General features: G+C 57.8%; 55 protein-coding genes and 1 pseudogene (2 of these 56 only partly in view). 17 read left to right on the top strand and 39 right to left on the bottom strand.

The annotated features are described in order from the left end of the window. Positions 1-1,642, bottom strand: partial view of a transketolase gene (gene tkt / locus DCS96_RS06935; protein ID WP_116473576.1) — the 5' portion only. The gene continues 356 nt to the left of window position 1, outside the view; the window shows 1,642 of its 1,998 coding nt (coding positions 1-1,642); its start codon is at positions 1,640-1,642; its stop codon lies beyond the left edge, outside the window. Positions 1,643-1,869: 227 nt separating this feature from the next. Here tkt and metK point away from each other — a divergent pair, with 227 nt between their 5' ends. The 9 genes from metK to DCS96_RS06980 all read left to right on the top strand — a co-directional run bounded on the left by metK (position 1,870) and on the right by DCS96_RS06980 (position 8,393). Beyond that, the gene (gene metK, locus DCS96_RS06940) at positions 1,870-3,021 is read left to right on the top strand and encodes a methionine adenosyltransferase (RefSeq protein WP_116473577.1); all 1,152 of its coding nucleotides are present in this window, start codon (positions 1,870-1,872) and stop codon (positions 3,019-3,021) included. Positions 3,022-3,068: 47 nt separating this feature from the next. Continuing rightward, a complete protein-coding gene (locus DCS96_RS06945; RefSeq protein ID WP_198649943.1) occupies positions 3,069-3,557 on the top strand; it encodes a SprT family zinc-dependent metalloprotease in 489 nt (162 codons plus the stop codon). A 74-nt stretch (positions 3,558-3,631) separates the two neighbouring features. After that, positions 3,632-4,105: a peroxiredoxin gene (locus tag DCS96_RS06950; protein ID WP_116473578.1), complete on the top strand. Its 474-nt coding sequence runs from the start codon at positions 3,632-3,634 to the stop codon at positions 4,103-4,105. Between the two features lie 121 nt (positions 4,106-4,226). Then, the gene (locus DCS96_RS06955) at positions 4,227-4,931 is read left to right on the top strand and encodes an endonuclease (RefSeq protein ID WP_116473579.1); all 705 of its coding nucleotides are present in this window, start codon (positions 4,227-4,229) and stop codon (positions 4,929-4,931) included. Further along, on the top strand, positions 4,909-5,640 hold the full coding sequence (rsmE, locus tag DCS96_RS06960) for a 16S rRNA (uracil(1498)-N(3))-methyltransferase (protein WP_116473580.1): 732 nt from the start codon (positions 4,909-4,911) through the stop codon (positions 5,638-5,640). Before DCS96_RS06955 ends, rsmE begins: the two co-directional genes overlap by 23 nt. Beyond that, positions 5,637-6,584 carry a glutathione synthase gene (gene gshB, locus DCS96_RS06965; RefSeq protein WP_116473581.1) on the top strand — a complete coding sequence of 316 codons (948 nt, stop codon included), beginning with the start codon at positions 5,637-5,639 and terminating at the stop codon, positions 6,582-6,584. Before rsmE ends, gshB begins: the two co-directional genes overlap by 4 nt. 46 nt (positions 6,585-6,630) lie before the next feature. Next, positions 6,631-7,188 (top strand): YqgE/AlgH family protein, encoded by a 558-nt coding sequence (locus tag DCS96_RS06970; RefSeq protein WP_116473582.1) that lies wholly within the window; start codon positions 6,631-6,633, stop codon positions 7,186-7,188. Next, a complete protein-coding gene (gene ruvX, locus DCS96_RS06975) occupies positions 7,185-7,607 on the top strand; it encodes a Holliday junction resolvase RuvX (protein WP_116473583.1) in 423 nt (140 codons plus the stop codon). The genes DCS96_RS06970 and ruvX overlap by 4 nt, the downstream gene beginning before the upstream one ends. 318 nt (positions 7,608-7,925) lie before the next feature. Next, complete coding sequence (locus DCS96_RS06980) at positions 7,926-8,393, top strand: DUF695 domain-containing protein (protein WP_116473584.1); 468 nt, start codon at positions 7,926-7,928, stop codon at positions 8,391-8,393. A gap of 86 nt (positions 8,394-8,479) precedes the next feature. Here DCS96_RS06980 and DCS96_RS06985 read toward each other — a convergent pair whose 3' ends face one another. The 5 genes from DCS96_RS06985 to kynA form a co-directional block, all read right to left on the bottom strand. Beyond that, a complete protein-coding gene (locus DCS96_RS06985; RefSeq protein WP_116473585.1) occupies positions 8,480-8,683 on the bottom strand; it encodes a cold-shock protein in 204 nt (67 codons plus the stop codon). Between the two features lie 264 nt (positions 8,684-8,947). Beyond that, the gene (locus DCS96_RS06990; RefSeq protein WP_116473586.1) at positions 8,948-10,348 is read right to left on the bottom strand and encodes a sodium-dependent transporter; all 1,401 of its coding nucleotides are present in this window, start codon (positions 10,346-10,348) and stop codon (positions 8,948-8,950) included. Positions 10,349-10,502: 154 nt separating this feature from the next. Then, positions 10,503-11,744, bottom strand: a complete 1,242-nt coding sequence (gene kynU / locus DCS96_RS06995; protein ID WP_116473587.1) for a kynureninase — start codon at positions 11,742-11,744, stop codon at positions 10,503-10,505. After that, complete coding sequence (gene kynB, locus DCS96_RS07000; protein ID WP_116473588.1) at positions 11,741-12,373, bottom strand: arylformamidase; 633 nt, start codon at positions 12,371-12,373, stop codon at positions 11,741-11,743. The genes kynU and kynB overlap by 4 nt, the downstream gene beginning before the upstream one ends. 9 nt (positions 12,374-12,382) lie before the next feature. Continuing rightward, positions 12,383-13,240 carry a tryptophan 2,3-dioxygenase gene (kynA, locus tag DCS96_RS07005; RefSeq protein WP_116473589.1) on the bottom strand — a complete coding sequence of 286 codons (858 nt, stop codon included), beginning with the start codon at positions 13,238-13,240 and terminating at the stop codon, positions 12,383-12,385. Positions 13,241-13,370: 130 nt separating this feature from the next. Between kynA and DCS96_RS07010 the strand changes: the two genes are divergently transcribed. Further along, entirely contained in the window at positions 13,371-14,255 is an 885-nt protein-coding gene (locus tag DCS96_RS07010; protein WP_198649944.1) for a LysR family transcriptional regulator, read from the top strand. Positions 14,256-14,606: 351 nt separating this feature from the next. Here DCS96_RS07010 and DCS96_RS07015 read toward each other — a convergent pair whose 3' ends face one another. The 5 genes from DCS96_RS07015 to DCS96_RS07035 are packed head-to-tail and all read right to left on the bottom strand — an operon-like array spanning position 14,607 to position 19,442. Beyond that, positions 14,607-15,515 carry a SphA family protein gene (locus DCS96_RS07015; protein WP_116473590.1) on the bottom strand — a complete coding sequence of 303 codons (909 nt, stop codon included), beginning with the start codon at positions 15,513-15,515 and terminating at the stop codon, positions 14,607-14,609. A 53-nt stretch (positions 15,516-15,568) separates the two neighbouring features. Beyond that, positions 15,569-16,108: a flavin reductase family protein gene (locus DCS96_RS07020; RefSeq protein WP_116473591.1), complete on the bottom strand. Its 540-nt coding sequence runs from the start codon at positions 16,106-16,108 to the stop codon at positions 15,569-15,571. 1 nt (position 16,109) lies between these two features. After that, positions 16,110-17,351: a styrene monooxygenase/indole monooxygenase family protein gene (locus DCS96_RS07025; RefSeq protein WP_116473592.1), complete on the bottom strand. Its 1,242-nt coding sequence runs from the start codon at positions 17,349-17,351 to the stop codon at positions 16,110-16,112. Positions 17,352-17,396: 45 nt separating this feature from the next. Continuing rightward, positions 17,397-18,188 (bottom strand): SDR family oxidoreductase, encoded by a 792-nt coding sequence (locus DCS96_RS07030; protein WP_116473593.1) that lies wholly within the window; start codon positions 18,186-18,188, stop codon positions 17,397-17,399. 18 nt (positions 18,189-18,206) lie between these two features. Beyond that, a complete protein-coding gene (locus DCS96_RS07035) occupies positions 18,207-19,442 on the bottom strand; it encodes a dienelactone hydrolase family protein (RefSeq protein WP_116473594.1) in 1,236 nt (411 codons plus the stop codon). A 341-nt stretch (positions 19,443-19,783) separates the two neighbouring features. Between DCS96_RS07035 and DCS96_RS07040 the strand changes: the two genes are divergently transcribed. After that, on the top strand, positions 19,784-20,815 hold the full coding sequence (locus DCS96_RS07040) for an AraC family transcriptional regulator (RefSeq protein WP_198649945.1): 1,032 nt from the start codon (positions 19,784-19,786) through the stop codon (positions 20,813-20,815). A gap of 302 nt (positions 20,816-21,117) precedes the next feature. On the opposite strand, the gene DCS96_RS07045 is transcribed toward DCS96_RS07040, so the two are convergent. Next, a complete protein-coding gene (locus tag DCS96_RS07045; protein WP_232818200.1) occupies positions 21,118-21,564 on the bottom strand; it encodes a MarR family winged helix-turn-helix transcriptional regulator in 447 nt (148 codons plus the stop codon). 438 nt (positions 21,565-22,002) lie between these two features. On the opposite strand from DCS96_RS07045, the gene DCS96_RS07050 reads away from it, so the two are divergent. From DCS96_RS07050 to DCS96_RS18935, 5 genes and pseudogenes are all read left to right on the top strand, one after another. Next, a complete protein-coding gene (locus DCS96_RS07050; RefSeq protein ID WP_116473597.1) occupies positions 22,003-22,971 on the top strand; it encodes an MBL fold metallo-hydrolase in 969 nt (322 codons plus the stop codon). 123 nt (positions 22,972-23,094) lie between these two features. Next, positions 23,095-24,777: an FAD-dependent oxidoreductase gene (locus DCS96_RS07055; protein ID WP_116473598.1), complete on the top strand. Its 1,683-nt coding sequence runs from the start codon at positions 23,095-23,097 to the stop codon at positions 24,775-24,777. Further along, the gene (locus tag DCS96_RS07060) at positions 24,770-24,988 is read left to right on the top strand and encodes a DUF2783 domain-containing protein (RefSeq protein ID WP_116473599.1); all 219 of its coding nucleotides are present in this window, start codon (positions 24,770-24,772) and stop codon (positions 24,986-24,988) included. Before DCS96_RS07055 ends, DCS96_RS07060 begins: the two co-directional genes overlap by 8 nt. 23 nt (positions 24,989-25,011) lie before the next feature. Next, a pseudogene (locus DCS96_RS07065) lies at positions 25,012-25,254 on the top strand (homogentisate 1,2-dioxygenase); the annotation flags it as partial. A 310-nt stretch (positions 25,255-25,564) separates the two neighbouring features. Continuing rightward, positions 25,565-26,407: a response regulator transcription factor gene (locus tag DCS96_RS18935; protein ID WP_116473600.1), complete on the top strand. Its 843-nt coding sequence runs from the start codon at positions 25,565-25,567 to the stop codon at positions 26,405-26,407. A 257-nt stretch (positions 26,408-26,664) separates the two neighbouring features. On the opposite strand, the gene DCS96_RS07075 is transcribed toward DCS96_RS18935, so the two are convergent. The 26 genes from DCS96_RS07075 to antA all read right to left on the bottom strand — a co-directional run bounded on the left by DCS96_RS07075 (position 26,665) and on the right by antA (position 55,650). Continuing rightward, entirely contained in the window at positions 26,665-27,756 is a 1,092-nt protein-coding gene (locus tag DCS96_RS07075) for an MBL fold metallo-hydrolase (RefSeq protein ID WP_116473601.1), read from the bottom strand. Between the two features lie 167 nt (positions 27,757-27,923). Beyond that, complete coding sequence (locus DCS96_RS07080) at positions 27,924-29,366, bottom strand: aldehyde dehydrogenase family protein (RefSeq protein WP_116473602.1); 1,443 nt, start codon at positions 29,364-29,366, stop codon at positions 27,924-27,926. 31 nt (positions 29,367-29,397) lie between these two features. Next, positions 29,398-30,798, bottom strand: a complete 1,401-nt coding sequence (locus DCS96_RS07085) for an APC family permease (protein WP_198649947.1) — start codon at positions 30,796-30,798, stop codon at positions 29,398-29,400. Positions 30,799-30,954: 156 nt separating this feature from the next. Next, positions 30,955-32,316, bottom strand: coding sequence for an aspartate aminotransferase family protein (locus tag DCS96_RS07090; protein WP_116473604.1), 1,362 nt, complete (start codon positions 32,314-32,316; stop codon positions 30,955-30,957). A gap of 909 nt (positions 32,317-33,225) precedes the next feature. After that, positions 33,226-34,833: an indolepyruvate oxidoreductase subunit beta family protein gene (locus DCS96_RS07095; protein WP_116474558.1), complete on the bottom strand. Its 1,608-nt coding sequence runs from the start codon at positions 34,831-34,833 to the stop codon at positions 33,226-33,228. Next, on the bottom strand, positions 34,833-36,995 hold the full coding sequence (locus tag DCS96_RS07100; RefSeq protein ID WP_116473605.1) for an indolepyruvate ferredoxin oxidoreductase subunit alpha: 2,163 nt from the start codon (positions 36,993-36,995) through the stop codon (positions 34,833-34,835). The genes DCS96_RS07095 and DCS96_RS07100 overlap by 1 nt, the downstream gene beginning before the upstream one ends. A 5-nt stretch (positions 36,996-37,000) precedes the next feature. Further along, a complete protein-coding gene (locus DCS96_RS07105; RefSeq protein WP_157953600.1) occupies positions 37,001-38,173 on the bottom strand; it encodes an alpha-hydroxy acid oxidase in 1,173 nt (390 codons plus the stop codon). Positions 38,174-38,360: 187 nt separating this feature from the next. Continuing rightward, a complete protein-coding gene (gene dctP / locus DCS96_RS07110; RefSeq protein WP_116473607.1) occupies positions 38,361-39,326 on the bottom strand; it encodes a TRAP transporter substrate-binding protein DctP in 966 nt (321 codons plus the stop codon). 51 nt (positions 39,327-39,377) lie between these two features. Continuing rightward, the gene (locus DCS96_RS07115; protein WP_198649948.1) at positions 39,378-40,685 is read right to left on the bottom strand and encodes a TRAP transporter large permease; all 1,308 of its coding nucleotides are present in this window, start codon (positions 40,683-40,685) and stop codon (positions 39,378-39,380) included. A gap of 11 nt (positions 40,686-40,696) precedes the next feature. Then, positions 40,697-41,218 (bottom strand): TRAP transporter small permease, encoded by a 522-nt coding sequence (locus DCS96_RS07120; protein ID WP_116473609.1) that lies wholly within the window; start codon positions 41,216-41,218, stop codon positions 40,697-40,699. 80 nt (positions 41,219-41,298) lie between these two features. Continuing rightward, on the bottom strand, positions 41,299-41,727 hold the full coding sequence (locus tag DCS96_RS07125; RefSeq protein ID WP_116473610.1) for an acyl-CoA thioesterase: 429 nt from the start codon (positions 41,725-41,727) through the stop codon (positions 41,299-41,301). A gap of 33 nt (positions 41,728-41,760) precedes the next feature. After that, positions 41,761-42,204, bottom strand: a complete 444-nt coding sequence (locus DCS96_RS07130; RefSeq protein WP_116473611.1) for a MarR family winged helix-turn-helix transcriptional regulator — start codon at positions 42,202-42,204, stop codon at positions 41,761-41,763. Positions 42,205-42,559: 355 nt separating this feature from the next. Further along, on the bottom strand, positions 42,560-43,819 hold the full coding sequence (locus tag DCS96_RS07135) for a TRAP transporter large permease (protein ID WP_116473612.1): 1,260 nt from the start codon (positions 43,817-43,819) through the stop codon (positions 42,560-42,562). Further along, positions 43,816-44,364 (bottom strand): TRAP transporter small permease, encoded by a 549-nt coding sequence (locus DCS96_RS07140; RefSeq protein ID WP_116473613.1) that lies wholly within the window; start codon positions 44,362-44,364, stop codon positions 43,816-43,818. Before DCS96_RS07140 ends, DCS96_RS07135 begins: the two co-directional genes overlap by 4 nt. A gap of 56 nt (positions 44,365-44,420) precedes the next feature. After that, positions 44,421-45,407 (bottom strand): TRAP transporter substrate-binding protein, encoded by a 987-nt coding sequence (locus DCS96_RS07145; RefSeq protein ID WP_116473614.1) that lies wholly within the window; start codon positions 45,405-45,407, stop codon positions 44,421-44,423. 100 nt (positions 45,408-45,507) lie between these two features. Further along, positions 45,508-46,293 (bottom strand): 2-oxopent-4-enoate hydratase, encoded by a 786-nt coding sequence (dmpE, locus tag DCS96_RS07150; RefSeq protein ID WP_116473615.1) that lies wholly within the window; start codon positions 46,291-46,293, stop codon positions 45,508-45,510. A gap of 141 nt (positions 46,294-46,434) precedes the next feature. Beyond that, positions 46,435-47,895, bottom strand: a complete 1,461-nt coding sequence (locus tag DCS96_RS07155) for a 2-hydroxymuconic semialdehyde dehydrogenase (protein ID WP_116474559.1) — start codon at positions 47,893-47,895, stop codon at positions 46,435-46,437. Positions 47,896-48,103: 208 nt separating this feature from the next. Next, the gene (locus DCS96_RS07160) at positions 48,104-49,027 is read right to left on the bottom strand and encodes a catechol 2,3-dioxygenase (protein ID WP_116473616.1); all 924 of its coding nucleotides are present in this window, start codon (positions 49,025-49,027) and stop codon (positions 48,104-48,106) included. Then, positions 49,024-49,356, bottom strand: a complete 333-nt coding sequence (locus DCS96_RS07165) for a 2Fe-2S iron-sulfur cluster binding domain-containing protein (RefSeq protein ID WP_116474560.1) — start codon at positions 49,354-49,356, stop codon at positions 49,024-49,026. Before DCS96_RS07165 ends, DCS96_RS07160 begins: the two co-directional genes overlap by 4 nt. 291 nt (positions 49,357-49,647) lie before the next feature. After that, positions 49,648-49,839, bottom strand: coding sequence for a 4-oxalocrotonate tautomerase (locus DCS96_RS07170; protein ID WP_116473617.1), 192 nt, complete (start codon positions 49,837-49,839; stop codon positions 49,648-49,650). 12 nt (positions 49,840-49,851) lie between these two features. Then, complete coding sequence (gene dmpH, locus DCS96_RS07175; RefSeq protein WP_116473618.1) at positions 49,852-50,643, bottom strand: 2-oxo-3-hexenedioate decarboxylase; 792 nt, start codon at positions 50,641-50,643, stop codon at positions 49,852-49,854. Then, positions 50,643-51,671: a 4-hydroxy-2-oxovalerate aldolase gene (dmpG, locus tag DCS96_RS07180; protein WP_116473619.1), complete on the bottom strand. Its 1,029-nt coding sequence runs from the start codon at positions 51,669-51,671 to the stop codon at positions 50,643-50,645. The genes dmpH and dmpG overlap by 1 nt, the downstream gene beginning before the upstream one ends. A gap of 13 nt (positions 51,672-51,684) precedes the next feature. After that, positions 51,685-52,593 carry an acetaldehyde dehydrogenase (acetylating) gene (locus tag DCS96_RS07185; RefSeq protein ID WP_116473620.1) on the bottom strand — a complete coding sequence of 303 codons (909 nt, stop codon included), beginning with the start codon at positions 52,591-52,593 and terminating at the stop codon, positions 51,685-51,687. A gap of 149 nt (positions 52,594-52,742) precedes the next feature. After that, entirely contained in the window at positions 52,743-53,756 is a 1,014-nt protein-coding gene (gene antC, locus DCS96_RS07190) for an anthranilate 1,2-dioxygenase electron transfer component AntC (RefSeq protein WP_116473621.1), read from the bottom strand. Between the two features lie 16 nt (positions 53,757-53,772). Further along, a complete protein-coding gene (antB, locus tag DCS96_RS07195; RefSeq protein ID WP_116473622.1) occupies positions 53,773-54,258 on the bottom strand; it encodes an anthranilate 1,2-dioxygenase small subunit in 486 nt (161 codons plus the stop codon). A 3-nt stretch (positions 54,259-54,261) separates the two neighbouring features. Then, positions 54,262-55,650 (bottom strand): anthranilate 1,2-dioxygenase large subunit, encoded by a 1,389-nt coding sequence (antA, locus tag DCS96_RS07200; protein ID WP_116473623.1) that lies wholly within the window; start codon positions 55,648-55,650, stop codon positions 54,262-54,264. A 290-nt stretch (positions 55,651-55,940) separates the two neighbouring features. Between antA and DCS96_RS07205 the strand changes: the two genes are divergently transcribed. Beyond that, positions 55,941-56,918, top strand: coding sequence for an AraC family transcriptional regulator (locus tag DCS96_RS07205; protein ID WP_116473624.1), 978 nt, complete (start codon positions 55,941-55,943; stop codon positions 56,916-56,918). 85 nt (positions 56,919-57,003) lie between these two features. On the opposite strand, the gene carB is transcribed toward DCS96_RS07205, so the two are convergent. Further along, positions 57,004-57,671 carry the 3' end of a carbamoyl-phosphate synthase large subunit gene (gene carB, locus DCS96_RS07210; protein ID WP_116473625.1) on the bottom strand. The gene runs 2,560 nt beyond the window's last position, so only the last 668 of its 3,228 coding nucleotides appear in the window; its start codon lies beyond the right edge, outside the window; the stop codon is at positions 57,004-57,006.

A 57,671-nucleotide genomic window follows, 5' to 3' on the forward strand; every position in this document is an offset into this window, starting at 1 on the left:
CACAGTCTTTCAGTACATAGCCGCCCTTGGCTACATCGGACAACTGATCGGCGCTGCGCTCCATCTGGCCCAGATTCTGCCGGGAGAAGATCAGGCTGGTAGGACCATCCTGGCGTTCGATGGCGGCTTTCCAGGCAACGGCGGCTTCCACCTGATCACAGGGGCGCCAGGTGCTCATGTTGGGCGTCAGCCGCAAGGAGGCAATCTGCTCTACCGGCTGATGCGTGGGGCCGTCTTCACCCAGGCCTATGCTGTCATGGGTGTAGACGAAGATGGAACGCTGCTTCATCAGGGCCGCCATGCGCACCGCGTTACGGGCATATTCAACGAACATCAGGAAAGTGCCGCCATAGGGAATGAAGCCGTCATGCAGGGCAATACCGTTCATGATGGCGCTCATGCCGAACTCGCGCACCCCGTAGTGCAGGTAGTTGCCGGAGGCATCTTCTGCACTGATCGGCTTGGACGCCTTGTGCATGGTCAGGTTGCTGGGTGCCAGGTCGGCGCTGCCGCCCAGCAGCTCGGGCAGGATAGCGCCATAGGCATCCAGAGCATTCTGGGAAGCCTTGCGGGTGGCTATCTTGGCCGGGTTGGCTTGCAGGGTATTGATAAAGTCGGTGCTTTGCTCGGCCCAGTTGGCCGGCAGCTCACCATTGATACGACGCTTGAATTCGGCCGCCAGCTCGGGGTGAGACGAGGCATAGGCCGCCAGTTTGTCGTTCCAGGCCTGCTCGGCAGCCTGGCCCTTGGTCTTGGCATCCCATTCGCCATAGATATCGGCGGGGACCTCAAACGGCGCATGGCTCCAGCCCAGCTGCTCGCGGGTGGCGGCAATTTCCGCGTCACCCAGGGGCGCGCCGTGACAGTCGTGGCTGCCGGCCTTGTTGGGAGAACCGAAGCCAATAACGGTCCGGCAGCAGATCAGGGTCGGCTTGCCGGTTTCCGCCTTGGCGGCCTCGATGGCGGCATTGATGGCGGCGCTGTCATGGCCGTCGACCGCGGGGATCACGTGCCAACCGTAGGCTTCGAAGCGCTTGGGCGTGTCGTCGCTGAACCAGCCTTCGACATGGCCGTCGATGGAGATACCGTTGTCATCCCAGAAGGCAATCAGCTTGCCCAATCCCAAGGTACCCGCCAGGGAGCAGGCTTCATGGGAAATACCTTCCATCAGGCAGCCGTCACCCAGGAAGGTATAGGTGTAATGATCCACGACATCATGACCGGGACGGTTGTACTGGGCCGCCAGGGATTTTTCGGCGATAGCCATGCCCACCGCATTGGTGATGCCCTGACCCAACGGGCCTGTGGTGGTTTCCACGCCCGGCGCATAGCCGTATTCCGGATGGCCCGGGGTCTTGGAATGCAGCTGGCGGAATTGCTTGAGATCCTCGATGGACAGCTCGTAGCCGGTCAGGTGCAGCAAAGAGTACAACAGCATGGAACCATGGCCGTTGGATAACACAAAGCGATCCCGGTCGGCCCAGTTGGGGTTGGCTGGGTTATGATTCAGATGATCACGCCACAATACCTCGGCAATATCCGCCATGCCCATGGGGGCTCCGGGGTGGCCAGAATTGGCTTTTTGTACTGCATCCATACTCAATGCGCGAATGGCATTGGCAAGCTCTTTACGAGAAGGCATCGACATCTCCTGGGAATCTCAATCTTCAATGGGGTTAAATGACGGCGTATTGTCCCAAAGACTGGGGGGTGAGCGCAAATCTATTCGCCTGTCATTCTATTTCGCCAAATTTCTGCTACTTTTTGCTGGCAATCGGGCAGGTGGGTAACTAAAATAGCCGTCCAGATGTTAATACCGCCACACGCAATTGGTGCCTGTGGCCCGTAATGTAGGAAACCGAAGCACCCATGGCCAGACTGTTTACCTCCGAGTCCGTATCCGAAGGTCATCCGGACAAGATTGCAGACCAGATCTCCGACGCCGTTCTTGACGCCATCCTGGCCCAGGATCCCAAGGCCCGTGTCGCCTGTGAAACCTATGTCAAAACCGGCATGGTGATCGTCGGTGGTGAAATTTCCACCAGCGCCTGGGTTGATATCGAGGACCTGGCTCGTAAAACCGTACGGGACATCGGTTACACCAGCTCCGACATGGGCTTTGACGGTGACAGCTGTGCGGTATTGAACGCGATCGGCAAGCAGTCTCCCGATATCGCCATGGGTGTGGATCGTAAAGACCCGAAAGAACAAGGTGCCGGCGACCAGGGCCTGATGTTCGGTTATGCTTCAAACGAAACCGACGTGCTGATGCCCGCCCCCATCACCTATGCTCACCGCCTGGTCAAGCGTCAGGCCTATATCCGCAAGAGCCACGAACTGGACTGGCTGCGTCCCGATGCCAAATCCCAGGTGACCTTCGTCTACGACGACGGCAAGCCGGTGGCCATCGATGCGGTCGTGCTGTCTACCCAGCATGGTCCGGACATCGATCAGGAAACCCTGCGCGAAGCGGTAATGGAACATATCATCAAGCCGGTGCTGCCCGCCGAGTTTCTGACCAAGAACACCAAGTACTTTATCAACCCGACCGGCAACTTCGTGATCGGTGGCCCCATGGGCGACTGTGGCCTGACCGGCCGTAAGATCATCGTCGACACATACGGCGGCATGGCCCGCCACGGTGGCGGTGCCTTCTCGGGCAAGGATCCGTCCAAGGTTGACCGCTCCGCCGCCTACGCCGCCCGCTACGTGGCCAAGAACATCGTCGCCGCCGGCCTGGCCGACCGCTGTGAAATCCAGGTGTCCTACGCCATCGGCGTGGCCGAACCGACCTCCATCAGCGTGGAAACCTTCGGCACCGGCAAGGTAGCGGAAGAACTGATCGACGCCCTGGTGCGCGAACACTTCGACCTGCGCCCCTATGGCCTGATCGAGATGCTGGACCTGAACCGTCCCATCTACCAGTCCACCGCCGCCTACGGCCACTTCGGTCGGGAGGAATTCCCCTGGGAAGCGACCGACAAGGCCGAGCTGCTGCGCGACGCCGCCGGCCTGAAATAACCGCATTAAAGGGGAAGCATGAGCTTCCCCTTTTTACATCCGCCAGCGTGGCACTTTCCCCGTCCCTGATTAACCGGGTCAACGCCCGGGTCACCGACTGCCTGATGCTGGCCGGGCAGCAACTCGGCCGTGAGTTTCCCCCTCCCCGTGTCTGCTTCAACCAGGGCGGTCGCATCGCCGGCTCAGCCTGGCTGGAACGCTGGGAGCTGAGATTCAACCCTGTGCTGCTGGCCGACAATATCGAGGCCTTTATCACCGAAATCATCCCCCACGAGGTGGCCCATCTGGTGGTGTTCGCCCAATTCGGCAAAACCAGGCCCCATGGCCGGGAATGGCAGACGGTGATGCGTTCGGTATTCGGCCTCGAACCCCATACCCGGCACCGGCTGGACACCCGCAAGGTAGCGCCGACCTTCAGTTACGATTGCGGCTGCCGGCTGCACAAACTCAGCCTGAGGCGGCACAATAAAATTCAGCGGGGCCAGACCCGGTATTTATGCATGCACTGTGGCAAACTGCTTACCCTGGCCAAGTAGGTTTTTTCCGCTGAAAATGTAATGCCAATCCGGTGTTACCGACTCTGTTTTATCCATTTATCAAGGAGAACAAGATGATCAAGATAGGCTCCCCCCTGCCCGCCCACGAATTCACCATCCTGACCGACGAGGGTAAAACCACCGCCACCAGCGATCAGCTGTTCCAGGGCAAGAAGGTGGTACTGTTCGCTGTGCCCGGTGCCTTTACCCCCACCTGCTCCAACAGCCACCTGCCCGGCTTTGTGGGAGAGGCCGATCGGTTCAAGGCCAAGGGCGTCGATGCCATCTGCTGCCTGTCGGTCAATGATGCCTTCGTGATGCGGGCCTGGCAGCAAGATCAGCAGGCCGACGCCATCACCATGCTCGCCGATGGCGCAGGCACCTTTACCCGGGCTCTGGGCCTGGCCAAGGACACCGGCGAGTTCGGCGGGTTACGAGCCCAGCGCTTCGCACTGGTTGCAGAAAACGGTGTGGTCACGGCACTGAATGTGGAAGCGCCGGGAAAATTCGAGGTCTCTTCCGCCGAGACCATGCTGGCCCTGTTGTAAGCAGAAGCGGGGGGCGGCTCGACTGCCCCCAATACCCAATCCCAAGTATCTCCCCCTTGCCTCTGCGGCCATGGGTGGTAAGCTTTCGTCGCCTATAAATCATTAAAAAGAACAACGAGTCGTGCGCTACCTCATCATTTTACTGGGCCTGTTTTCATGGGTTGCCCAGGCCGAGCCCCTGTCTTTTCGGCAGGCCAAGAAAGTCGCCCCACAAATCTATCAGGGTAACCCCGTTACCTTTTACTGTGGCTGTGATATCAAGCAAAATGGCAAGCAGCTGGTACCCGACCTGGCCAGCTGTGGTTATCAGGTACGCAAGCAGCAGCGCCGGGCCAGTCGCATCGAGTGGGAGCACATAGTGCCCGCCTGGGAACTGGGCCATCAACGCCAATGCTGGCAGCAGGGCGGGCGCAAGAACTGCACCCGCACCGATGCCCAGTTCAAATCGATGGAAGGTGATTTGCACAACCTGGTTCCCACCATCGGTGAGGTAAACGGAGACCGTTCCAACTACCGTTTTTCCGAGTGGAACGGCACGCCTACCCAGTATGGCCGCTGCCAGATGCTGGTCGACTTCAAGGGCCGCAAGGTACAACCACCGGCCGCCAGCCGGGGAACCATAGCCCGTACCTATCTATACATGCAGCAGCAATACAAACTGAAGATAGCCAGTCAGCAGCTGCGACTGTTTGAAGCCTGGAACCGCATGCATCCACCTACCGACTGGGAATGCGAGCGGGATCACCGTATCAATGAACTGCAGGGCAACTTCAATCCCTTCGTCAAGGAGCAATGCGAACATTATGCGTATACCTCGCATCCATGAGCCTCAACCCTTAACTCCGGGCCGCACCCTGTTGCTGTCGGAAGATGGCGCCAACCACGTGGGCCGGGTGCTGCGCATGCAGCCCGGCCAGACGCTGATGTTGTTTGATGGCCGGGGTGGTCAGTATCCGGCCACCATTACCGCCGTGGATAAAAAATCGGTGACGGTTGAAATAGCGGACTTTCAAGACAAAGAAACAGAATCCCCCCTGCACTTTCACCTTGGCCAGGTCATCAGCCGGGGCGACAAGATGGAGTTCACCATCCAGAAATCCGTCGAGCTGGGAGTGAATGTGATCACACCGCTGTTTTCCAGCCGCTGCGGCGTCAAGCTCAGCGGTGAACGCCTTGAGAAAAAGCTGCACCAATGGCAGAAAATCGCCATCGCCGCCTGCGAGCAATGTGGTCGCAACCGGATTCCCGAAATCCGTCCGGCCAGTCCTCTGGAGCAGTGGCTGACCGAACAGACCCGCGAACTGAAATTAAATCTGCACCCCAGAGCCCAATTCAGTGTCAACACCTTGCCGCCACCAGGCGAGGGCGTTAGGCTGCTGGTAGGGCCCGAGGGAGGCCTGTCCGACCAGGAAATCGCCCTCGCCCGCGAGCAGGGATTTATCGACATGCTGCTGGGCCCCCGGGTACTCAGAACAGAAACCGCGGCCATGACCGCCATCACCGCCTTGCAATGCCGTTTCGGAGATCTCGCATGACCATTAAATTGGGAATCGTGATGGACCCTATCCAGTCCATCAATATCAAGAAAGACACCAGCTTCGCCATGCTACTGGAAGCCCAGCGCCGGGGCTATGAGCTCTGGTATATGGAAATGAGCGACCTCAGCATGCTGCAGGGTGAGGCCCTCGGCCGTATGGCCCGGCTGACGGTAAAAGAAGACGCCGACCAGTGGTTTACCCTGGCGCCCGCCGTTTCCTGCCCGCTCGCCGAGCTGGACGTGATCCTGATGCGCAAGGATCCGCCCTTCGATACCGAATATATCTATGCCACCTATTTGCTCGAACAGGCCGAGGAGAAGGGCACCCTGATCGTCAACAAGCCTCAGAGCCTGCGCGACGCCAATGAAAAGCTCTATACCGCCTGGTTCCCGGAATTCACCCCCACCACCCTGGTGACGCGCTCGGCCGAGGATATCCGCGGTTTCCACCGCGAGCACAAGGACATTATTCTCAAACCGCTGGACGGCATGGGCGGGGCTTCCATCTTCCGGATCAAGCAAGACGATCCGAACGTCGGCGTTATCATCGAAACCCTCACCGAACACGGCAGCCGTTACTGCATGGCCCAGGTCTTTATGCCGGCCATTACCGACGGAGACAAGCGGGTGCTGGTGGTGGACGGCGAGCCTGTACCCTATTGCCTGGCACGCATCCCCCAAGGCGGTGAAACCCGAGGGAACCTGGCTGCCGGCGGCCGAGGAGAGGCGCGCCCCCTGAGCGACAGCGATCGCCGCATTGCCGAGACATTGGGACCTATACTCAAGGCAAAAGGGCTGATTTTTGTCGGGCTCGATATCATAGGTGATAAACTGACCGAGGTGAATGTCACCAGTCCCACCTGTGTACGTGAGATAGAAGCCGCCTTCCCGGTCAATATCACCGGCATGCTGATGGACGCCATTGAAAAGCGCCTGGCCTGACAGACCAGCGTCCCGATATAAACTGAAACCAAGACCCCGAGACACTATGGAATCACTCCAACATCATTTTCTAATCGCCATGCCCACACTGAAGGATCCGTTTTTCGCCGGTTCCGTCACCTATATTTGTGAACATAACGAAGAAGGCGCCATGGGTCTGGTGATCAATATCCCCATCGATATGAAGGTGCTGGAGCTGCTTGATCAGCTGGAGCTGGAGCCGGAGGACAACCCTGCGCTAAAGGAAAAACCCGTGCTGCAGGGCGGTCCGGTGGCCGCCGACCGGGGCTTTGTACTGCACAGTCCGCTGGATGGCTTCAGCTCCAGCCAGCAGCTGGCCGAGGACTTGATGATCACCACCTCCCGGGACGTGCTGGAAGTACTGGGCACCGAGCAACAGCCGGAGAAATATCTGGTGGCGCTGGGCTACGCCGGCTGGACCCCGGGACAGCTGGAGCAGGAGCTGGTGGAAAACAGCTGGTTAACCATTCCTGCGGATACCGATCTTATTTTCAATACCCCCCTGTCACAGCGCTGGCATGAAGCCATCGGCCGGCTGGGCATCGACTCCCGTCAGTTGTCCTCCCAGGTGGGACACGCATGAGTGGCGACCGCACCCTGCTCGGATTCGATTATGGCCTGAAAAGCATCGGTGTCGCCATCGGCCAGGAGGTCACCGCCTCGGCTCGTCCGCTGCTGGCGCTGAAAGCCAATGACGGCGTTCCCGACTGGCAGCAGATTGAAAAACTGCTCAAGGAATGGCAACCGGAACTGTTGATCGTCGGCCTGCCGCTCAATATGGACGGCACCGAACAGGAGATCAGCCGTCGTGCCCGCAAGTTCGCCAACCGATTGCACGGTCGCTTTGGCGTTCGGGTCGAGCTGCAGGACGAGCGGCTGACCACCACGGACGCCCGCGCCCGCCTGTTTGAAGCCGGCGGATACAAGGCACTGGGCAAGGATGCGGTGGATGCGGTCTCAGCCCAGTTGATCATCGAATCGTGGATGGAAAGCCGCTATTAACCCCACCTTTTATATATCGAATAGGGGGTTGCCGGCTGGTACCTTTTCGCGGCCCCCGCCCTGTCCGCATCATGCAGGACGCATCAGCCACTGCCGATACCGGTTACTGTGTAACCTGGTTTTTATTTCTGCTGAACCATTTTTCTGTTATCCCGATCCAATGGGTATTAGTATTGAACTTTGAACAAAATAGCGCCAAACTAGTCCTGTTCAATGTAGACGGGAAAAGGAAAGCACTATCCTCTGCCCGATAACCGGGTTGGTGTGGTCAACAAACCGGTTCATCAGCATTTTCAATAGTAGGTCTCAGGAGCTCCGATGACACATTCTGCAGATGTGAAGGGATACCGGGTAGTGATTCCGGAGGAAACGCATACCTTGGTTGAATTCAACCAAAATGACTTGCCGGGCGTTGCGACCATTAATTCCGCCCTGGTCAGCTTCGAGCCCAAAGAGGCTTTCGCATGGCATCTGTCCATCATGATCGAGGCCAAAGAGCTTGGCGATTATAGAATGCCCACACCTCTTGAACAAAAGCTGCTTTATGATTTCGAGGATACGATAGAGCCCACGATCAAAGCCAATGGCAACGCCCTGTTCCTGGCCCGCGTGACTCACGACGGTCGGCGTGAATTGGTCTATCGCATATACGATCCTAAGCCGCTGAACAGTTATTTACAGAACTTGACACAATCCAAAGCCAAGCTGCGGCCATTTGAATTCCAGATGGAACCCGATGAGCACTGGGAAAAAGCCTCATGGTTTATCCAGTCCGTCAGCCGTTAGCACCGCTGTCGGATATGGCGATTCCTCACCTGAAATAAAAAAGCCCCGCATCGCGGGGCTTTTTCAGAATACCGGGTGAACCGGATTCAGACAACCTGGATTTGCGAGGCCTGAGGACCCTTGGCACCCTCGGCCGGGGTGTAGGTGACCTGCTGACCTTCGGCCAGGGTCTTGAAACCACCACCGACGATTTCAGAGAAATGAGCAAACAGATCTTTACCGCCGTCAGCCGGGGTAATAAATCCAAAACCTTTCGCTTCGTTGAACCACTTTACGGTACCGTTAGCCATTTTAATCTTACCTTTTTCAAATAATGAGCAATGCTCGGGAATACACGATAACAATCAAAGAAGGGAAGCTAAGTGACTGAAGTGCCGTAAGGAACCAACAATATACGAGGGCCGCGCTAACTTGGAAATCATGTTGCAGACACCATACGGCAGCGGCACTGTCTCGTCAAACAATATCGATAAACGAATACAATAAAATACCAAGAACAGACAAAAGGCCGCCCAAAGCCAGTGGGCAGCCTCATTCACAGCCGATATTGATAGCTATCCAATGACTCCAATGGCGTTGAGGAACATGATGACGATGGCGACCGGGCTGATGTAACGAATGGTGTAATACCAGAGCCGATAACCCAGTCCCCGACCCAATTCTTGTTCCGTCGCCCTGCGAGTCATGACCCAGCCGGCAAAGATGGCGATAAAGAGTCCGCCCAGGGGCAGGAACCAGCCGGATGTCAGGTAGTCAAGCACCCCGAAGAAGGTCTTGCCGAACAGGGTATGCTGCTCCCAGATATTGAAGGAAAACACGGTTCCCAGGCTCAGTACCCACATCACCAGGCCGGACATCAGGCATGCCTTAAAACGGGATACCCGATATTTCTCCGTCATCCAGGCCACCGCCGGCTCGATCAGCGAGATGGCCGAGGTCAGCGCCGCCACCGACAACATGATAAAGAAAATCATGCCGAACAGGGCGCCGAAAGGCATCTGCCCGAAGGCAATCGGCAGGGTCACAAACAACAGGCCGGGACCGGAGCCCGGCTCCAGGCCATTGGCAAAAACCAGGGGGAAGATCACCATGCCCGCCAGCAGGGCCACCAGGGTGTCCAGAATACCGATGGTAATAGCAGTCTTGGCGATAGACACATGCTGTGGCAGGTAGGAGCCATAGGTCATCATGCCACCGCCGGCGAGGCTCAGGGTAAAGAAGGCATGGCCCAGGGCCACCAGTATGCTGGTCCCGGAGAGCTTGCTGAAGTCCGGGTTGAACAGGAAGTTCAGGCCCTGCATAAAGAACCCTGTGGTCATGGCATAGCCCACCAGCACCAGCAGCAGGACAAACAGACCGGGCATCATGGCGTTCACCGCCTTCTCCAGCCCCTGCTTGACTCCCCGCGCCACCACCCCAAGGGTAATCAGCAACACCAGGGTTCCCCAGAATATCAAGGCGCCGGGATCGGCCAGCAAGCGGCCGAAATGGGCACCGGCCTGCTCGCCGGAGAGACCATCGAACGCGCCGCGGGCCGAGTCGAAGATATAGGAAAGGGCCCAGCCGGCCACCACCGTATAAAAACTGAGGATCAGGAAGCCGGACACCACTCCCAGCCATCCCAGCAGCCGCCAGTGGCGGGAAACCTTGAACTCCCGGGCCAGGTTGGCCATGGAATTAGCCGGGTTTTGCCTTCCTCGGCGACCCAGCATGACTTCCGCCATCAACAAGGGCAGCCCGATCACCAGGATACAGGCCAGATAGATCAGCACGAAGGCGCCGCCACCATGCACCCCGGTCACATAGGGAAATTTCCAGATATTGCCCAGGCCGACGGCGGATCCCGTTGCGGCCAGGATGAAAGTCAGGCGGCTGGACCATTGCAGTTGAGCCGGACGTCCCCCGCTTGCTTCGACCACAGTGTTGCCATTGTCCGCCAATCCCGTGTTTTCCATAACCTAGACTCCTGATAATAATCAAAATAAGGGGAGAACTCCTGCCTCCCCATAAACGACCCCTGTTACACAATCAGCGCGGAGCGGCTGAGCCAGCCCTCGACAGCAAACGCCCAGAGGATCATCGAACTTTACTGTCTTGGCCGTACCCCGCTCAGGTCACCGCCGTCCGCTTCTGAAACTCGGGTTTGTCCCACTCTCTCATGGCCATGATCTCCGTCAGCGCCTGTACCAAGTCCCACAAATCCACATACCGGGTATAAAGCGGGGTAAAGCCGAAGCGCAGTATGTCCGGCGCCCGGAAGTCACCGATGATATTGCGGGCGATCAATGCCTGCATGATGGCGAAGCCCTGTTCATGCGCCAGAGACACCTGGCTGCCACGCAGGTTCGCATCCCGCGGCGACACCAGGGTAAAACCGTAACCGGCGCAATGCTGCTCCACCAATTCGATGAAGATGTCACCCAACTGCCGGGACTTTGAGCGGATTGCATCCATATCGGCCGAGGCCATGATATCCACCCCCACATCCAGGATGCTGGTCGCCAGCACTCCGGTGGTGCCGCACAGGCCACGCTTGATACCGTCCGCCGGCTCATAGATATCGCTCATGGCAAAGGGGTTGGCATGCCCGAACCAGCCGCTCAGGGGCTGGCGGAGCTCGGCCTGGTGCCGTTTGGCCACAAACAGGAAACCCGGTGCCCCCGGGCCGCCGTTGAGGTACTTATAACCACACCCCACGGCGAAGTCGGCCTGCACCCGGTTCAGCTCAACCGGTACCGCCCCCGCGCTGTGGCTAAGATCCCACAGCATCAGGGCCCCCACCTCATGGGCCCGGGCCGTCAGCGCCGCCATGTCGAACAGCTGGCCTGATTTGTAATGGACATGGGTCAATACCACCAGGGCGGTGTCTTCGTCGATGATTTCTTCCAGCCGTTCACGGGGTGCCGTTTCCAGCCGGACCTCCCCCTCCAGGAAACCTTCCAGCCCCTGCAAGATATAGAGATCGGTAGGGAAATTACCCGGCTCCGAGACTATCTTGCGCCGCCCCGGGCGCATGCGCACCGCCGCCGACGCCAGTTTGAACAGGTTGACGGAGGTGGAGTCGGCCACCACCACTTCTCCGGCGTCGGCCCCGATCAGGGTGGCGATTTTGTCACCGACCCGCTCAGGCAGGGAAATCCAGTCATGGGTGTTCCAGCTACGGATCAGGCCCCTGCCCCACTCCTGCTCCACCACCTCGGCGGCCCTGTGCTTGGCGGCCTTGGGCAGGACCCCCAGAGAATTGCCGTTGAGGTAGACAAGCCCGGCTTCCAACTCAAACTGCTCCCTGAACGGTGCCAAGGCATCATCCTGATCCAGCCGGGCCAGGGAATCACGGGTCAATTGGGTCATTGTTCAATACTCCTGAGTAATGCGCGCACAGGGGACGCATCCAGCTGTGCCAATTTCAATGGTGGGGCGATCAGCTCGTAGTGCCCCGCGGCTACCTGGTCAAATACCAGACCTTCCAGAATGGCCATGCCATGGCGGCGTACCATCTGGTGGGCGGCCAGGGTTTTTGAGTCCTGGGGATCCAGGGAGGGACTGTCGATGCCGATCAGCATGGCGCCCCGCTCCGCCAGCAGGGCCACCGTGTCGGCCGCCACAGCGGTAAAATCTGACCGCCACTGGTTATGGGGGAACTCTTGGTAAGTTTTCAGCAATACCCGCTCAACCCGCGCCGGCAGGAAGGGGGCAACATGGGCGGGGCACACCAGGCCATCGGCCTGGGTCACATCGATCAGCACACAGGGACCTATGTAGGGATCCAGCCCCACCTCGGCGATGGACAGACCCTCGGCATCATAGTGACGGGGGGCGTCCGCGTGGCTGCCGGTGTGGGTCGACAGCCGGAAGCGGGCCACGTTAACCGGACAGCCATTTTCCAGCACCCAGTTGGGCTCGGACTGGTATTCGGTATCACCGGGCCACACCGGAATACCGGGTCTGAGGGTCTGTGAGATATCCCAGATCTTGCTCATTATCGTCTCCTAGATGGCAGTCCTGACCGACCAGAGCTCGGGGAAAAACTGCAGGTCCAGGGCCTTGACCAGGTAGGAGACGCCGCCGGTGCCGCCAGTGCCCTTCTTGTAGCCGATGATGCGTTCAACCGTCTTCATATGACTGAAACGCCATTTCTGGAAGTTATATTCCATGTCGACCAGCTTCTCCGCCAGCTCGTAGAGATCCCAGTGTTCATCCGTCTGCTGGTAAACCCGGGACCAGGCCTGCTCCACCTCGGCACAGGCCTGGTAGGGCTGGGACCAGTCCCGCGCCAGGCAATGATCGGGAATGTCGAAACCGCGTCGCTTGAGCAGCTGCAGGCTAATGTCGTAGATACTCGGGGCGTGCAGCACCCGGGTCAGATGCTGATAATGCTTGGGATGGGCCCGGTGCGCTTCCACCATCTTGGGGTTCTTGTTGCCGAGCAGAAACTCCAGCTCCCGATACTGGAAGGACTGGAACCCGGAACTCTGGCCCAGGGTGTCACGGAAGCTGGCGTAATCCGCCGGGGTCATGGTCACCAACACTTCCCAGGCCTTGATCAACTGCTCCTGGATACGGGCAATGCGCGACAGCATCTTGAAGGCGGGCGCAAGATTGTCCTGTTCTATATGTCGGGCGGCGGCGTAGGCTTCGTGCAGACACAGCTTCATCCATAATTCCGACACCTGATGGATCACGATAAACAGCATCTCGTCGTGCTGGGTTGATCTGGGATGCTGACAATCCAGTATCCGCTCCAAAGCCAGATACTGGCCGTAGCTCATGTCCTGTTCCCAGTGCACGCCTTCGCCTTCCAGATCCACCATGCTGCCGGTTGCTTTATCCGAACCACGATTAACCATAGTTAAACACCTCATTAACCCTTAAGTTTCATACGAGTTTACTTCGGAGATATATCTCTGTAAATTTCATTAAAATTAAGTTTTTGATGAAATTAATTCATACATGAATACCCGAATAAGCACTCGTCATATGCAAATGATGGTCGCCATCGCCGATGCGGGCAGCGTCGCCGAGGCGGCACAAACGCTCGGCCTGACCCAGTCGGCCCTGAGCCACAGGATCAAGGAAGCAGAGCGGCTGCTGAACACGGAGCTGTTCTACCGTAAGCATAAGAAACTGGCGCCGACCAGTGCCGGGAAACGGCTGTTGTATTCTTCTCGGCTGGTACTGGGGGAAATAGAGCGGGCCGAACAGGACATCAACAAGCTGTCGGTCGGCATCGAGCATGTGGTGCGCCTGGGCAATGAATCCTACGGCGGCTATCACTGGCTGCCCGCCTGCCTGACCGCTTTCAACCGGGACTACCCCACCATCAGTGTGGAGATCATCCCCGACGTCTCCCTGGACCCCTATACGGCCCTGCGCAGTGGTCGCATCGATGTGGCGCTGGTTTCCGGCGGCCATACTCCCGAAGGCTTTGCACATCGCCTGCTGTTTCGTGACGAGATGCGGCTGGTGATGCCCGAAGGCCATGCCCTGGCCGGCAAACCCTGGGTCGAAGCCGCAGAGGTCGCGGCCGGCACCTATGTGACCTACCACACCACCCCCGGCAAGGGCCGGGAATACGAGCAACTATTCAGCCGCTACCGGATGCTGCCGGTAAGGGTATTGCGGGCCGGGGTCACGGAAGCGGTGATTGCGCTGGTACGCGAGGGGTTCGGGCTGACCATAATGCCGAGCTGGACCCTGCAGCCCTACCTGGAGCAAGGAGGACTGACCACGGCCCGGGTTACCGAGCAAGGACTCTATATCGACTGGCACTTGCTGACCCGCAAGGATGAACCGGCGGACTCCCCCACCGGCAGGTTCACGGACTGCCTGGCCGGCCTCTATCGGCAGCCCGGCCAGCCATAAAATAAACCGGCAGCCGCACGTTGAGCGGCTGCCGGAAAGCATCATGATGTGCCGGAACTAAATAACTGATACAAATACCGCCACATGTTAGACAGAAGTCAGGATTCGATAAGCAGACCCTCCGCGCCAGGGCCGGAAAATGTTCCCTTCCATTCCGGCATTCCCGCCATCCATGGCGGTCAGGTGGCGTGGCGGAGCCCCCAAGGAGCGAGCTTGCTCGCTGGCACGAGCGGTTTCAACCCAACCGAACATCCAGTGACGGTTCGCAGCGGGTTGAAGCATCGCGTGTCATGCCTTTATGGCGAGTCTGCATTCGATCCTGATTTCTGTAGCACAATTAGGAACAGTTATTTAGAGCGGGATCACCGCCTTTACCCAGAAAGCACTGCCCTCGGGGCGGTTTTCCACGGCAAACTCGTGCTGATACTTCAGATTCACGGAACCCCCCTTGCCGCTGTCATATTTCACCGAGGGCCCAATGGCAAATGCCTGTCCCCTGTTGTTGGCAATGGTGATGCCATGACGCTCATCGTCGGTAAGCTGCTTGTAACCGTAGCCCCCGATCCCGGCTATCCAGTTCGGGGTCAGGCTGTAGCCCAGCGCATAGTCAAAATGAAACTCCTGTCCCGATCGGTAGTCGGTATCCGGATTGTCGAAGTTATAGTCGTACATCAGCTTGATGTCTGCATTGACTCCATGCGGATCCAGGTAGCTGGCCGCATACACCGGCTGCACTGTCCAGTAGTTGCGGCCGATATTGGCCAGGTCGTTGGGATGGTAGCGACCGGTGGGAGCAAAAACGTCGATGGAGAAGGCGGTATGCAGTTTGGTGCTGTGATGATAGGCCACCCCCAGGGTAAGATCGATATCACCCAATCCCCGCTTGCGCTGGTTCGTGCCGTTAACGGTCACATCCAGGTCCACCAGCGGCAGCAACAGGGCGCTGAACAGCTGGCCTCCCAACAGCTGCTGTTCGGTAACCCATAGCAGCCTGGGGGCAATGACGTTAGCCTGCAGCTTGAAGTCTACCGGCAAGGCATCGCCATTCGCGTCATTGAGCCGATCGGCCGAGTAACGACTGGCATAGAGCAACGGATAAACACCCGCCGGCGGTAATGCGCCCATGCCGAAGTTTTCCGCGCCCATGGGATAGATGGATCCGCCACCTTCGGTCGCCGCAACCCCCGCTGAAAGGGTCAGGGCAGCCGTCAGGGCCATGCCCGATAGCAGGTTGGATTGATGCGTTGGTCGGTTATTCATCTGAGGTTCCTTGTTCAGTTATGAATGGCCGGCGGCGCCGGCCGGTGAGCAGGTCAGGACGCGGCGGCGTTCAGTGTGCCAAAGCGGCCCTTGAAGAACAGCATGGGCTCTCCTTCATCCGTACTGAAATCCTTGACACGTCCCACAATCAGCAGGTGATCACCCAGTCGCCGGGTAAACTCTACCCGACACTCGAATCGAGCCAGGGTATCCGCCAGCAAGGGCACATCCTGTTGATTGAGCCGATAGTCGATGCCCGCAAACTTGTTGTCGCGGGCGCTGGCAAACTGCATCGCCACCGCTTCCTGTCCCTGACCAAGCACGTTGACGGCAAACGGCTTGCCTTCCACAAACGAGGCCAGGTTGGGCGAACTCAATGCCAGGCTCCAGAGTATCAAAGGCGGATCCAGGGACAGGGACGAAAAGGAGTTGGCGGTGATGCCCACCATGGCACTGCCCTCGCCGGGGGCGGTCACCACGGTGACGCCGGTGGCAAAGTGGCCCATGGCATTGCGTAATGCCCTGGTGTCCACAGGGGGAGCAAGCTCGGTCACCGGCTCCGCCTGCCTGAGTGCGGTTGTTGCTGAGCTCATCTTAAGCCTCCTTCTTCAGGTGCTGGCCAATCAGGTAGCGGCAGGCATCGGGGGCCACCCACCAGGGGAAGTAATCGGGCGGATTATCGAAGCCGTTGGCGATAGTTGACGCCAGTTCGGGAGAAACCTGGGCCGCGCTCAACAGTTCAAGCAGATGGGGCTCAGGCGGCCGCAGCATGCTGTTGGTCCAGGTCACCACGTCACCGGCGTAATGCCAGTAGCGCTCGAAGGTTTGCTGCATCCAGTCGGCACTGAAGTCCTGTTCGCCGTGCGCCACTATGGCGTCCAGATACACCTTGCTGCACTTGGCGGCGTTGTTGGAACCCTGGCCGGTAATGGGGTCGTTGACCACCACCGCATCCGCCATGCCGAAGATGCAGCGTCCGGAAGGCAGTCGCGCAACCGGCTTGCGCACCGTGGGCGGGAAGCGACCGGCCAGTACGCCGTTATCGTCGGTCAGCTCGATATGCTTGCAACGCTCGGCCTGGGCTGGTGTGAAACGCCGTACTATCTCCAGGCTGCGCTGCAGGTGTTCCTGGGGGGTCTTGATATCCTGCCAGCAGTCCATGGGGCCGCCGGGGATCCCTTCGAACACCATAATTTCACAGGGGCCGTTGACGGTCAGCGCCGGGAACACGAAGTACTCGCCCACGCCCGGTATCAGATTGAAGGCAACCCGGGAAAAGGGTTCACTGGGCGTCATGCCCTGTACATAGGTCAACGCCAGTGCCCGCTGGGGCTTATCGAAAGCGGAACGCTGCGCATCCCGCTCGAACAAGCGGACTATCTCTCCCTTGCCGGCGGCCAGCATCACCAGATCATGAGATGCGGCCAGCTCTTCCAGCTCCTCCAGTCCCGCATCCCTGATGATCAATTCTCCGCCTTTCTGTTTGAAAATCTCCATCCATATGGGCATCTTGAGCCGTTGGTCCACCGACTGGGCCGGATTGTGCAGCCGTGCAGCCCAGTCGATCAGGCTGACATTAGGCTTGCCCGGATCCGCGATCGTCAGGCCGATCCCCTCAACCGGCGGGCATTCCTGTTCCCAGAAATTCAGTCCCAGGTCACGCTCGGTCTGCAGCGCGTTGTTAAACATGCACTGGCTGGACATCACGCGTCCGTTGCGGATCTCCTCGCCGGTACGGTTGGACATCAGGGTAACCTGATAGCCCTGATCGAGCAGGCCGATGGCGGTTTGCAGGCCGGACTGGCCCGCCCCCACTATGGCAATACGTCGGGTCATAACTGTCTCCATGTCATTGTTGTCGTTGAGTATTCGTTGAGGGCGTTACTGCTCTGCCAGCCGAGGAATGGCCGGCTGCTGCTGCTCAGGTCCCATGACCCCATAGCCGCCATCCACCGCATAGTCGGCGCCGGTCACGAAGCTGGCCTGCTCCGAGCACAGGAAGCGTACCACGTTGGCCACCTCCCGGGGCTCTCCCAAGCGTCCGAGCAGGTGATAGTCCGCCGCCACCCGGTCGGCCCTGGCACGATCGCCACCGCTGACTTCCTCGATCACCCGGGACCAGGTCCAGCCCGGGGATACCGAGTTCACCCGTACCCGGTCGACGGCAAAATCCAGCGCCATGCTACGGGTCAGGTGCAGCATCGCCGCCTTGCTCGCCGGATACAGCCAGCGCCCGGTCTGAGCTACCTTGGCCGAGATACTGGTGAAGTTGACGATGGCCCCTCCCCCGCGTCGACGCATCGCCGGCAATACCGCCCTGGCCGCCATAGCGGCACTGACCAGGTTGACATCGAGGGCCTTGAGCCAGGTGTCCCGGTCGGAACCGACCCCGTCATCCTGATAACTGCAGGCAAGATTGATCAGGTAATCGATGCCACCGAACCGGGCTTCGGCCTGCTGTATGGCGCGGCTAAGCTGCTGGTCATCGGTGATATCCACCTCCAGAAACAGGGCCCGGGGGCCCAGTCGCCGGGCCAGCGCCGAACCTTGCCCGGCATCGATGTCCAGGATCACCACATTGGCATCGGCCGCGACAAAGCTGTCGGCGACGGCCTGTCCGATCAGGGTGGCCCCGCCGGTGATCAGCACTGTACGGCTTTCGAACTCTTTCATCACTGACGCTCCCATTATTCAGTCCCTGCCCGCACTGCCGGCCCAACTGGCCATCAGGGTGTTGGACGGCAGTGATTCATCCAGCAGCTTGGCCGCCGTTTCCCGCCCGGCCACCGGCAGACCGGTCGGGTCGAGCAAGCCAACCTGCACCAGCAAGGAGGCCTGATCCCAATAGATGTGCTCGTGATAGAGCTTGTCGCCGCGGAACTTGACCACCGCCAGCAGGGGAATTTCGACAAAACGCCCGGTCGGGGCCACACCGGGCAACAGCCAGTCGATCTCGCAGCTGTGGGTAAAGCTGAACAACAGCTCATCCACTATCTGGGTATCGCCCACGGTGCGGGAAATCGGCGTCAGCCTGGTATCGGGCGGATTGCTGTCGACGAAATGGTGCTTGTAGAAGCGGTACAGCTGCCGGTAACCGACCCCACCGGTCATGGTGGGGATATGATTGACATAGGGCTCGCTGACCATGGTCGCCATGGTATCCTCGACATTGCGGGTGTCGAACTCGTACTCGCAGTGCTTGTCCCACAAGGCGGACAGATCGTAATGGGGGCCAATCCGGCGGCGCAGCGCCGTGACCGAGCGCTGGTGGGCCATCAGTGCCGACGGCTTGTGAAAATGCGGTGAGCCGGCCCGGGCAAAGGCATGATCGACCTCTGGATAAAGATAGAGCTCGACATTGTCCCGCGCCTCCAGTCCGGCATAGATCTGCTCGCGGGCGGCAGCCGGGCAGTATTCATCGGCGCCGGCAAAATGCAGCACCAGGCGACCCTTGATGTTGTCGGCCTCATCGAGATGCTGTTCCATGCCCATGCCGTAGTAGCCGATGGCCACGTCGACATCACAGCGGCAGGCGGTCAGATATGCCAGCCGGGCACCGAGGCAGAAACCCAGTACCGCCAACCCGCCGTTCACTTCTGGACGCTCCTTCAATACGCCCAGAGCGGCGTCTATGTCGGCGATGCCCTTGTCCTGATCAAATCCCTGATAGAAACCGAATGCCTGTTGAAACTCCTCACTGCTGTATCCCAACTCGACCCCCGGCTGCTGCCGCCAGAACAGGTCGGGAGCCAGTACCACATAGCCTTCTTCCGCATAGTAATCGGCGATGTCACGGATATTGGCGTTGACCCCGAAAATCTCCTGGAGCAGCACCAGGCCGGGGCCCGAACCACTGGCCGGCACCGCAAGGTAACCGCTGAATACCCCGCTGCCGTCCCGGGCACTGATCTCAATTGAAGTTCCCATCTTGCTTCTCCTTGTCACCTTTGGGCTGATGTAACGCCATGCTAGACAAGGAACAGGCGGAGCGTCGCACCGCCAAATGCGACGGCTATCCGTTGCGTGCAACTATTTTGGTGGCTCGGATTTCTCCAACGAGCGGGAGCGGAACGAATAATACTGGCAGGAATGTCGGCATTATCCGATTAGTGCAATGAGGATCCGATGGGTGAGAAAAAAGTGCCCGCCATGACCCGGGTCAACAAAAAACCATTCTAATTAACAAAGGAGCAACATATATTGGTGGCAGGACATTGCTGACGTAGCAGAACTTGACTCTCGCAAGCAACATGCACATGGAGATTTCGGTGTCATCACTCAGTCATCCACATTCAGCGCTGGCGTTGTCCCTGCTGGACAATGACGAGCGACTGTTGTTTACCTCTCGGGACCTCAGGGAAGTAGAGGGGGAGGTATCTTCCATATTCAAGCCTCACAGCCTGGAGATAACCGACGGCTCAACCAGGCTGCACTCCCGCCTGCATCATGTGCCCATCGGCCAGGTGTCGTTCAACCGCCTGAAATACGGAGGCGAAGTCCGCATCAGGCCAGAGCGCCTTGAAGACTTTTATCTGATCCAGATGCCGCTCCAGGGAGAGGCCCATATCATCAGCGATGGCAAGCCGCTCCGCTCGGTAGCCGGTACCGCCTCGGTGCTCAACCCCACCCAGACCCTGGATATGCGCTGGAACACCGTCTGCGATCAGCTGATCCTCCGGATCGACCGACAGGCCCTGGAGCAGACCTGCAGTAGTTACCTGGGCCGACCGATAAAAAAACCCGTGGTATTCGAGCTGGGGTTGGCCTGGCAGACCAACCCCCACTGGTACAGCATGATGACCTATCTAAGCCAGATGCTGACCCAGACAACACCCGGCCACCTGTTGTACCCGCAACTGGAGCAACTGGTGATCGGTACCCTGCTGAATATCCAGCCCCACTGTTACTCCCAGGCACTGGCGAATGACGACAAGCGACTGGCACCACGGCATGTAAAACGGGTCGAAGAATATATTCAGGCCCATGCAGATGAGGCGATAACCCCCGCCTTGCTTGCCGAGTTGGCCGGTGTCAGCCTGCGCACCCTCTATGCCGGCTTCAAGGACTTCAGGGATATCAGCCCGATGGAGTATCTACGCAGTGTACGGCTACAGCGGGTCAGAGAAGAACTGTGTCAACAAAGCGCTGAGCGATCGGTCACCGATATCGCCACTCGCTGGGGCTTTGGTCATATGGGGCGCTTCAGCCAGGAATACCGACGGCTGTTTGGCGAAAACCCCAGCGAAACCAAACGTAAATATCAGGGAGGGTCTCAATCATGCGGTCCCTGTCACCGTTGAGAGCTGATTGCGCATGACGGCGTCGTTTTGGCCAAACGCTCATATCGAGTCGCGATGCGACGGGAGTCATAACCTTATCTGCCACCACTAAGTCCGCTTCCATGCCTTCAAGCACGGGGTTGACTTGCCCCTATTCCAAGACTGGCCCTGCCGTTAACAGCAGGCGAATCGGGTTATACCAGAACGATGCGGACAGCAGCCGTTATGACCACGCCGACTGGGCCCGCTGGCCTGGGGGTGCACACATTGACCCAGCCGAGGCCGATCAGCCAATTGAAACAGTCCCGTCACCATTCCAGGCTTTACATCTCGTTCAGCCGTTTCAGCAGCCGATCCAGTCCACTGATCAGATCCCGGTATTCAGAGGCCGACAGGCAGTCGATAAGGCTTGACTCCCATTCCTGCACTCGGGGCACCATCCTTTGATACAGGCTCAGTCCGGCCTCGGTCAGGCTGACCAGGGCGGCGCGATGATCTTCAGGCATGGGAGTTCGGACGATCAGCCCCTTGTCCTCCATTCCTTGCAGTGCACGAGACACCTTGACCTTATCCATGCTGCTGAGCGCAGCCAACTCTCGGGCTATCACCTGCTCCTTGTGACCAATGGCGGCAATCAGCCGCCATTCGGGCCGCGTGATGCCAAACTCGCTGGAATACAGTTCAGCCAGTCTGCTGCTGACCCGCTCTGCCGTCAGTACCAGCTTGTAGGGGACAAAATCATCCAGCACAAAATGCTTTAATTCTTTCACGTCAATTCCACTTAACAGGGCAACAAAAAAGTCCATTGCCATTATACAGGTAAAGGTTTTCCGGTCTGTACCCTGTGTCACTTCCCTCTACCGCCTCGCATGGGCCCGAAGTGCACAGATACAGGATGGTGCGCCTCCGCTGGCGCAAACGCATTCAGATTACCGGCCACCACAAACCAAAATTAGTTTCCAATGAAATTTAAATCCATTTAAATTTTCTGATTCCAGGCCTTGAAAACCAGAACAAGCACAACGAAACCGTAAAAATAAGCAATAACTGGTATAACCAACCCATTTAAATCAAAATATTAACAAAAATAACACTTGAAACTAACGGAGAACCCCTTCATATTAGTTGCATATGAAACAATAAGCACAGTAAGGCAGAGTTACTCAACACCACCATTCAGTAATTGATAAGGAACAAAGGAACAGATGATGAGCAAAAAATTCGCCTCTCACGCCGACGTAGAAGAAAAGCAGGTCAGCTTCAAGCAGCTGGCCCCCGGTGTCTATGCCTATACCGCCGAAGGCGATCCCAATACCGGCATCATTATCGGTGAGCAGTCCGCCCTGGTGATCGATACCCAGGCCACGCCGATCATGGCCGAGGATGTGATCCGCCGGGTGCGCGAAGTGACCGACAAGCCCATCAAGCACGTATTAATGAGCCACTATCACGCGGTGCGGGTACTGGGTGCTTCCGCCTACCAGCCGGAAAACATCATTGCCAGCCGGCAGACCTTCGAACTGATCCAGGAACGCGGCCAGCAGGATTTCGAGTCGGAGGTTGGCCGTTTCCCCCGTTTGTTCGCCGGAGTGGAATCGGTACCCGGCCTGACCTGGCCCAATGTGGTGTTCGACGAACGCATGACGCTGGATCTGGGTAACCGTCGGGTAGAGATCATGCATGTCGGTCGTGGCCACACCAAGGGTGACACCATTGCCTGGTTGCCGGAAGAAGGCATATTGTTCGCCGGTGATCTGGTGGAGTTCGGTGCCACGCCCTACAGCGGCGATGCCTACCATAAAGACTGGCCCCAGACCCTGGATAACCTGCTGGCACTCAAGCCAAAGCAGCTGGTGCCCGGCCGGGGCGATGCCCTGATCACCCCCGAACAGTGCCGCGAAGCCATTGAAGGTACCCGTAACTTTATTCAGACCATGTACCAGAGCGTGGCCGATGGCCGTTCCCGGGGCCTGAGTCTGGGTGAATGTTACCGGGAAACCTATGCACTGCTGGCGCCCCGGTACGGCCACTGGGTGATTTTCGATCACTGCCTGCCATTCGATATTACCCGTTGCTACGACGAGGCCGGTGACTATCCCGACCCGCGTATCTGGACCGCCGAGCGGGATACCGACATGTGGCACAGCCTGCAGCAGGTACTGGAACAACAATCTTAAGTCAGTGACCCCGGCCGCGACTCACGATTCGTTCATGTCATCAGCCTGAGCCACCGGGGTCAAGGCGTCGCATGCGGCCGGAACATATCCACTTTCATATCCGTTTTTTAAGAGGGGCCAAGGATGCAAGCCACCTATCAGAATCCGGTTTACGACTACCGGACCAGTCCGGATCAACATGCGGAACAGCCGGTACATCACCCGCTGGTGATCATCGGTGCCGGCCCGGTGGGCATGGCCGCTGCTCTGGACTGTGCACGTCAGGGACTGCCGGTCGTGGTACTGGACGACAACAATACCGTCAGCGTCGGTTCCCGGGCCGTGTGTTATGCAAAACGCACCCTGGAGATCATGGATCGGCTGGGGCCGGGCCAGCGACTGGTCGACAAGGGTATCACATGGAACCATGGTCGCGTGTTCGCCGGTGAAGGTGAAGTGTATGACTTCAACCTTCAGCCGGAAGACCATCATCGCCGACCGGGCTTCATCAATCTGCAACAGTATTATTTTGAGCAGTATATGGCAGAGCAGATCCATGATGAGCCTTTGATTGATCTGCGCTGGAAGAACCGGGTGACCGATCTGAGCCAGACAGAGCAGGGAGTATGCCTGGATATCAATACCCCGGATGGTCCTTATCGCCTGCGCTGCGACTACCTGCTCGTAGCCGATGGGGCCAACAGCGGCATTCGCACCCTGATGGGGCTGGAGAGCAAGGGCCAGGTATTTCAGGAGCGGTTTCTGATCGCCGATGTACTGATGCAGGGCAATTTTCCGACCGAACGCTGGTTCTGGTTCAACCCACCTTTCCATCAGGGACAGTCCACGCTGCTGCACCGGCAGGCGGACGATGTGTGGCGCATCGACTTCGATCTGGGTTGGGATGCAGACCCGGAATTTGAAAAGCAGCCGGAACAGGTGATTCCCCGGGTACGCGCCCTGCTCGGTCACGATAACTTCGAGCTGGAATGGGTCAGCGTCTATACCTTCCAGTGCCGGCGCATGGAGCAGTTTATCCATGATAAGGTGATCTTTATCGGTGACGCGGCCCATCAGGTCAGTCCGTTCGGTGCCCGCGGCGCCAATTCCGGTGTACAGGATGCAGACAACCTGATCTGGAAGCTGAAACTGGTGCTGGATGGCAAAGCCCCCCGCCGGCTGCTGGACAGCTATCAGCATGAGCGCAGCCTGGCCGCGGATGAAAACATTCTGAATTCCACCCGCTCAACCGACTTTATCAGCCCTAAAAACAAGGTCAGCCGAGTCTTCCGGGATCAGACACTGGCACTGGCCAGGGATTATCCCTTCGCCCGTGCCTTCGTTAACTCGGGACGGCTCTCACTGCCCAGCAAATTGCTGGACTCGCAGCTCAACACCGCGGATCGGGACATGTTCAGTGACCGGCAGGCACCGGGCGTGGTGGCTACCGATGGCCCCGTGCGTATCCACACTGGCGAAGATAGCTGGCTTCTAAACCAACTGGGCAATGAGTTCTGCGCCGTCTTTTTTGCCGAGAACGTCGCCCGAATCCCGGTGACGACCCTGCAGTCCCTGCGGCAGGGAGCCATTCCCATCCGGCCTTTGGTGATACTGGCCCAGGGCGCGCGGGGAAGCTGTAATGACCTGATAATCATGCAGGACAAGGAAGGCGTACTGTTCGAGCGCTTCGATGCCACACCCGGCAGTCTCTACCTGTTCCGTCCGGACCAGCATGTGTGTGCCCGCTGGCGCCAGTGGAGTGTAGAAGATATTCGTCGAGCCCAGGCCAAAGCCTGTGCCAACCTGGAGGAATGCGAACATGAGTGACTTGAAACAGACCCTGAACTGCCAGGATCCGGACCATATCTATACCCGCCTGATCGACCTGCACCGGGTGGATGACGTGGAGCGCAGTCTGCGGATCAATGCGCGGCTGATCCTTTTACTCGCCAATCATATTGGTGATACCCGGGTACTCGAGCAGGCGTTTGACATCGCCGATGCGATGGAGAGACAAGGAGAGCAAGTGAATGCGTAACTGGTTCCAGTTCCCCATTCACCTTCGACTACAAGGGCAGCTTCTTCAGCCGGGACAATGTTGATGCCGGCATGATCATCCTGCCCCCCTGCGGCGTTACCCATGGGCCCCATCCCAAGGCCTTCGCCGCCGGCGCCAAGCATACCCGCACCGAAACCGATGAAGTGGCGGTGATGATCGACACCCGGCGGCCCCTTAACGTCGCCGAGCTGCCGGAGGGGGTGGAGAACATCGAGTATGTGAATTCCTGGCTGCTGAAGGAATAACAGCACTGCAAGCGGAAAAGCTGTCTTAATCGCCAGTTTGCCGATGGGTTATTGCGGACTAAAGAGCAGTAGACGACCATGACCCCAAGGAGAGCAAAGGGGGTCTGCTTATCGAATCCTGACTTCTGTCTCGAAATGGTGCGGTATTTGTATCAGTAATTTATAGCACTATCAGGATCCGTTATTGACTTTCCCTGTGCTGCGCTCTGCTCGTGCCAAATAAATGAGAAGCTGATATTCTGTTCTCACTTACTGGCAAGGCTATGCTCGGGCCCTGGAAAACCTCGCCAGACGCTGCTGGAGAAAATGAATGTGGGATAGCACTCCCCCCCCCTGGTTACCGCTTATTTCCGATACCGTGGCCGCCATCCATACCCCGTCATTTCCCAAGGCATTGTTGTCATTTATCAACAGCGGTATTTGTTTCGACTGTGCCCTGGTGCTGGGCTATAGCCGACACCATAAACCCATCTATCTATACGACACCCTGACCGAACAGCGACAAGTGCTGTTTGAGCACTATCTTCACCAGGCCTACCGGGAGGATCCCTTTTATCAAGCGATAAAGTCGGGAATAGCACCAGGCATTTACCTGTTGTCAGAACTTCATCCTCGCTTCTTGAGCAACAGCGATTACTTCCAGGGGTTCTACCAGAATACCGGCTGGCGCGATGAAGTGGGTATCATCTGCCGGGTTAATGACGACGTCACAATCGTATTTTCTCTCGGTCGACTTGGTAAGCGGAACATGCTGAGTCAGCAGGAACTGGTCACGCTACGTCAGCTCGAACCACTGATCCAGAACCTGTGCCTGCAGCACTGGGGAAGCCTCAGTGGTGAATTATCGGCGACGCCGCCGGAGCAAGAAGACGTTAAAGGCCGGATAGACCGCGCCTTTTCCAGTCTGGGAGGAAGCTTGCTCACTCCCCGTGAAAAGGAAATATTGCGCCTGGTGCTCCTCGGTCACAGCTCACGAGAAATCGGGGCACGATTGGGAATAGGCGAAGGCACGGTCAAGAATCATCGTAAACGGGCCTATGCCAAGCTAAGTCTGGGGTCTCAGGCAGATTTATTTCTTATGTTCCTCAATCATCTGATAACCCTGGAGAATGGGGATGACGCTTCATACCCGTTAAAGCCTGTCACCAGCTGATCGAGCAAACCACGCCGAAACACCTGTAGGGCCTTGCGGGGCGGCTGTATTACAAAAAGACAGCATGGGCACTTCTACTCCGATCCGGATAACGCCTCCGGTATCAGCGCATGCCGAACTCAGTTCATATTAAAAGCTGATACTTGAACGGCTTGCCACGTCAAAGCGGCAAGCCGGGTCCTCATCACCAGGTTATTGACAATATAATAAAAAGTCTCACCGAGTTATTAAGTCACTATCTGCATAACAATACCACTTTACTCAAATACATCGCCATCATTAGCCAGGCTGAATTCTCCGAAGTAATGGCCTGCCAGTTCTTGCTCCAGGGACTCTTCCGGCTTTCCAAAGAGCAATGGATGGATCATGACCAGGGATTTTGGCTTCACCTGTTTGGCGATATCAGCCAGCTGCCTTGTTGTCGTGTGAGCCGCCAGCATATAATGCTGCCACTTTTCGGGCAGTTTTGCCAAGCCTTCTTCCGACATGACTTCATGCAGCAATATATCAGCACCCTTGGCGTTTTCTATCAGATTTTGCGAATAGGAAGTGTCTCCCGAAATAACAATCGATTTATCCGGCGCGTCAATTCTATATCCAAACGCTTCCCCTTCTTTCCAGGAACCATGCTCTACTGTAAATGCGGTAATGGTGACGTACTTGTCCTGGTAGACCACACCTGACTTATCAAATTCAGTGACGACCCCTGAATAAGGCTCGCCTTTACTGATGGGAAGGCTCTGCAGACGATGCTGAATATCAGGCTGATAGGCGGAAACGACGCCTTTTACCACCTGCTCGGTTCCTTTTGGGCCCCATATTTTTACCGGCTCGTTACGTTCGAGCACCCATCCTCTCAGGAGTAATTCAGGGATCCCAAGTATGTGATCCGAGTCGAGGTGAGTCAGAAACAGTTTATTGAGAAAAGTGGGATACATGAACTCAGGGTAAGAGGGAGATGTCGGAAATATGTTTTGCTTTCCCGGCTCGAGAAACTGAGACAATGTTTCCATAAACCCTGAGCCCGCATCAAAAAGATAAACCTGGTCCTGGTTAACCACCACGGCAGTTGCCGTACCACTTCGCCCGGGCAAAATATTGGGGGTTCCCGTTCCCAGGGTAACCACCCGCGTAGGGGAAACCAATTGTGCGGGGTCAAACTTCTCACCCTGTTTGGCACCTTGTTCATCGGACAGCGCAACCGGGCTGATCACCTGAAGAAGTGAAAATAAAATTAAAAAAGAAAGTGAACAGGGGTGGAATATTGAAATCCTGCCCAAAACAGCCCTGCAAGCAATATTACGTCGTTCTCTGTTACCAGACATTCTTTCAAGAAAATCAATCAGCATAACAACAAGGCCTCCTGCCTTAAATAGTATCAAAATACCGGCTATTGCATTGATAATACTGACAATCCATCTCGACAGAAGGTCACACTCCCGGTATAAACACAGGGGCTGTGGCGAGCGGAATTGCCAGTGGAATCATTACTCCCATAAAACCATGGATTCAGGGCTCACTCACCCCGAATATTAACCGCTTGCATTTGGGTGTACTCCAGCAACCCTTCAAGACCAAACTCACAGCCAATACCGGACATCTTGCTTCCGCCAAAAGGCACGTGAGGCAAGACTTCGGCATGACCATTTATCCAGACGGTACCGCAATCCAGTTGGTCCGCCACCAGACGCAATTGCTCCGGGTCTGTTCCCCAGACAGATCCCCCCAGTCCGAACTCGCATGCATTGGCCCACTCTATCGCCTGCTCCAGGGTGCTATAACGCACGATAGGCAGTACCGGACCGAACTGTTCTTCCAGAACCAGCCTGCTGTCGTAGGCAATGTCCCGCACCAGGGTAGGTGCCATAAAAAACCCTTGAGCTGGCAACGGTTGGCCGCCATCCAGCACGGTGGCGCCTTCATTTTTCGCCGCCGATAACAGCGTCTGTACAAACTTCAGCTGGTGTGCATTCTGCACCGGACCGAAATTCACCGCTTCCTCCATACCATCACCGACATGTTGTGCCTTTGCCTGCTCCCACAACAGGTCGCAGAGCTCATCGTAGAGCGCATCGGGTACATAAAGGCGCTTGAGTGCGGCACAGGTCTGTCCCATATTGATAAAGGCGCCCTGGAACAGGGCCGCTGCGATCTGTGCCGGTTGCGCATCAGGCAGGACAATGCCGGCATCATTACCGCCGAGTTCCAGCGTCAGCCGCTTCAAGTTGGCACCACTGCGCGCCATGATATCCTGGCCAACCCCTGTGGATCCGGTAAACACCAGCTTGGCAATATCCTTATGTTCACTCAGGGCCCGTCCCAGCTCGCCCCCTGATCCCGTGACAATATTGAACAGGCCCGGAGGTGCAATCTTGTTGATAAGCTCGAACAACCGCAGCGTCGTCAAGGGGGTCAGGGAGGAAGGCTTGCAGACCACAGCGTTCCCCGCCCGTACCGCCGGCATGATATGCCATATACAAATCAACAGGGGCCAATTCCAGGGGGGGATGGAAGCGACCACGCCCAACGGTTTGCGTTGCAGCTCGACGCGTCGTTGCGGGCTCTGCTCCAACACACTGACCGGCAGATCGAGACCCGCCGTGTAGCGGGTCCAGGCTATCGCTCCCTGCACCTCAAAACGGGCCAGGGTCAGCGGCTTGCCCTGTTCCAGGGTGATCAAGCGGGCCAGCTCTTCTTCATGGGTTGCCATGGTATCGGCGATCTCATTGAGCAGATTGCTGCGCTCCTGGTGAGTGCTGTCACGCCACACACGGAATGCCTGCCTGGCACTGGATATGGCTCGTTCAAGCTGCACCTGACTCGCCGCTCGGCAGCTGGTCAGTTGCTCTCCGGTGGCCGGATTAACCACCGTCAATGAGGCTCCTTCTCCCTGACTGGCGTGGCCATCAAAGAACTGGGAAAAGTTGGGAAATAGTCGGGTATCGGTAAACTGGGTCATGTTTCTCTTCCTTAACATCGAGATACCTGCCTTATCGTTCCAAAGGCAGCTGAGACAAAGGGGTAGCTTCAAACAAACCTTTTTTCATTTTGAGTCGTACCCAGAGCACGGCGAACAGGGAAACCATCCCCAATACCAGGGCGGTATTGCCGTAAACCTGTGCCGTCAATTCGGGGCTGGGTGAGTTATTGAAAAAGACATAACCCATGCCCATCACCCCCAGAATCTGGGGCACTGGACACCAGGGCGTTTTGAACGGGCGGGACAATTCTGGATAGCGTCGACGCAACACCAGTACATCCAGGTGGGCGATCATATAGGTTACTATCCAGGCCGCCGCGGCCGAGATCAGCAACAGGATGATGATCTGAGGGTTATGACCCAGCAGCATGACGGGTGCAGCAATCATCAGCGCCTGAACCAATGTACTGACCCAGGGTGTACCATTGGCACGGCGGTTAGCAAAGCAGGCAGGTAACTGACCACTGTCGGCCATCCCTGCCAGCATGCGGGGTACCGTGGCCAATACGGTATTGACCGTACTGCAGGTTGCGGTAATGGCGGCCACTGCCAGCAACAGCATGCCGTTATCGCCAAACAAGGTTAAAACCAGCTCCATATGGGGAAGTTCTGATCCGGCAAGGGTCACCATAGGCACAAACTTGAGCCCGGCCCAGACAAGCAACAGGTAAATAAGGGACAACACCACCAGCGCCAGGATCATGGCCAAAGGCACATGCCGCCTGGGGTTTTGACAGTCCGGGCTCAGTGGGCAGACAAACTCCAGACCGACAAAGGCCCAGATGGCCAGTGCTACCAGTGAAAACACTCCCATTCCCAGTGGATTGAGCTCAATCACCGAGACCACAGACCCCATGGCCCCCTGCCCGCTCACACCGGAAAAGCCTATCAATAGCAGTGTTGTCAGCATCACAAACGCCAGCAAGCTTTGTACCCGGGCGAAAATATCCACGCCCAGCAGGTTAAGGCCGACCAGCAAAGCCAGCAGCCCCAGACCGATACCGGGAAATCCGAATAACGTCGGATAGAGCTGGCCGAGGATAAACTCCACCAGCAGCAATTCAGCCGACAACGCAAACATGGCCACGATTGGATAGCCGGCCAGTGTTGCAACAATAGCGGGGAAATGGCCGAGCGCCGCTTCGGTATAAACACTGACACTGCCGGCCCCAGGTAGCATCAGCGACAGCTCGGAAAAGGAGAATACGTAACAGAGGGCTAATAAGGCGGCAAGGATAATGGCCACCATAAAGCCATAACCGCCAATTCCCGCCCCCTGCAGCACCGACACCATGGTGCCTTGCACCACCACCACGCCCACCGCCACGGCAAACAGGGACATCAGACCCAACCTGGGTCGGTTAGTCAAACCAGCGGGACTGGCCATGGAAAGAGTTTCACTTCGGGACATCCTGGTCTCCTCAATACACTTTAAATACAGGCGCAAACGCCCAGCTTGATACCGCCTCCGATGACTCCAAGCCCCCCTGTTTAACCGGGTTTCCCGGTCTCTCAGCCAGCCTTGCTTGCCCGGGCGGTATCAATCATCGACAAGGGATCAACACCCTTAACGCATCGGGCTGGTCCGGCTAAAGGCCACATCCAGGGCATTGACCAGGATGTCCAGTTCCGGCTGCTGAATGGTCAGGGGGGGAGACAAGATAATCTTGGTACCGACGGGACGTACCATGGCACCATGCTCTCGGGTCACCTTGGCGATTTCATTGGCAAATCCGTTCATCGGATCGACCGGCTCCCGGCTCGCCTTGTCGGTCACCAGATCCAGTGCCAGCATCAGTCCCTTGCCACGCACCTCGCCGACCGAAGAGAACTTCTGCTCGAACGGCTTGAGCGCCTGCAGCAGATACTCTCCCTGCCTGGCGGCGTTGGCGGGAATCTGCTCCTTTTCAACCAGATCCAGGCAGGTCAGCGCAGCGGCGCAGGCTACCGGATGGCCGGAATAGGTATAACCGTGCATCAACGCACCGGTAAAGTTGCCATTTTGCTCGAAGGCATCGGCAATCCGCTGGTTGACCAGCGTCGCCCCCAGTGGGATATAACCCGACGTAATCCCCTTCGCCAGGCAGATAATATCCGGGCTGACACCCCATCCCCGGCTGCCGAACATATTGCCACTGCGACCGAAACCGGTGACCACTTCATCGGCAATCAGCAACACCCCATACTTGTCACAGACCGCCCTCACCAAAGGCCAGAAGTTGGCCGGAGGTACAATCACCCCGCCGGCGCCCTGCACCGGTTCAGCGATAAAGGCCGCCACTGTATCCGGCCCCTGAGCCAGAATTTCCCGCTCCAGTTGGGCCGCGCACAGAGCGCCCAGTTCTTCACCGGTGGCATTCCAGGGATTGCGATAAGACCAGGGCGTATCTATCTGAATACAGCCGGGCAACAGTGGCTCGTAATTGCGCCGGAATGCCAGGCTGCCATTGATCGACGTCCCGCCAAAATGGGTACCGTGATAGCCTTGCTTGAGAGAAATAAACTTGGTTCGCTCGGGCTCCCCTGCCAGCTTCCAGTACTGCCGGCTGAGTTTCAGCGCGGTTTCCACCGCATCCGATCCTCCGGAACTCAGCATCACCCGGGCCATCTGCTCGGGAGCCAGCATGGCTGTCAACGTGTTCGACAACTCTTCCACCCGGGGATGACTGACACCATCAAAGCTCTGGTAATAGGCCAGTTCATCGAGCTGATGCATGATCGCGCTCTTGATTTCTGGTCGTCCATGCCCCAGGTTGACGTTCCACAGGCCTGCCACACCATCGATCATTCGCTGCCCCTTGTCATCGGTGACATAGACCCCTTCTCCCGAGATGATACGGGTAGCGGCGGTCTGTCGGGCGACTGCCGGGTGAGCCATTGGGTGCCAGTATGGTTTTTCTAATTGCTGGATATCGGTGAATGCAGTCATTTTCCCTCTCCTTTATGCCGGCATTGAGCAATAACCTCATGCCGAACAACGAATTTAACAACCAAGAAACAATTGAAATAATCCATTATCATTGGTTCCGGTGCCATGTCCCTTTAGGGACAGGCAAACAAAAAAACCACCTGATATTTGAAAGGAAAAGAGGGCATGGCGCCCAATGCCGTTCACTTAAGATGAAAAGGGGCGTCCTCCTCTACACGCCGACTCGCCGAAAACCCGTCCCTGGGGGCTCGGCGGCGTCACTGACCGCCATGGATGGCGGAAATGCCGGAACGGCAGGAGCACTTTTCGGCCATGACGCCAACGGTCGGCGTGATAGAGGAGGGCTCCCCCTAACTGAACAGTATTCGGCATGGCGCCCTATTGTCGTACGGGGAGTTGTTGTTCAAATCAGAGCCAGGGCAGCCCGTTGCTACTGGGCTTAACGCGGCTGGCTGACCGGCTGTCGAATGGGCATTCCACGCCCTATGACGTTGTTCATCACCTTCACCCCAGCCAGGATTTTAGCTACCTGACCGTTGTAAACTCGGTTTTGGAGTGAACTGTTGCTTGAAGCTGGCCATCGCCGTTTTCGCCAACGTCCGCTGATGGTCGCCAGATGCGCTTTTCCATTCAGCCACATTGCCGGGATGACCGTCCTCCCAAGAGCCGGCATTCTTTCTTGCCGCAAAGGCAGCAATACTGCTTTTTTGAGCAGGAGCCGGTGGCATCAATAACCAGCTCCCTCACGGCTCCTATACTGGGCAACAGATACTTGATGTGCGATGCGCCACCGCCAGCAAAAGCCCGCTCCTCTTGCCACTCAACACCCGGCTCACATTCGTATTGATACAGAGCATCAACAAAACCCAATGATGTCTCGCCGCAAAGCCGGGGCCAGCCTGCCGAGGATCAACGACCACAGGGCAGCGGCGTAATCCCCTCGGCCTCCACTGCAAACTTACCCGCTTGCGGCTGCAGCAGATGGGTCAGGTGATGTCGGCTCAACGCGGCAGACAACTCGGTCCCCTGCTCACTCTCCAGCGCCGCTGCTTTCAGCTGACGCATAATATCGACCCTATCAAGGCTACCAAGCAACGCCCTGGCCGCGGCAGACAGGATATTAAAGCTTCCCAAGCCCCGCTCGCGGGTTTTACTGTAGCCCTTGATAAGCTCCGGCAATACCGCCAGTTCGCAGGCCAGTGCATAGTCCACCGACACCGTTTCCTCCAGCTGCTGCAGCCAGTCATTAATCCGTGCCTGTTCGAGCGAGTCCCTTAGGGTATAACGACGCAACGGGCGCATCCTGGCCACCAGATACAATGACAGGAAGCCCGCCAGGCTTTGGGTAGAGAGCTTTTTCGGCCCGGCAAACAGCATCTCCAGCAGCCGGCCGGCCCAGCTGGTACGCAGCACCCAGCGCCCCAGCCTGGTCGGCAGGGTTTCGGCGACTTCTTCCAGGCGGGGATGGAGAAACTCGGTAAAGTAGGACACCTTGTCCGCATTGATGCCCACTTCCTGGTACAGGCGGGCAAAGCGCCGGGAGCGAGTCTTGATATCGGCTACCCGGATAGTGTCCTCATAGGCCATCCACAGAGCCAGCCTGGAGGCCGCCTCCCGGCTGAAGCGCCAATCCGTCTGGTCACCGCCCGCGTGAGCATAATCCAGGGCCAGAAGCCTGAGCATGCGCTCGACGTAAAGCCGGGCATAGCGCAGATCGCTGTGATCCAGCATCCTGCGCACCCCTTCCATTACCGTTGCCGTCAGGGCATCGGGAAAGTCCCGCCGGACGGCCTCCACCAGCCCTTGTATCCCGGCATCGTTACCCCGGTAATCCCAGCCAGAGAACCCTTCAGCGGTAGTAGCGAGCGCGTCGGCGGCCACGACATCGGGCCCCTGTGCCTGCAAAGCCCCGGCCGCGAAAGCGGCCAGGCTCTTGTCGACCCCTATGCCTCCCTCACGAATCGCCTGTTCAAATGCCTCACGGGGAAAGGGCAGGGCGCCGCTGCCAAAGATAGCGCCGAACAGGACGGCACTGATGACACTGCCGGTCTGCTCCGCCACCGCCGCCATATCGAAGCTGATATAACGACGGGCCATTTCCCGCGCCGCCGCATGCACGGCGTCGGAATCGGCGATGCCATTGCCCAGAGCCTCTTTCTCGGACACCGCATAGGCACGGTGAGACGAGGCGATCAGCGTGGTGCGCTCGGGAGTGACGAATTGGCGCTGGATGGCGCGACCGGCTTCCATCAGTTCGGCGGCCACCACCAGGTCGACATCTCCGCTGGCCGGAGACAGGGACAAGACGGGAGCCGGCTCCCCTGGCGATTGGGAGCCATCGAACAGCTCCAGGTAATAGACGGTGGCGCCGGTTCGCTGGGCCACCCCCGGCACCGAAGATGACTGTACCTGCCAACCGGCAGCTTCACCCATACCGACTATCCAGTCGGCCAACACGCCGCCGCCCTGCCCGCCCATGGCGGTGATCGCGATATTGATCCGTTTATAGTTGTTCATCAGCATGTTCCCTCCGGCTGATAGCTGGCATGGCGTTTCAGGTCTCGCTGTTGCAGCCAGTGAATGATGCGCTGTGCTATCCGTCTTTTGACGGTTTCCCAGCGCCCCGGGTTATGCACCACCTCGACCCGGACAAAGGATGGACACAGGATATCCGCATGGACATTTTCGCCGCACAGACCGCAGCCGACGCAGCTGTTGTCGATGCGGGTAACAGGATCCGCGCGCCAGGGATCCGGATTGGGCTTAATGGTCAGCGAAGGACATCCGGACAGCCGAACACAGGCTCGATCCCCGGTGCAGGTCTGTTCATCGATGGCAAAACGTGCTTCGGTGACCCGTTTTCCCGCCTTGATATCGGCCCGGCGGCCGCGTTTTTCCCGCCGTTCCCGATTGAGCATGCACTCGGACTGGGCCACGATCACCTTGGGGCCGACCCCTTTGGTGGTGACCGCCTCACGCAGGGTTTTAAGCATGGCGGACACATCATAGGTCCTGGTCAGGGTTTTCACCCACTTGACGCCCACCCCCTCCACCGCCCGGGAAATGGGATTATTGGTGGCCCGGTTCGGGTTACTGGCCTTGGAGGAAAGGATATCCTGGCCGCCCGTCGCCGCCGTGTAGGCATTATCGATGATCAGGTTGACGCCGTTGCTTTTGTTAAAAACCGCATTCCCCACGCCGCTGGTCAGGCCGTTATGCCAGAAGCCACCGTCGCCCATGATGGCAATGGGCGGCTTGTCCGACTCGACATTGAAGGCCGAGGCCGAGGCGCCGCCGAGGCCATAGCCCATGGTGGTGGCGCCGAGATTGAAGGGCGGTAGTATCGAAAACAGGTGGCAGCCAATGTCACAGCTGATATGAAAGTCACCCCTTTCCTTTTCCAGCAGCTTGATGGCGGAAAAAATCGGCCGCTCGGGACAACCGGTACAGAAACCGGCGGGCCGTGCCGGTACCACCTCGGTCAGTGCCGCCACCGACAGCGGCTGACGGGGAACAAACGAGATGGATACCTCATCCTGCAACAGATCCCGGGTATGCTGCTGCAGGAAGTTGCGGATCCCCTTTTTCAGCACATCGCAGCTATATTCTCCTACCCGCGGGAGCACGGCTTTACCGCACAGCACCGTCTTGCAGCCCGAACGCACAAGAATGCTGTTGAGCTCGTGCTCGATAAACTCGGGATTGCCCTCTTCTATAAGCAGCACCGCCGATTTGCCGGCGACAAACTGCAGCAGCTCGTCCTCAACCAGCGGGAAGGCGACATTCATCACATACATGGGCAGCTGGGAACGTCCGTAGGCGTCGGCCAGGCCAAGGTGCTCCAGGGCGCGGATAGTCGTGTTATAGCTCCCGCCCTGGACGATTATGCCCACATCTTCCCGCTCCCCCGCAAAAAACTCATTCAATTTATGTTGCTTGATAAAGGCGATCGCCGCCGGTAGCCGCTGTTCGACTTTTTCCTGTTCATGTACGAAGGTAGCCGGAGGCAACACGATGCGGCTCAGATCCCGCTGGGGGTTAGTCAATGCCTGTTGCAGGGTGAATTCCGGTCTGATGTTGTCCTTGGCGATAAACTGGCCGTGCACATGGCAGGCGCGAATACGCAGCTGTACCATCACCGGAGTATTGCTCGCCTCCGACAGCTCGAAACTCTTTTCGACGGCATCCACTATGCTGGGCAGATTGGGCCGCGGATCCAGCAGCCAGATATGGGATTTCATCGCGAAGGCGTGGGTGCGCTCCTGCATGATGGAAGAACCTTCACCGTAGTCTTCGCCGATGATGATCACGGCACCACCGGTCACCCCGCCCGATGCCAAATTCGCCAGGGCATCGGAGGCGACATTGGTCCCCACGGTCGACTTCCAGGTCACGGCACCGCGCAACGGATAGTTGACCGATGCGGACAGCATGGCTGCGGCGGTTGCTTCGCTGGCACTGGTCTCAAAGTGAACCCCCATATCATCGAGGATCTCTTCCTTGGCGTCGGCCAGGACATCCATCAGGTGCGAAATAGGCGAACCCTGGTAGCCACCAACATAGGATACGCCCGACTGGAGCAACGCCTTGGTCACCGCCAGGATACCCTCGCCATGAAATAGCTCCCCCTGGCCTGCGTGCAGCTTTTTTACTTCCCTTTCAAACGAACGTTCTGCCATAACCGCTATTCTCCTGCGCCCTTAATGTAACCTGATTGTGCCGTGGAACCGGTATGCCAGCGCTTCAGCCCGGCGATATCGGGGCACCCCATCATCTGCATCGCGTTTTCCAGTTCATCGCTGAGCATATCTATTGCGTGCCCCGCCCCCACCTGGCCCAGGGCCGCCACCCCATACATAAAAGTCCGCCCCAGCAGGGCAAAATCGGCGCCCTGGGCGATGGCCCGTGCCACATCCAGGCCGGAGCGCAGGCCGCTGTCGATGATCAGCGGAAAATCGTTCCCGACTGCCCGGCGGATATCCGGCAATACTCCCAGGGTCGAAGGACAGCTATCGAGCTGACGGCCGCCGTGATTGGAAATCACGATACCGTCGATCCCCAGCTCTCGGCAGCGCAGCGCGTCTTCCGCGCGCAGCACCCCTTTTACCAGCAGTCGGCCGGGCCAGCGCTGGCGGTATTGCACCAGCCGTGCCCAGGGCACTCGTCCCGCAATCTTTGCCGGCAAATAGTCATTCGAATGACGCCGATAAGGCTGCAGGTTCTTGAAACCCGGCGGCCCCCGGCGGGCATGGCTCAGTGTCCAGACGGGGTGGCGCATCATATCCAGCAGGACACGTCCCCCCAGCCGGGGCGGCAGCGACAGTCCGTTGCGCATATCCAGTTCGCGTCGTCCGCCAACCGGGACATCCACGGTGACCATCAGCACCTGATAGCCGGCTGCACCGGCCCGCGCCATTATGTCCTGCTCTATGGCGCCATCACTGAAGGGATAGAGCTGGAACCAAGCCATTTCCCCGGCCAGCCTCGCCACCTCTTCAAGGCTGCTGGTCGCGAACGTGCTGGCCGTCACCGGACAGCCGGCCTGCCTGGCCGCCTGCGCCAGAAACTCGACGGTTCTGGGCCAGATCAGCCCATCCAGGCCGATGGGGGCGATGCCGAACGGCAGCCGGTAATGTCGACCGAATAAAGTGGTCCCCAGGTCAACCTCCTGGCAGTCGTTGAAACAGCGCGGCGTCAGCGTCACTTGTTCAAACGCCGCCATATTGCGGCCCAGACTGCATTGCCGCCCACTGCCGCCCTGCAGATAGTCAAATACAAAATTAGGCAGCCGCGCCGCTGCCTGCTGTTCCAGGTACCCCGAAGAAGGAAAGCGTCGCATCAAGGTATTATCAGACATGCTCAAATCCATTGGCTCGGCGTTAAATAACTGATGTTAATACCGCTACATTTGGCGGATGGCAGTACAAAGTCAGGAGCCGGCAAACAAACCGTCGGCTGCCCATCGGCATTCAGCCCTGACTTTGGTGACATAATTAGGATCAGTGACGTAAAACGCTGTGGTTAATACCGGTTAACGTGAGCTGTTAACCGCCGAAACTGGCTTTCAGCTGCTGCACATATTGGGGGCTCAATTGCTCCACCGCCTGCCAGCCGGCCTGCTGCGAGATATTCCTGAAACGCCTCGCCTGCTCGCCCGACAAGACGACAGCCTCGATTCCGGCTGCAGCCTGCTGCTGTTTCTCCGCCTCGGCGTCGGCCGCCGCCCCGCTGTTGAGGGATTCGACCCAGGCTACCTGCTTGTTCAGAAACTCACGCTGGGCGTTATCCAGCTGTTCCCAGGCGTTCTGATTCATAAACAGGCTCACTTCCACATTGTAAAAACCGGGCTCAACCCGATACCGGGTTTTCTCCTGCCAACCCAAATCAAATATACCCACCGATGGCCAGCCATAACCGTCCACCACGCCCCGCTCCAGGGCGGTAAAGACTTCGCCCGGCGCCACCTGCAGCGGTGTGGCTCCCAATTCCTGGAAGAAAGAACGGTATACGGGCACGCCTCTTAGTTTCAGGCCGGAGAAATCCACAGAGTCGATTTTTTTATTGGTATAAACATGATATTCAAGGCCATCGGACAGCCGCGCCAGCCACACCATATTGGCTTTGTCGCGATGAATCTTGTCCATCAGCGCATACCCCCCATTATCCCTGAGCTCCGACATGGGTTTATCCGTCAAGGTCATTGCCAGGGTTTCCGGCACCATATTGGCGTGAAACACCCCTGTGGTATTGGCCATATCAACCACACCGGCCCGCACCGAATTACCGACCTCAAATGGCGGCATCGACTCTGGCCCGCCGATAACGTTAATTTGAAGCAGCCCCTTGCCTTCGGCATTGACCTTTTCAACAAACTGATTGAAGCGCTGATTGAAATAGGTGTCCTGACTAAATGCGGTCACCGCTTTCAAGGTAATTTCTTCTGCCTGCACCAAGGCGGGGGTCAGTGTCAGCACACTACAACAGATGACTGTTTTAAATTTATTGTTCATCTACTTTCTCCATGTGATTTTTAACCGCTTCCTATTAGGGGGCGGAGCGAATTAACCCATCAGGCCGGGGAGCCCGGTTGCCAACCATGGCAGCAATAAAATAAACGCAAGCACCACGCCTTCAATCAGCAGGAAAGGCACGGCAGAGGCATAGATTTGCGGTAAGCGTACAGAAGCGGGGGCGACACTTTGCATCACCATCAACAGCAGGCCGAAGGGCGGGGTCAGCAGGCCCATTTCCATGGTGATCAACATCATCACCCCCAGCCAAATAGGTTCTATGCCGGCGGCATTGGCCAGTGGAATAAAAAACGGCAAGGTGATCATCATCATGCTCACCTGGTCGATGACACAGCCCATCAGCAGGATAATCGCCAGCATGCCGATCACCAGCCAGAAGGGAGTCAGGCCATAATCGGACACCACCGAGAGCAAGCCACCGGTCGCACCCGAAAAGCTCAGCTGTTGAGAGAAGGCCGTGGATGCCACCAGCACGAACAGTATGATTACCGATATACGGGCGGTCTCCAGCAAGGCGCGGGCCAGGTTCTTTACGGTAAGCACACCATAGGCCAGGGTTGCCAGCACCGCGGACAGGGCGCCGATCGCCGCCGATTCCGTGGGTGAAGCCCAGCCCGCCAGCATGCTGCCGACCACCGCCACGAAAATACCCAGCAAAGGCACTACGTCACGCAAGAATGGCCACCAGCGCTGCCGGCGAGTCAAGGGTTCCCGCTCTTCCTGCTGCTCACCGGCGTCGTTTTTAGCCAGGGACGAACGGATAACCACATAGCCGAGAAAACCGATGGCCATCAGCAAACCGGGCACTATGCCCCCGACCAGCAGGCCGGTAATGGAAACACCGGCCAGGCTGCCCAGCATCACCGCCAGCGCCGAGGGCGGGATCAGCATGGCGATGCCGCCGACAGCCATGATGGGTCCCATGGCCAGGGTGGGGTGGTAGCCGCGCTTGAGCATTTCCGGCAACAAGGCACTGCCCATCATCGCCGTATTGGCAATGGTCGATCCCGACAGGGCGGCAAAGGTGGTGCCACCGAGAATAGACACGATCGACAACTGGCCAGGTACCCGCGCTATCAGGCGCTCGATGCTGGAAATGGCCCGAAACGCCAGTCCGGTATGAAACAGCAGCTCGCCCATCATCACAAACAGCGGGATAGGGGTCAGTGAAAAGCTGGAGACCGAGCCGACCGAGTTGCGCACCAGCTGGCCGATGCCGGCCTCTCCCCCCATGAATAACCAGGCACCCAGCAGATTGACACTGAGAAAGCTGAACGCCACCGGGACCCCGACCAGCATCAGGCCAAACAGGGAGCCCAGCATGATCAGTAACGCCATATACCATTCCATTACTGTACCTCCGACTCGACGTCAGGCTGTTTCAGTAACCGCCGCATAAACTCCAGCGTCAACAGGGTAAATCCGAATATCATCGGCAGGTTCAGCCACCATTCGGGAAATACCAGCACCTTGAATATCAAACCGCCCTGCTCGGCACTGTCCAGGGTTACCATGACGCTATACCAGGTCAGCACGGCGCAAATAATACTGCCTAACAGATCACTGCCCCGTTCAAAAAACATCCGACAGCGGGGAGGCATCATCCGCAGGCTGATATCGATACGGATATGGTCGCCGCAATATAACAGCCAGGGAGCAGCCAACATGGTTGCCGACATCAGCAGATACTCCGAGGCTTCCATGGTCCAGGGCAGTGAGATATGAGTCAGGTTACGCAACACAATATCGCTGCATACCAATACCGCCATTCCGGCAAACATGATGGCGGCAAACAGACCACAACCGGTTAGCAGGCAATGGTAATAGCGATCAAAAGCAACGGTATTGGGGATATCAATTACCTTATCCATAAATGACTCCATTCAATTATTATCGATTCCATTATTTCGATTGATGGACGCCGAATGCGCCATCAGGCTAGTGATGATATTTAGATAGTGGCCGCCGTAGGGTCCGTTAGATATTCCTGCATTTTTTTTCTGATCCCATCCGGAATAGATAACTTGTTTACCTGCCTGCCAATGGTGGTAAAACAGAGCACTATCTGCGCGTCAAGAATAGGCTGACCCAGTTGCTCGCCACTGATATTAATCTCAAAGGAACTGTCCCCCACCTTCAAACACCTCAGTGTCAGAGAAAGTGTTTCCCCCTGGCGGCAGGGATGCATGAAAGTGATATTCAAATTGATGGTAGGAACCCCTGCCCCCAAACGGTTTCCCATTTCTTCAAATGGGTATCCCATTACCTTGAACCAGTCCTCAACCATATCGTTGAGAATTTCCAGATACCTTGGATAAAATACAATACCAGCCGGGTCGCAGTGCCTGAATCGTATTATCTCTTCTTTATGAAAGGCCATGCACTCACCCCACGGATTATCGACGACGTCATGTTATTTTGTTCTCTCTTTCAGGATCCTGCTCATTTTGAATAAATGCTGATACAGGACATCCAGGTCTTCGGCACTCATGTCCGCCAGCACCTCTGAAATCCAGCTTTTATGGGCCGAGGCCATGCGTGCAAAGGTCTCGGCACCTTGTTCCGTCAGGCTGATCAACTTGACCCGGCGATCTTCCACCTGAGCTTGTCGCTCTACCAGGCCGTCACGTTCGAGGCGATCCACCACGCCGGTAATGTTGCCGTTCGATACTTTCATCCGTTGGGACAGGGCGGACATTTTTTCCGTCCCGCCCGCATGATGCAATGCCGCCATCAGGTCGAACTGAGGCAGGGTGACATTGAATTTCTGTATAAACAGCGTGCGTAATTCCTGCTCAATCAGCGCCGTGTTGGACAACATCCTGAACCAGGCCTTGAGTGCGATTTCGTCTTTCATACCTTTACCACTTTCTCTCGAAACAAAGATTGCTGCTGGTGTTGGCCTCCTCGTTTCACAGGTGATGGTTCCTGGCCCGGGAGTCCTTTTGTTAATTTACTTTACACCAATATATTTAATACTTAAAACATTTATGTGTGAAATTAATGCTTATTTTTCCTACTCCGCCAGCGGCCTCTGCGCCAGTGTCCTCAGCCTCGTCAAAGCAAACGGCTGAGCCGGTCCCCTTCCTCTCCATCAGCGGTAATAAGCAATCCGATTCGCTCCTGGGGTGATGGACCCTTTCCGTAGCAAAGGGTCCATTCGACGGAACACTCCCGGATCTGCTCAACGACAGCATCCCCCCTGGCTGGGGTCATAGCAGCATGGTTACCAGCGAGCCTTTCCAGCTAAGCAGCACCAGGGTGATCAGGGTGGCGGCCAGGAAAGGCAGCAGGGAGCGGAAAATACGCATGGGCGAGGCGCCGGTCATGGACGAGGCGATAAACAGTCCGGCCCCGACCGGCGGCGTCAGCAGCCCCATCACCAGGGTCAGACAGACCACCACCCCGAACTGGAATGGACTGATGCCGAACTGCGACTGGGCAATGGGCAACAGGATAGGCACCACCAGGATCAACGCCGCAATGCCATCGATCACCATGCCTACCAACAACAGGATACCGACCACCATCAGCAGGAATACGAAGGGATCCGACGTCTGCTCGGCAATCCAGGCGGCGGCACTCTGGGGTATCTGTTCAAACACGATCACCCAGCCGAACACCCCGGCCGCCGCGATCAGCATGATTACCATGCCGGAGTTGATGGCGGTCCGCTTGAGAATGCCGAACAGCTGGGAAAACTGCAGATCCTTGTACACATACTTGCCGATCAGCAAGGCGCCCAACGAGGCCATGGCCGCCGATTCCGTCGGGGTTGCCAGTCCGGTCAGAATACCGCCGATGATCACCAGGGGAATAAAACCGGCGGGCATGCCCATCAGCAGGAAATGCCGGGCCTGCCGGCGACTCGGCCATTCCCCTTTCGGGTACTGATGTATCAGCCCCATCAGGCTGATGGTGAGAAAAAACAACAAAGACATGATCAGGCCGGGAATGATACCGGCGATAAACATTTCCGCGATCGGCACCTGGGCCAGTACGCCGAACAGCACAAACAGCATGGACGGCGGGATAATGGGTGACAAGAGCCCCCCGGCGGCGGTAATGGCCGCCGAATAGGATTTGTCGTAGCCCTCTTTTTCCATCGCCGGCACCATGGCCCGGGACATGATGGCGATTTGGGAAGCGGCCGAGCCCATGATGGCCGCCATCATCATATTGGCCACCAGGTTAATGTAGGCCAGGCCGCCGCGAAAACCACCCACCAGGATCCGCGCCAGGTCGATCAGCCGCCTGGTCAGCCCACCTTCATTCATCAGCTCGCCGGCCAGCATAAACAGCGGGATGGCCAGCAGACCGTAACTTTCTATGGCGCCGAACAGTTGCTGAGGGTAAGACTCGAATAACACGGTATTCCCCGATGAGCCTATATACCAGATGGCGGTCAGCGCCAGCACCAACGCTATGGGTACGGCAGTAAACAGCAGCAACAAAAAAATCAGCAAGGTCATAGCGGCTCTCCCGCTGTGGTTCCAGCCATCCGAAGGCTGTCATACAGGTTGATCAGGGCATGCAGGGCCAGAGACAAGGCGAATACCGGCAACACCAACCATACCCAGAACTTTTTGATCCCTATGGTGCTGGTATTCTCGGAGTACATAAAATTGAAGGTCTCGGCCTGAAAAGTCTGAACGTCGAAACCGGCCTGCCATAGGGCCGCCGGGCTGTACCAGCGCCAACATAGGGCAAACAGACCGGCCGCAAACGCCAGTATCATCAGGTCGCTGAACACCACCAGCCAGCGCCGGCTCCTGGCCGGCAGGCAGTCGGTTAAAATAGTCACGGCAACACCCTGGCGTTTTTTCAAAACGGCCGAGGTCGCCAAAAAGGTCATCCATACCATGCTATAGATGGCCAACTCGTCCACCCAGTAAATCGCCTGCCCCAGCGCCCTACTGACTATGTTCAGCAGTACCAGCAGGGTCACGGTCGCGGCCAGAACAGCAGCGGCAAACATCTCCGCCGAGGCCATCCCATCCGAAAAACGCTTTAACATCAAATACCCTCCGGCCCGGTGTCTTTAACACCGGGCCCTACCCTATCGATGAATGATCAGCTGCCTTTGATGTCGGCTGCTGCCTGACGTAAGGCGTCCAGCGAACCGGCTTTCTTGGACCAGGTGGTTTCCCAGCTATTGATGGCGTCAGCAAAGGTGCTGCGGTCGGCTTCGGTGATTCGGATATCCAGCGCCCTCAGTTGCTGCTCCTGGCTTTTTTCCTGTTGCTGGAAACGGTCGATAACCGAATCCAGGTGGGATCTCATCAGGGTCCGTACCAGGGTCTTGTCATCCTCGCTCAGCTCGCGCCATACCCGGCCCGACACCACCCCGACCATGGGGAACATCATGTGGTTGGAGATCAGCAGGTTGTTGGCCCGCTCATAAAACTTGAGGATCAGGATAGAATCGAAATCCATATCGATGGCATCGACCTGACCATTGGCCAGGGCATCATAAACTCCCGGCAGCGGCAGTGGGGTTGGTGCCGACCCCAGGGCGGTATAAAAGTCACGGATCGGCTCGAACGGCGTGATGCGCAGCTTCTTGCCTTGCAATGCGGCCGGACTGGTCACCTCTTCCCGGCTCAGCACCTGGCGCATACCCGCCATGCCGTAGCCGATGCCGACCATGCCGACCCCGCCCGGCAGTTGCTCCAGCAGTTGAGTGGCGGTGTCGGAGCGCAACAGCGCCGCGGCCTGGTCAATGTCATCCACCAGATAGGGGGCATAGAGGGCACCAAAATCCGGTACCCGGTTGGAGATCTCGGCGATGGTCAAGAAGGCCATATCCAGGGCGCCGGTCTGCAACTGCTGCACCATCTGTGCTTCGTTGCCCAGCTGCTGGGCCGGAAACACGGATACCTTATGCTGGCCGGCGGATTTTTCGTTCAATTCCTGAGCAAAGTCGTTGGCGGCCTGGGTCCAGATGTGGGGGGGCGGGGTGATCAGCCCCAGACGAAAATCCCGGGCCTGGGCGGAAAGCGATGACAGCGTCAGGGACGCTGCAGTGGCGGCAATCAGCAGGCGTTTAAATTTGGTCATGTTCAACTCCATTGTGGTGATGGTCAATCCATTCATTGCTTAACCAGATACGGGTGGGCGACAGCAGCGGCTGCCGCCTGTTACTGCGAGTTGTGACGGCTCAGCTAAAACGAACCGAGGCGCTGCCGATGCCGCCGATGGACACCGTCATATGGTCGCCGGCCTTGACCGGCTCCAGCGGCACCAGGGCGCCGGACAGGATCACTTCACCGGCCTTCAGGCCGATGCCGAAGGATCCTAAGGTATTGGCCAGCCAGGCCACGCAGTTCACCGGGCTGCCCAGCGCCGCCGCGCCGGCGCCGGTGCTGATAAGCTGGCCGTTCTTCTCCACCACCATGCCGCAGGTCGCCAGATCCACCCGGCGGGGGCTGACGGCGGTATCGCCGAGCACAAACACCCCGCAGGAGGCGTTGTCGGCAATGGTGTCCTGGATCTTGATCTGCCAGTTGTCGATGCGTGAGTCGACCACTTCAAAGCAGGGCATCACGCATTCGGTAGCGGCCAGTACATCGGCGCTGGTTACCCCCGGGCCCATCAGATCTTTCTTGAGGATAAAGGCGATTTCGCCCTCGGCACGGGGCTGGATCAGCAGCTCACTGACCGGCACATCCTGGCCCTGGCTGTAGACCATGGCGTCGGTGAGATAGCCGAAGTCGGGCTGGTCGACCTTGAGCATGGTCTGTACCGCCCTGGAGGTCAGGCCAATTTTCTTGCCGATGATACGCTCGCCGTCCGCCAGCCGGCGGTTGAGCAGCTGCATCGAGATGTTATAAGCATCATCCATGCCGATGTCCGCAAAGCGACTGGTCAGCGGTGCCAGGGTTTCGCGCTGGCGCAGGGCCTGATAGAGCTCGTTGCCGCACTGGATAATCTGTTCTTGGTTCATGGTCTTTCCTGCTATATGGTCCATCGGGGTGTTAGTCCGCAGGGGCTGCTCGCCAACACGCCGTAAAATGGTGTACTCGGCCAAAGCGCCAGTGCCGCCTGTTGCCTCCTGGCTGGGCCGAAAAAGAACGTAACCAGGCTTTTACAGCTTGATGCAGATGTTCTTCAGCTCGGTGTAGAACTCCAGGCCGTGCACCCCGCCCTCGCGGCCGATGCCGGACTGCTTGGCGCCGCCGAAGGCGGTGCGCAGATCGCGCAGGAACCAGCTGTTGACCCACACTATGCCCGCCTCCAGCTGCTCGGCCACCCGCACCGCCCGGCTGCTGTTCTCGGTCCAGATAGCGGCGGCCAGGCCATAGTCGGTGTCGTTGGCCAAGGCAACCACTTCTTCTTCGCTATCGAACGGACGGATATGGCAACAGGGTCCGAAAATTTCCTCGCGGATCACCCGGGCGTCGTCGGCGAGTCCGGTCCAGATGGTCGGCTCGACCCAGGCGCCGCCGTTGAGCTCGGGCCCCATGTCCGGGATACCGCCGCCGATTTCCACGGTGGCGCCTTCCTGTTCGGCAAGCTTGTAGTAGGACAGCACCTTGTCCCTGTGCGACTGGCTGACCAGCGGCCCGAAGTTGGCTTCCGCGTCTTCCGGCCGGCCCAGCTTGAGCCGGGCCACTTCTTCTTTCATCCGTGTCAGGAAGCGATCGAAGATGGGGCGCTCCACATAGACCCGTTCGGTACCCAGGCACACCTGGCCGCAGTTCACGAACGCAGAACGCATGGTGCCCTCGACCGCTTTTTCAATATCGCAATCGGCGAATACTATGCCCGGGTTCTTGCCACCGCATTCCATCGAGACATTGCGCAGCCCCACCGAGGCCGCCCTCATGATCGCCTCGCCGGTGCGGGTTTCACCGGTAAAGGTGATGGCATCGACCAGCGGATGAGTGGTGAGGAACTCGCCGGCGGAGTCCGGACCAAAGCCGTGCACCACGTTAAATACTCCGGGGGGCACGCCACACTCGTTCATCACCTCGCCCAGCAGGGTGGTGGTGGCCGGGGTTTCTTCCGAGGGCTTGACCACGACCGTGTTGCCGCAAGCCAGCGCCGGACCGACCTTGAACGTCATCAGCAACAGCGGCAGGTTCCAGGGGGAGATCACTGCAATCACCCCCTTGGGGGTGCGATGGCCGACATTGAGCGCACCCTTGCCGTCCGGGGTATCCAAACGAAAATTCTCGGTGGGGTGGTTGGCCAGGGTCTCGGCGAAGGCGGTGAAGTTGGCCGCCCCGCGAGGAATGTCGATATGGCTGGCTATCTTGTAGGGCTTGCCGGTATCGCGGCATTCGGCCTCGAGAAACTCGTCGAAACGCGCATTGATACGGTTAGCGACCTTGTGCAGCAAGGCGGTACGCTGGGCCTGGGTCAACTTGCCCCAGGGGCCTTTCAGCGCGGCCTTCGCGGCCTTGACTGCGGCGTCGACCTCCTCGCGGCCGGCTTCATGAACCAGGCCAATCAGGCCATTGTCCACCGGACAGCGGTTTTCAAAGGTCTTGCCGCTCTGGGAGGCGACGTACTCGCCGTTAATAAAATGTTTGAATTCGTTCATGACATTGTTCATCCGATATGAATATGGATCCTGCTGATAGCGGTGCCGGTCGACCACAAGGCCGGCACCACCGGCACGCCACAAGTACATCCCTGTCGGCTCGTGACCTGCCATCCCTGGCATGTCACGGTCGGCGCTGTCGCTTCCTGCGGTCTCCTCCGGGCCCACTGCATGTTGGTAGTGGTGCCAAGAGCTACCCGTCTCCGGCTCAGGTCAGCGCGGTCAGGAAACGCTCATTGAGCTGACGATCATGGTAAAAAATCGCCTTGCCCAGCTTGTCCGCATCCCAGGTAATGGGTGCATGGTCCGGGTAGAAGCTGTCGCCGCCGCAGAACACCTCGTTGCGATTGCCCGACGGATCGAAGAAATAGATGGTCTGGCCATGGGTGATACCATGACGGGTCGGGCCGATATCGATGGCGGTATCGGTCATGGAAATCAGATCACCGGCGCGCAACACGTCCTCCCAGGTTTCCAGAAAGAAGGAGGCGTGATGGAACTTGTTCTTTTCCGCGTGCTTGATAAAGGCCACGTCGTGGGACTTCATCGACACGGTGAGGAACTGGGCCACCCGCTCGCCGTCCGGGGTCAAGACCTGTTCGCACAGGTCGAAACCGAGCACCTCGTTGAACAGCGCAAAGGTGCCGTCCAGATCGTCGCCGTACAGCAGGCAATGGTCGAAGCGCTGGGCCTTCATGCCGGTCAGGTCACGCGGCCAGGCTTCCGGATTGTGGTTGCCGACGCCGTAGCGGCCGGGCTGTTCCTTCTCCGCGAACAGTTCGAAGTGGTGGCCGGTGGGGGCCACGAAGCGCAGCCGACGGCCACAGCCGTTCAACTCGCCGGCGGGGATCACCTCCACATCCACGCCATAGGCGAGCAGGTCCTGGTGCAACTGCTGCAGGGTGGCGTCATTCAACACCTTGAACGCCATGACGTCCATGCCCGGGGTATCGGACTCACGCAGCACCACCGAGAACTTGTCCACTTCGGTCCAGCCCTTGAGGTAGACCCGGCCCTGTTCGTCGGTCTCGACCTCGATCAGCCCCAACAGATCCCGGTAGTGGGCCAGTGCATCCTGGATATTCAACACCCGCAGTTGCAGGTGACCGGGCCTCATTACACCTTTTCTCATGCTGTCTCCTTAGGCGGTATCGCCGGTGCCGGTACCGTCAGCGGTGCCGGCATTATGTCCATGTCGGTTAATGGCAGCACCCGGCAGGCCAGGGCATAGCCCTGCTGCGCGTCCCGGGCGCTGATATAGGTGCGGCTCATGCGTCCGCGCTGATAGTCTCCGGTCAGGATACGTACCCGGCACAGGCCGCAGCCGCCGCCACGACAGCCGACCGGCACCGGTCGCCGAGGATCGGCCTCGGCCCCGACCAGCAGGGACTGACCCGACTGCACGGTAAAGGCCGCCGGCGGCTGTCCTTCACGATGCAGGGTGATGGTGTAACTGTGCATCCTGGCCTCCTGTTGCTTGTTTTGTGTCAGGCACCTTGTTGAGGTGCAGGGAACCTTGCCCGGCAAGCCGACCGTCTGCGTCAGGACCGGAAAATGCTCCTGCCGTTCCGGCATTCCCGCCATCCATGGCGGTCGGATGTGCGGACGAGCCCCCAGAGGGCGGCTTGCCGCCTGCACCGAGCTTTGGACCTGACCGAACATCCGGTGAATGTTCGCAGCAGGGACAAAGCGAAGGTGGCCTTAGCCTACGGCGTGTCGGCGGACGGGTAAGGTCTCCCTGCCTGCTCATGGCTAACGCCCCAGCGCCTTGGCCGATTGGCCGCCGATGCCGAAATGCTGCTTGGGCAGCTCGTTGATCAGTACCCGTACCGACTCACGCGGCGCGTCCAGGCTGCGCATCAGCGCGGCCGTGACCTCCTCGATGACCGCTTCCTTCTGTTGGTCGGTTCGGCCTTCCATCATGTTCACCTGTACAATCGGCATGTCCGACTCTCCTTATACAAAGCGGCCACTGAGCGTCCCCAGGCCCTGATAGCGCACCACGAAGCTGTCGCCCTTGTTCATCTGCACCGCCGCTGTGATGGCGCCGATCATGATGAAGCTGCCCGCGGGGATAGACTCGCCTCGTTCGCCGAGCATGTTGGCGAGCATGGCCACCGAGGCCGCCGGATGACCCAGCACCGCCGCACCGGCGCCGGTCTGCACCACCTGGCCATTGACTTCCATCACCACCCCCAGGTTCTTCAGATCCAGCTCGGCGACATCGGCCATGCGCCCGCCGGTGACAAAGCGACTGGATGACGAGTTGTCGGCAATCACGCTCTTGAGATCGAACTTGAAGTCCTTGTAGCGGGAGTCGATCACTTCCACCGCCGGCATCACGAAATCGGTGGCGCGCAGCACGTCGCCGATATGACAGCCCGGCCCTGTGAGCTCGTGCTTGGTGACGAACGCCAGCTCGGCTTCAATCTTGGGGTGGATCAGCTCATCGTGCTTGATGTCACCCCCTTCCGGCACGCTGAAATAGTCGGCCAGGAAGCCGTAGCAGGGTTGCTCGACGCCCATCTGCGCCATCTTGGCCCAGGAGGTCAGCCCCATCTTCATGCCCACGATTTTGGTGCCGCGGGCTTCCTTGCGGCGGCGGATCTCCCACTGGATGTCGAACGCATCCTGATAGGACATCTCGGGGTACTCGTCGGTGATTTTGGTTACTTCAAAGGCTTCCAGCTCGGCGTTTTCGAGGTGTTCGGCAAGCCGGGCGATCTGGTCTTTATTCAGGTTTCCCATCAGTTCAGTCCTTGTTGTTTGGCCATGGTCAGTGCCAGGTCTTCAATCATGTCTTCCTGGCCGCCAACGGTGCCGCGGCGCCCCAGCTCCACCAATATGTCCCGGGCGGACACCCCGTACTTGGCTTCGGCCCGCTGTGCGAACAACAGGAAGGAGGAATACACACCGGCATAGCCCAGGGTCAGGGCGTCCCGGTCGACGCGGATCGGCTGGTCCATCATCGGCACCACCCGGTCCTCGGCCACATCCATGATCCGGTACAGATCGATACCGGTTTCGGCGTCCATGCGGTCGAGCACGGCACACAGCACTTCCAGCGGGGTGTTGCCGGCCCCGGCACCCAGCCCGGCAACCGAGCCGTCGATGCGGGTGGCGCCGGCCTCGATGGCCGCCAGGGAATTGGCGATGCCGAGACCCAGGTTGTGGTGGCCGTGGAAGCCAAGCTCCACCGCCGCCGGCAGCTCGCCGCGCAGCAACGCCATGCGGGCGGTAACGTCAGCGGGCAGCATGTAGCCGGCGGAGTCGGTGACATAGATACAGTTGGCACCGTAATCCACCATCAGCCGTGCCTGTTCGAGGATCTTCTCCGGGCTGGCCATGTGCGCCATCATCAGGAAGCCGACCGTGTCCAGACCCAGTTTGGCGGCCAGCCCAATGTGCTGCTGGGACACATCCGCCTCGGTGCAGTGGGTGGCCACCCGTATGGTGGACACACCGCAGTCCCGGGCCATCTGCAAATGGTCGACGGTGCCGATGCCGGGCAACAGCAGGGCCGAGACCCTGGCTTGCTTCATCTGCGGCACCACCGCCTGCAGATATTCCTCGTCGCTGTGGGCGGGGAAGCCATAGTTGACAGAGGCGCCGCCCAAGCCGTCGCCGTGGGTGACTTCGATCAGTGGCATACCGGCGGCATCCAGGCCGGTGGCGATGTCCACCATCTGCGCCAGGGAAATCTGGTGCCGCTTGGCATGCATACCGTCGCGCAGGCTCATGTCGTGCAGCATGACCTTCTTGTCTTTCAGATTCATTTCGTTTGTCTCCTTAGCCCCGGGCCGGTAACTGAATCGCCCCACTGGCCGCCTCTTCGGCAAACAGCTCGGCGGTGCGCAGGGCGGCGGCAGTCATGATGTCCAGGTTGCCCGCATAGGTGGGCAGGAAATCGCCCAGGCCGGCCACTTCCATGAACATCGACACCTTGTTGCCGTCGAACACAGGGCCGTTGACCAGCTTGTAGCCGGGCACGTATTGTTGTACCTGCTCAACCATGTCCAACACCGAGCGGGTGATGGCTTCCTTATCGGGTTCGCCCTCGACCAGGCAATGCACTGTGTCGCGCATCATCAGCGGCGGCTCGGCCGGGTTGATGATGATGATGGCCTTGCCCTGGCGGGCGCCGCCCACGGATTCCACCGCGCCGGCGGTGGTACGGGTAAACTCGTCGATATTCTGGCGAGTACCGGGGCCGACCGAGCGGGAGGACACGGTGGCGATGATTTCACCGTAGGCCACCGGCTGCACCCAGCTGACGGCGGCAACCATGGGAATGGTGGCCTGGCCGCCGCAGGTGACCATATTGACGTTCAGCTGCAGTTGGGCGGCATGCCGCTTGAGGTTGACCGGCGGCACGCAGAAGGGGCCGATGGCGGCAGGGGTCAGATCGATCATGATGACCCCCAGTTCGTTGAGCTTGCGGCTATTCTCGGCGTGGACATAGGCCGAGGTGGCATCGAAGGCGATGCGGATGTCGTCTTCCAGCACATGCGGCAGCAGGCCGTCGACGCCGGTGTCGCAGGTCTTGATGCCCATCTCCCGAGCGCGCTTCAAGCCATCGGATGCAGGGTCGATGCCGACCATCCACACCGGCTCTATCCAGTCCGAGCGCAGCATCTTCATCAGCAGGTCGGTGCCGATGTTGCCCGGCCCGATAATAGCTGCCTTGAGTTTTTTCATGTGATCACTCCCCTATTCTTTTTGCTGTAAACCGCCCAATAAATAACTGCTGTACCCGGGCACGCTGTTTTTTCCAAGACAAGGGCAGTCAGGAAAATCATCGGAGCAGTCTTAAAAATTTCAGTGCTATTCGAAACAGTTATGCGGCATCAGCTGGAAACAAACTTTTCAAAATATAATTGGTGCTCGGCCACCTGATTCACTTCCAGCCAGTTTTGGGTTGCGTCTATCATGGGTGGCGGACCACACAAATAGGTATCGAATGGCTGCTGCAGATACTCCTTGTCGAACAGATCACAAACCACACCCTGCTTGCCCTGCCAATATTGAGACGGCTTCATCACGATGACGTCATAATCGAAGTCGGCCAGTTGTGCCTTAAATGAATCAAGCCGATCCAGCTCGCTTAAATCCATATCCTGAGTCACGCCATAGCATAAACGGACGGTTTGATGACAGTCCCCCCGTGCGGCCAGATCTTCCAGCATGCCAAGAAAAGCCGACAGCCCAGTTCCACCGGCCACCATCAATAAGGGTCTTTCTACTTCGCGCAGATAAAAAGATCCCATAGGCGCCTCAAAGGTTATTTCATCCCCGACCCGGCACCGGTAACGTAAATAGTCGCTCATTACGCCATTGGGCAGCAGCCGAATTAAAAAGCGGACATAACCTTCCGCAGCCGAATGATTGGCAAAGGAATAGGCGCGCCATTGATCCGTTCCCGGAATCTGGATACGGGCATATTGTCCGGGCAAGTAGCGCAACCGACTCCCTTCACCTTCGAGCTTGATCTCGATGAGCGCGGCGGCATCCGATACCTGCTTGAAGACGCTGACAGTGCCTTTGAAGCTCTCGCTGGAAACACTGCAGAGGGTGGAATCCACATCAAAATAAAATGATCCGGACGATTTGAGTCGCGTCTGACAGGCCAGTATATGGCCGGAACCTATTTCTTTATCAGACAGCGCTTCTTCGTCTATATAATCCAGTTCAACCTCGCCGGATTCGCAAAGCCCGCGACAGGTGGCACAGACCCCCTCACGACAGTCAACCGGTAAATTAACTCCCTGTCGTAAAGAGGCATCCATCAATAACTCGTTTTCCTTAACCTCGATGAATCGAGTCTTACCATCACGAAAAACGATAGCAGCGGTATAAGACATAATTACCCCAATCAGTTTAAACGTGATAAAAATCCAGTACGGAATCTATTTTATCGTTGAGCAAAATGGTCTGTTTATAGGTTATTTTCCAGCTGTCATTATCACGGCGCAGCCGATAATTGGCAGTACCGAAAAAATGATGACTTTCACCAAAACGATAATAATGGGTGACCCAGTTAACCCGAACCGTAAACAGACCCTTGCCATCTTCCTGATAGCGCAAATTATTAATCAGATGCAGGGTGCGCGGCATGGGAGTAGAAGCCGCCGACTTGCCGGTGCGCAGACGGAATACCCGATCTTCAATTCCTCCCCTGTCTGCATAATACATCAGGGACATTTCACGCTTGGGATCCCTGGTATGCTGATGTTCGGTTTCCCATTGGGGAATATGGAACTCGGCATCGGGGGAGAACTGCTCCAGATAGTTGTCCCAATCCTGATCATCGCACAACGCCGAAAGCTGATAAAAAAACTGTTCGAGTGAGTGTTGGTATTCCATGGATTACACCTCTTCAGACTTCTGTGATTTCTTTTCCAGCCCTTGCAACATCATTTCCTGCCAGGCCCCGTGCTGATTCACATAAAGCCCTTCCTGAGTAAACTCGACCCCGGTTATCACGGGCTTGATACCCAGTACCTGGCTGTTGGGCGTTTCACCGTATTGCCAGGTCTCGTAGCCACGGGAGATATCGCTCCAGGGTGAAATTCGCGCTTCAAAACCGCGCTGGGATTCCTTGAATTCAACCAGATCATCCGGTGTCCCCATGCCGGACACATTGAAGAAATCCTCGAACTGGCGGATACGGTTTTCCCGGTCGGCGGCCGACTCGCCCTTCACCCCCAGGCACAGGCTGATCACTTCGGTCTTGTTCCAGGCAACCGGGCGAATAATGCGCAGCTGGGAGCTGATCTGATCCATAAAGAACAGGCTGGGATAGATATTCAGGTTGCGCAGCCGGTGCATGGTCCACTTGGCCCGCTCTTCGTCATGGGCTTCCAGCAGGCGAGGCATGACGCTGTCATAACCCGGCCGTACCCTGGGATTGGGCATATCACTGAACAACAGGCTGTGACCATGATGGAAAGAAAACCAGCCATCGTCGGTATCCTTGTCACCGGCGCCCAGCTTGCTGTAATCCAGGGTATCGCCGCCGGTACCGTTTTTACTGGCCTCCAGCTCCCGGCGATGCTGTACCGTGCTCACATAGTTGTAGTGCACCGTGCTGACATGATAACCATCCAGGCCGTTTTCATTCTGCAGCTTCCAGTTGCCGTTAAAGGTGTAGGTGGACTGGCCGGGCAGCACTTCCAGTTCTCCATCGACCGATTGCTCGACCATCATGTCGAAAAATAACCGGGTATCGCCGAGGAAGTCTTCCAGGCTCAGCTCTGACTCCAAATCCAGGCTGATAAACACAAATCCCTTATAGCTGGAAATCCGCGCCTCACGCAGGCCCCGGCTGGACTTGTCGAAATCGGCGGGATATTCGGCCGGCGCCTTGACCTTCACCAGCCGACCGTCCGACTTGTAACACCAGGCGTGGAACGGGCAGGTAAAGGTCGACTGGTTGCCCTTGCATACCCGGGTCAGGGTGGCCCCCCTGTGCTGACAGGTATTGGCCAGGGCATGCAGCTCGCCCTTGCCGTCGCGGGTGATGATCATCGGCTGACGGCCGGCCTGCATGGTAATAAAATCGTTGGGATTGGCTATCTGGCTTTCATGACAGGCAAAGATCCACTGCTTCTCGAAAATCAATTCCATTTCAAGATCAAACAGCGCCTTATCGGTGAACATGTCCCGAGCTATACGATAAACACCTTGCTCTGGCCTGAAATCGAGACAGCCCTGGACAAATTCCTGCCACTGGGCAACGCTTCTGTGGGTGGTCATGGGGTCCTCTCCTTTTGAGCCTGATTGGTATGGAATCAATCTAGCGCTCAAGCCGGAGGGTCGATATGCAGTTTAGATGTTAACTATATGCACTTCCTGGTAGACCATTTGTTAACAGGTCGCTCTTTATGGTAAAACGCATTATCCGATTCTCCACGGAACTATCTCAGGAGAGCGGCACACGGCACGGGATTCGGCGTGAGGGATGTGAGTCAAATGCTGTCAACCCATGTCAGGGTTAACAACAGCGGATACGGCTGACGATAGGGACACAGTCGAAAGGGAAGCATATGAACCAGCACCATAACAGGGTACAGAGGCAGTTTTTGGCGATAGAGCTGAGCAGCATCGGCTCGGCCCGCGATTGGATGGGTAGAATATGTGGTCCCCATAACCTCGAGATCAGCAGGCCCCAGGATCTGCTGTTCCGTCATCAGGGGGCTTCTTTGGGCCAAATTTCCTTTGGCGTAATCGAATATTCCACCCCCGCCCATGTCAAGACCCAGGACTTGTTACACAGTTACAGCATCAGCCTGCCCCTGACCGGCTCCCAGTACATAGAGCATAAAAAAAACAGGATTGAATCGAACGCCCAGACGGGCTTGATCGTCTCTCCCGGCAACCCGGTCAGTCTGACGCTGGGGGCGGACTGCCGGAAGCAACTGGTGCGTATCTCCCGTACGGCGGTGGAACAAAAACTGGCGTCCCTGCTGCACAGAGACATCTCTGCCCCGATTATTTTTGATCCCGGCATCCGACTGAACGAAGGCATGGGCGACTGGTGGAGTACGGTCGCAACCCTGCAGGGAATGCTGAAGAATCAAAGCAGCCTGTTCGATTTTCCCGATGTCTGGTCATCTTTCCAGGACACCCTGATCACAGGATTGCTCTATGCCCAACCCCATAATTATTCGCGCGAGCTGGAAGATCGTCAGCTTAACCGGCCGACCTACCTGACCGAGCTTGAGTCGATGATGAAAGCCCATCTCGACCAGGCCCTGTCGGTGAATGATTTCGAAAAGGCCGCCGGGGTCAGCCGGGAAAAACTTTATCGGGATTTCCGCACCTTCTATGACTGCTCGCCTATGGCCTATTTCCGCAACCTGCGTTTCCAACAGGTCAGGATCCGCTTGCAACAAGCGGCCGCCAATGAAAGTGTCTCCAGCATCGCCATGGACTGCGGCTTTACCCAATTGGGCCGCTTTGCCAAAGAGTATCAGCAGCGCTTCGGTGAGCTGCCTTCCGAGAGCTTCAAGGGCAAACATTGATGAAGATTGTCGATCGCTCCTGATAACCAAACAAAAAAAAGGCGCCCACAGGCGCCTTTTTTTCGTTTGGCCGGTTGGCCGCTGATTACTTGCCGTTGGCGACCCGCTCGTGCATTTCCTGTACGGAGATCACGGAAGCGGTGGCGTCATAAGCCATCGCCATGCAGGTGGCAAAGGCACCGTTGAGGGTGGTGGTGTAGGCCAGCTTCTGGGCCAGGGCGCCACGACGCAGCTGGCGGGAATCCTCGATGGCCTGACGACCTTCGGCGGTGTTGACGATGTAGGTGTACTCATTGTTCTTGATGCGATCCAGAATATGAGGACGACCTTCATGCACCTTGTTCACCAACCGCGGGTTGATATTGGCTTCACCCAGCACCACGGCAGTACCGTGGGTGGCATCCAGCTGATAGCCGGCTTCCAGCAGGCTGGCGGCCAGGTCGACCACCCGCTGCTTGTCGCTGTGGCGAACCGACAGCAGGGCGCGGCCTTCTTTCGGCACGCCCTTGCCGGCGCCCAGCTGAGCCTTGCCAAAGGCTTCGGCGAAGGTTTCACCCACGCCCATCACCTCGCCGGTACTGCGCATTTCCGGGCCCAGCAGCGGGTCAACGCCGGGGAACTTGTTAAACGGCAGCACCACTTCCTTGACCGAGTAATAGGGCGGAATGATTTCCTTGGTCACCCCCTGCTCAACCAGCGACTTGCCGGCCATCACCCGAGCCGCCACCTTGGCCAGCGGGATGCCGGTAGCCT

This window comes from Zobellella maritima, from assembly GCF_003075035.1.
Classification (GTDB): Bacteria; Pseudomonadota; Gammaproteobacteria; order Enterobacterales; family Aeromonadaceae; genus Oceanimonas; species Oceanimonas maritima.

Bases quoted from the DNA above. Each gene is read 5' to 3' on its own strand.
- metK (WP_116473577.1), top strand. From the start codon at position 1,870: ATGGCCAGACTGTTTACCTCCGAGTCCGTATCCGAAGGTCATCCGGAC.
- DCS96_RS06950 (WP_116473578.1), top strand. From the start codon at position 3,632: ATGATCAAGATAGGCTCCCCCCTGCCCGCCCACGAATTCACCATCCTG.
- rsmE (WP_116473580.1), top strand. From the start codon at position 4,909: ATGCGTATACCTCGCATCCATGAGCCTCAACCCTTAACTCCGGGCCGC.
- gshB (WP_116473581.1), top strand. From the start codon at position 5,637: ATGACCATTAAATTGGGAATCGTGATGGACCCTATCCAGTCCATCAAT.
- DCS96_RS06970 (WP_116473582.1), top strand. From the start codon at position 6,631: ATGGAATCACTCCAACATCATTTTCTAATCGCCATGCCCACACTGAAG.
- ruvX (WP_116473583.1), top strand. From the start codon at position 7,185: ATGAGTGGCGACCGCACCCTGCTCGGATTCGATTATGGCCTGAAAAGC.
- DCS96_RS06980 (WP_116473584.1), top strand. From the start codon at position 7,926: ATGACACATTCTGCAGATGTGAAGGGATACCGGGTAGTGATTCCGGAG.
- DCS96_RS06985 (WP_116473585.1), bottom strand. From the start codon at position 8,683: ATGGCTAACGGTACCGTAAAGTGGTTCAACGAAGCGAAAGGTTTTGGA.
- DCS96_RS06990 (WP_116473586.1), bottom strand. From the start codon at position 10,348: ATGGAAAACACGGGATTGGCGGACAATGGCAACACTGTGGTCGAAGCA.
- kynU (WP_116473587.1), bottom strand. From the start codon at position 11,744: ATGACCCAATTGACCCGTGATTCCCTGGCCCGGCTGGATCAGGATGAT.
- kynB (WP_116473588.1), bottom strand. From the start codon at position 12,373: ATGAGCAAGATCTGGGATATCTCACAGACCCTCAGACCCGGTATTCCG.
- kynA (WP_116473589.1), bottom strand. From the start codon at position 13,240: ATGGTTAATCGTGGTTCGGATAAAGCAACCGGCAGCATGGTGGATCTG.
- DCS96_RS07010 (WP_198649944.1), top strand. From the start codon at position 13,371: ATGCAAATGATGGTCGCCATCGCCGATGCGGGCAGCGTCGCCGAGGCG.
- DCS96_RS07015 (WP_116473590.1), bottom strand. From the start codon at position 15,515: ATGAATAACCGACCAACGCATCAATCCAACCTGCTATCGGGCATGGCC.
- DCS96_RS07020 (WP_116473591.1), bottom strand. From the start codon at position 16,108: ATGAGCTCAGCAACAACCGCACTCAGGCAGGCGGAGCCGGTGACCGAG.
- DCS96_RS07025 (WP_116473592.1), bottom strand. From the start codon at position 17,351: ATGACCCGACGTATTGCCATAGTGGGGGCGGGCCAGTCCGGCCTGCAA.
- DCS96_RS07030 (WP_116473593.1), bottom strand. From the start codon at position 18,188: ATGAAAGAGTTCGAAAGCCGTACAGTGCTGATCACCGGCGGGGCCACC.
- DCS96_RS07035 (WP_116473594.1), bottom strand. From the start codon at position 19,442: ATGGGAACTTCAATTGAGATCAGTGCCCGGGACGGCAGCGGGGTATTC.
- DCS96_RS07050 (WP_116473597.1), top strand. From the start codon at position 22,003: ATGAGCAAAAAATTCGCCTCTCACGCCGACGTAGAAGAAAAGCAGGTC.
- DCS96_RS07055 (WP_116473598.1), top strand. From the start codon at position 23,095: ATGCAAGCCACCTATCAGAATCCGGTTTACGACTACCGGACCAGTCCG.
- DCS96_RS07060 (WP_116473599.1), top strand. From the start codon at position 24,770: ATGAGTGACTTGAAACAGACCCTGAACTGCCAGGATCCGGACCATATC.
- DCS96_RS18935 (WP_116473600.1), top strand. From the start codon at position 25,565: ATGTGGGATAGCACTCCCCCCCCCTGGTTACCGCTTATTTCCGATACC.
- DCS96_RS07075 (WP_116473601.1), bottom strand. From the start codon at position 27,756: ATGCTGATTGATTTTCTTGAAAGAATGTCTGGTAACAGAGAACGACGT.
- DCS96_RS07080 (WP_116473602.1), bottom strand. From the start codon at position 29,366: ATGACCCAGTTTACCGATACCCGACTATTTCCCAACTTTTCCCAGTTC.
- DCS96_RS07085 (WP_198649947.1), bottom strand. From the start codon at position 30,798: ATGTCCCGAAGTGAAACTCTTTCCATGGCCAGTCCCGCTGGTTTGACT.
- DCS96_RS07090 (WP_116473604.1), bottom strand. From the start codon at position 32,316: ATGACTGCATTCACCGATATCCAGCAATTAGAAAAACCATACTGGCAC.
- DCS96_RS07095 (WP_116474558.1), bottom strand. From the start codon at position 34,833: ATGAACAACTATAAACGGATCAATATCGCGATCACCGCCATGGGCGGG.
- DCS96_RS07100 (WP_116473605.1), bottom strand. From the start codon at position 36,995: ATGGCAGAACGTTCGTTTGAAAGGGAAGTAAAAAAGCTGCACGCAGGC.
- DCS96_RS07105 (WP_157953600.1), bottom strand. From the start codon at position 38,173: ATGTCTGATAATACCTTGATGCGACGCTTTCCTTCTTCGGGGTACCTG.
- dctP (WP_116473607.1), bottom strand. From the start codon at position 39,326: ATGAACAATAAATTTAAAACAGTCATCTGTTGTAGTGTGCTGACACTG.
- DCS96_RS07115 (WP_198649948.1), bottom strand. From the start codon at position 40,685: ATGGCGTTACTGATCATGCTGGGCTCCCTGTTTGGCCTGATGCTGGTC.
- DCS96_RS07120 (WP_116473609.1), bottom strand. From the start codon at position 41,218: ATGGATAAGGTAATTGATATCCCCAATACCGTTGCTTTTGATCGCTAT.
- DCS96_RS07125 (WP_116473610.1), bottom strand. From the start codon at position 41,727: ATGGCCTTTCATAAAGAAGAGATAATACGATTCAGGCACTGCGACCCG.
- DCS96_RS07130 (WP_116473611.1), bottom strand. From the start codon at position 42,204: ATGAAAGACGAAATCGCACTCAAGGCCTGGTTCAGGATGTTGTCCAAC.
- DCS96_RS07135 (WP_116473612.1), bottom strand. From the start codon at position 43,819: ATGACCTTGCTGATTTTTTTGTTGCTGCTGTTTACTGCCGTACCCATA.
- DCS96_RS07140 (WP_116473613.1), bottom strand. From the start codon at position 44,364: ATGTTAAAGCGTTTTTCGGATGGGATGGCCTCGGCGGAGATGTTTGCC.
- DCS96_RS07145 (WP_116473614.1), bottom strand. From the start codon at position 45,407: ATGACCAAATTTAAACGCCTGCTGATTGCCGCCACTGCAGCGTCCCTG.
- dmpE (WP_116473615.1), bottom strand. From the start codon at position 46,293: ATGAACCAAGAACAGATTATCCAGTGCGGCAACGAGCTCTATCAGGCC.
- DCS96_RS07155 (WP_116474559.1), bottom strand. From the start codon at position 47,895: ATGAACGAATTCAAACATTTTATTAACGGCGAGTACGTCGCCTCCCAG.
- DCS96_RS07160 (WP_116473616.1), bottom strand. From the start codon at position 49,027: ATGAGAAAAGGTGTAATGAGGCCCGGTCACCTGCAACTGCGGGTGTTG.
- DCS96_RS07165 (WP_116474560.1), bottom strand. From the start codon at position 49,356: ATGCACAGTTACACCATCACCCTGCATCGTGAAGGACAGCCGCCGGCG.
- DCS96_RS07170 (WP_116473617.1), bottom strand. From the start codon at position 49,839: ATGCCGATTGTACAGGTGAACATGATGGAAGGCCGAACCGACCAACAG.
- dmpH (WP_116473618.1), bottom strand. From the start codon at position 50,643: ATGGGAAACCTGAATAAAGACCAGATCGCCCGGCTTGCCGAACACCTC.
- dmpG (WP_116473619.1), bottom strand. From the start codon at position 51,671: ATGAATCTGAAAGACAAGAAGGTCATGCTGCACGACATGAGCCTGCGC.
- DCS96_RS07185 (WP_116473620.1), bottom strand. From the start codon at position 52,593: ATGAAAAAACTCAAGGCAGCTATTATCGGGCCGGGCAACATCGGCACC.
- antC (WP_116473621.1), bottom strand. From the start codon at position 53,756: ATGTCTTATACCGCTGCTATCGTTTTTCGTGATGGTAAGACTCGATTC.
- antB (WP_116473622.1), bottom strand. From the start codon at position 54,258: ATGGAATACCAACACTCACTCGAACAGTTTTTTTATCAGCTTTCGGCG.
- antA (WP_116473623.1), bottom strand. From the start codon at position 55,650: ATGACCACCCACAGAAGCGTTGCCCAGTGGCAGGAATTTGTCCAGGGC.
- DCS96_RS07205 (WP_116473624.1), top strand. From the start codon at position 55,941: ATGAACCAGCACCATAACAGGGTACAGAGGCAGTTTTTGGCGATAGAG.